The organism is Stenotrophomonas sp. YJH_SMC_123, from assembly GCF_059368215.1.
In genome coordinates this window covers 341,304-398,635 of record NZ_JCAFRM010000004.1, presented here as the reverse complement: position 1 = coordinate 398,635, position 57,332 = coordinate 341,304, and the positions used below count along the sequence as shown (strand labels likewise).

The 57,332-nt window shown below is 67.9% G+C and carries 47 protein-coding genes, 1 pseudogene and 1 riboswitch (2 of these 49 cut by a window edge); of the genes and pseudogenes, 16 read left to right on the top strand and 32 right to left on the bottom strand.

Annotated features, from left to right (window positions below):
• Window positions 1-2,082: the 3' portion of an ABC transporter permease gene (locus tag AC5P5W_RS12300; protein WP_049440166.1), read on the top strand. The gene continues 429 nt to the left of window position 1, outside the view; only the last 2,082 of its 2,511 coding nucleotides appear in the window; its start codon lies beyond the left edge, outside the window; its stop codon occupies window positions 2,080-2,082.
• Between the two features lie 102 nt (window positions 2,083-2,184).
• On the opposite strand, the gene AC5P5W_RS12295 is transcribed toward AC5P5W_RS12300, so the two are convergent.
• The 5 genes from AC5P5W_RS12295 to AC5P5W_RS12275 all read right to left on the bottom strand — a co-directional run bounded on the left by AC5P5W_RS12295 (window position 2,185) and on the right by AC5P5W_RS12275 (window position 7,503).
• On the bottom strand, window positions 2,185-3,120 hold the full coding sequence (locus AC5P5W_RS12295; RefSeq protein ID WP_197574896.1) for a DUF6607 family protein: 936 nt from the start codon (window positions 3,118-3,120) through the stop codon (window positions 2,185-2,187).
• Window positions 3,121-3,193: 73 nt separating this feature from the next.
• Window positions 3,194-3,793: a hemin transporter gene (locus AC5P5W_RS12290; protein ID WP_032956720.1), complete on the bottom strand. Its 600-nt coding sequence runs from the start codon at window positions 3,791-3,793 to the stop codon at window positions 3,194-3,196.
• A 4-nt stretch (window positions 3,794-3,797) separates the two neighbouring features.
• Complete coding sequence (locus tag AC5P5W_RS12285) at window positions 3,798-5,990, bottom strand: TonB-dependent hemoglobin/transferrin/lactoferrin family receptor (protein WP_495221173.1); 2,193 nt, start codon at window positions 5,988-5,990, stop codon at window positions 3,798-3,800.
• Between the two features lie 153 nt (window positions 5,991-6,143).
• A complete protein-coding gene (hemP, locus tag AC5P5W_RS12280; RefSeq protein WP_005412278.1) occupies window positions 6,144-6,338 on the bottom strand; it encodes a hemin uptake protein HemP in 195 nt (64 codons plus the stop codon).
• Between the two features lie 193 nt (window positions 6,339-6,531).
• Complete coding sequence (locus tag AC5P5W_RS12275) at window positions 6,532-7,503, bottom strand: aldo/keto reductase (protein ID WP_014645969.1); 972 nt, start codon at window positions 7,501-7,503, stop codon at window positions 6,532-6,534.
• Window positions 7,504-7,696: 193 nt separating this feature from the next.
• On the opposite strand from AC5P5W_RS12275, the gene AC5P5W_RS12270 reads away from it, so the two are divergent.
• The 5 genes from AC5P5W_RS12270 to AC5P5W_RS12250 all read left to right on the top strand — a co-directional run bounded on the left by AC5P5W_RS12270 (window position 7,697) and on the right by AC5P5W_RS12250 (window position 12,602).
• On the top strand, window positions 7,697-8,995 hold the full coding sequence (locus tag AC5P5W_RS12270) for a NupC/NupG family nucleoside CNT transporter (protein WP_014645968.1): 1,299 nt from the start codon (window positions 7,697-7,699) through the stop codon (window positions 8,993-8,995).
• A gap of 25 nt (window positions 8,996-9,020) precedes the next feature.
• Window positions 9,021-9,986 (top strand): ribokinase, encoded by a 966-nt coding sequence (locus AC5P5W_RS12265; RefSeq protein WP_014645967.1) that lies wholly within the window; start codon window positions 9,021-9,023, stop codon window positions 9,984-9,986.
• A gap of 149 nt (window positions 9,987-10,135) precedes the next feature.
• Window positions 10,136-10,567 (top strand): hypothetical protein, encoded by a 432-nt coding sequence (locus AC5P5W_RS12260; protein WP_014645966.1) that lies wholly within the window; start codon window positions 10,136-10,138, stop codon window positions 10,565-10,567.
• 147 nt (window positions 10,568-10,714) lie between these two features.
• On the top strand, window positions 10,715-11,710 hold the full coding sequence (dusB, locus tag AC5P5W_RS12255; RefSeq protein ID WP_046428891.1) for a tRNA dihydrouridine synthase DusB: 996 nt from the start codon (window positions 10,715-10,717) through the stop codon (window positions 11,708-11,710).
• Window positions 11,711-11,774: 64 nt separating this feature from the next.
• Window positions 11,775-12,602 (top strand): class I SAM-dependent methyltransferase, encoded by an 828-nt coding sequence (locus AC5P5W_RS12250; protein ID WP_005415318.1) that lies wholly within the window; start codon window positions 11,775-11,777, stop codon window positions 12,600-12,602.
• Between the two features lie 57 nt (window positions 12,603-12,659).
• On the opposite strand, the gene AC5P5W_RS12245 is transcribed toward AC5P5W_RS12250, so the two are convergent.
• The 3 genes from AC5P5W_RS12245 to olsF form a co-directional block, all read right to left on the bottom strand.
• Window positions 12,660-13,727, bottom strand: a complete 1,068-nt coding sequence (locus AC5P5W_RS12245; RefSeq protein WP_046428852.1) for a metal-dependent hydrolase — start codon at window positions 13,725-13,727, stop codon at window positions 12,660-12,662.
• Window positions 13,728-13,846: 119 nt separating this feature from the next.
• Window positions 13,847-14,647, bottom strand: coding sequence for a UDP-2,3-diacylglucosamine diphosphatase (locus AC5P5W_RS12240; protein ID WP_005412268.1), 801 nt, complete (start codon window positions 14,645-14,647; stop codon window positions 13,847-13,849).
• On the bottom strand, window positions 14,644-16,359 hold the full coding sequence (olsF, locus tag AC5P5W_RS12235) for a bifunctional ornithine lipid synthase OlsF (RefSeq protein WP_075076543.1): 1,716 nt from the start codon (window positions 16,357-16,359) through the stop codon (window positions 14,644-14,646). Before olsF ends, AC5P5W_RS12240 begins: the two co-directional genes overlap by 4 nt.
• A 335-nt stretch (window positions 16,360-16,694) precedes the next feature.
• Here olsF and metK point away from each other — a divergent pair, with 335 nt between their 5' ends.
• Entirely contained in the window at window positions 16,695-17,906 is a 1,212-nt protein-coding gene (gene metK / locus AC5P5W_RS12230) for a methionine adenosyltransferase (protein WP_010481882.1), read from the top strand.
• A gap of 140 nt (window positions 17,907-18,046) precedes the next feature.
• On the top strand, window positions 18,047-18,553 hold the full coding sequence (locus AC5P5W_RS12225) for an acyl-CoA thioesterase (RefSeq protein WP_010481883.1): 507 nt from the start codon (window positions 18,047-18,049) through the stop codon (window positions 18,551-18,553).
• Between the two features lie 116 nt (window positions 18,554-18,669).
• Here the strand turns inward: AC5P5W_RS12225 and ppc are convergent, their stop codons facing one another.
• Both ppc and AC5P5W_RS12215 read right to left on the bottom strand, forming a co-directional pair.
• A complete protein-coding gene (ppc, locus tag AC5P5W_RS12220) occupies window positions 18,670-21,381 on the bottom strand; it encodes a phosphoenolpyruvate carboxylase (protein WP_197575526.1) in 2,712 nt (903 codons plus the stop codon).
• Between the two features lie 237 nt (window positions 21,382-21,618).
• Window positions 21,619-24,135 carry a prolyl oligopeptidase family serine peptidase gene (locus AC5P5W_RS12215; RefSeq protein WP_197575524.1) on the bottom strand — a complete coding sequence of 839 codons (2,517 nt, stop codon included), beginning with the start codon at window positions 24,133-24,135 and terminating at the stop codon, window positions 21,619-21,621.
• Window positions 24,136-24,255: 120 nt separating this feature from the next.
• A riboswitch (S-adenosyl-L-homocysteine riboswitch) is annotated at window positions 24,256-24,339 on the top strand.
• 36 nt (window positions 24,340-24,375) lie between these two features.
• Between AC5P5W_RS12215 and ahcY the strand changes: the two genes are divergently transcribed.
• From ahcY to AC5P5W_RS12190, 5 genes are all read left to right on the top strand, one after another.
• Complete coding sequence (ahcY, locus tag AC5P5W_RS12210; protein ID WP_014645960.1) at window positions 24,376-25,821, top strand: adenosylhomocysteinase; 1,446 nt, start codon at window positions 24,376-24,378, stop codon at window positions 25,819-25,821.
• Between the two features lie 258 nt (window positions 25,822-26,079).
• The gene (locus AC5P5W_RS12205) at window positions 26,080-26,868 is read left to right on the top strand and encodes a lysozyme inhibitor LprI family protein (protein ID WP_126411738.1); all 789 of its coding nucleotides are present in this window, start codon (window positions 26,080-26,082) and stop codon (window positions 26,866-26,868) included.
• Window positions 26,869-26,918: 50 nt separating this feature from the next.
• A complete protein-coding gene (locus AC5P5W_RS12200; RefSeq protein WP_014645958.1) occupies window positions 26,919-28,262 on the top strand; it encodes a peptidoglycan-binding domain-containing protein in 1,344 nt (447 codons plus the stop codon).
• 110 nt (window positions 28,263-28,372) lie between these two features.
• Window positions 28,373-28,846 (top strand): Cys-tRNA(Pro) deacylase, encoded by a 474-nt coding sequence (gene ybaK / locus AC5P5W_RS12195; protein ID WP_046428838.1) that lies wholly within the window; start codon window positions 28,373-28,375, stop codon window positions 28,844-28,846.
• Complete coding sequence (locus AC5P5W_RS12190; protein WP_197574742.1) at window positions 28,846-29,331, top strand: hypothetical protein; 486 nt, start codon at window positions 28,846-28,848, stop codon at window positions 29,329-29,331. Before ybaK ends, AC5P5W_RS12190 begins: the two co-directional genes overlap by 1 nt.
• A gap of 70 nt (window positions 29,332-29,401) precedes the next feature.
• Here the strand turns inward: AC5P5W_RS12190 and AC5P5W_RS12185 are convergent, their stop codons facing one another.
• The 5 genes from AC5P5W_RS12185 to AC5P5W_RS12165 form a co-directional block, all read right to left on the bottom strand.
• Window positions 29,402-30,037, bottom strand: coding sequence for an energy transducer TonB (locus AC5P5W_RS12185; RefSeq protein ID WP_053494934.1), 636 nt, complete (start codon window positions 30,035-30,037; stop codon window positions 29,402-29,404).
• Window positions 30,038-30,138: 101 nt separating this feature from the next.
• Window positions 30,139-30,723 (bottom strand): DUF3228 family protein, encoded by a 585-nt coding sequence (locus tag AC5P5W_RS12180; protein ID WP_014645954.1) that lies wholly within the window; start codon window positions 30,721-30,723, stop codon window positions 30,139-30,141.
• Window positions 30,724-30,773: 50 nt separating this feature from the next.
• Complete coding sequence (locus AC5P5W_RS12175) at window positions 30,774-31,505, bottom strand: LytR/AlgR family response regulator transcription factor (protein ID WP_014645953.1); 732 nt, start codon at window positions 31,503-31,505, stop codon at window positions 30,774-30,776.
• Window positions 31,502-32,551, bottom strand: coding sequence for a sensor histidine kinase (locus tag AC5P5W_RS12170; protein ID WP_049440189.1), 1,050 nt, complete (start codon window positions 32,549-32,551; stop codon window positions 31,502-31,504). Before AC5P5W_RS12170 ends, AC5P5W_RS12175 begins: the two co-directional genes overlap by 4 nt.
• A 36-nt stretch (window positions 32,552-32,587) precedes the next feature.
• Window positions 32,588-33,514 (bottom strand): alpha/beta fold hydrolase, encoded by a 927-nt coding sequence (locus AC5P5W_RS12165; protein ID WP_111205766.1) that lies wholly within the window; start codon window positions 33,512-33,514, stop codon window positions 32,588-32,590.
• Window positions 33,515-33,717: 203 nt separating this feature from the next.
• Between AC5P5W_RS12165 and metF the strand changes: the two genes are divergently transcribed.
• A complete protein-coding gene (gene metF, locus AC5P5W_RS12160) occupies window positions 33,718-34,545 on the top strand; it encodes a methylenetetrahydrofolate reductase [NAD(P)H] (protein WP_197574741.1) in 828 nt (275 codons plus the stop codon).
• A 40-nt stretch (window positions 34,546-34,585) separates the two neighbouring features.
• Window positions 34,586-35,170 carry a DUF4124 domain-containing protein gene (locus AC5P5W_RS12155; protein ID WP_046428829.1) on the top strand — a complete coding sequence of 195 codons (585 nt, stop codon included), beginning with the start codon at window positions 34,586-34,588 and terminating at the stop codon, window positions 35,168-35,170.
• A 103-nt stretch (window positions 35,171-35,273) separates the two neighbouring features.
• On the opposite strand, the gene AC5P5W_RS12150 is transcribed toward AC5P5W_RS12155, so the two are convergent.
• From AC5P5W_RS12150 to AC5P5W_RS12140, 3 genes are all read right to left on the bottom strand, one after another.
• Complete coding sequence (locus tag AC5P5W_RS12150) at window positions 35,274-36,227, bottom strand: Nudix family hydrolase (protein WP_049406070.1); 954 nt, start codon at window positions 36,225-36,227, stop codon at window positions 35,274-35,276.
• A gap of 102 nt (window positions 36,228-36,329) precedes the next feature.
• On the bottom strand, window positions 36,330-39,062 hold the full coding sequence (gene secA, locus AC5P5W_RS12145; RefSeq protein ID WP_197574740.1) for a preprotein translocase subunit SecA: 2,733 nt from the start codon (window positions 39,060-39,062) through the stop codon (window positions 36,330-36,332).
• A 287-nt stretch (window positions 39,063-39,349) separates the two neighbouring features.
• Window positions 39,350-40,306: a M23 family metallopeptidase gene (locus AC5P5W_RS12140; protein WP_014645946.1), complete on the bottom strand. Its 957-nt coding sequence runs from the start codon at window positions 40,304-40,306 to the stop codon at window positions 39,350-39,352.
• Window positions 40,307-40,318: 12 nt separating this feature from the next.
• Here AC5P5W_RS12140 and AC5P5W_RS12135 point away from each other — a divergent pair, with 12 nt between their 5' ends.
• Window positions 40,319-40,768 (top strand): DciA family protein, encoded by a 450-nt coding sequence (locus tag AC5P5W_RS12135; protein ID WP_032956682.1) that lies wholly within the window; start codon window positions 40,319-40,321, stop codon window positions 40,766-40,768.
• 281 nt (window positions 40,769-41,049) lie between these two features.
• Here the strand turns inward: AC5P5W_RS12135 and lpxC are convergent, their stop codons facing one another.
• From lpxC to rsmH, 14 genes and pseudogenes are all read right to left on the bottom strand, one after another.
• Window positions 41,050-41,961 (bottom strand): UDP-3-O-acyl-N-acetylglucosamine deacetylase, encoded by a 912-nt coding sequence (lpxC, locus tag AC5P5W_RS12130; protein ID WP_032956680.1) that lies wholly within the window; start codon window positions 41,959-41,961, stop codon window positions 41,050-41,052.
• 205 nt (window positions 41,962-42,166) lie between these two features.
• Window positions 42,167-43,402, bottom strand: coding sequence for a cell division protein FtsZ (gene ftsZ / locus AC5P5W_RS12125; protein WP_005415297.1), 1,236 nt, complete (start codon window positions 43,400-43,402; stop codon window positions 42,167-42,169).
• 170 nt (window positions 43,403-43,572) lie between these two features.
• The gene (gene ftsA, locus AC5P5W_RS12120; RefSeq protein ID WP_005408083.1) at window positions 43,573-44,808 is read right to left on the bottom strand and encodes a cell division protein FtsA; all 1,236 of its coding nucleotides are present in this window, start codon (window positions 44,806-44,808) and stop codon (window positions 43,573-43,575) included.
• Window positions 44,809-44,876: 68 nt separating this feature from the next.
• Window positions 44,877-45,554, bottom strand: a pseudogene (locus AC5P5W_RS12115) (cell division protein FtsQ/DivIB); the annotation flags it as partial.
• Entirely contained in the window at window positions 45,551-46,513 is a 963-nt protein-coding gene (locus AC5P5W_RS12110; RefSeq protein ID WP_014645943.1) for a D-alanine--D-alanine ligase, read from the bottom strand. The gene AC5P5W_RS12110 and the pseudogene AC5P5W_RS12115, both read right to left, overlap by 4 nt.
• Entirely contained in the window at window positions 46,510-47,946 is a 1,437-nt protein-coding gene (gene murC, locus AC5P5W_RS12105) for a UDP-N-acetylmuramate--L-alanine ligase (RefSeq protein ID WP_014645942.1), read from the bottom strand. The genes AC5P5W_RS12110 and murC overlap by 4 nt, the downstream gene beginning before the upstream one ends.
• Before the next feature lie 40 nt (window positions 47,947-47,986).
• Window positions 47,987-49,075, bottom strand: coding sequence for an undecaprenyldiphospho-muramoylpentapeptide beta-N-acetylglucosaminyltransferase (gene murG / locus AC5P5W_RS12100; RefSeq protein WP_197574739.1), 1,089 nt, complete (start codon window positions 49,073-49,075; stop codon window positions 47,987-47,989).
• Window positions 49,072-50,397, bottom strand: a complete 1,326-nt coding sequence (gene ftsW, locus AC5P5W_RS12095; protein WP_053495603.1) for a putative lipid II flippase FtsW — start codon at window positions 50,395-50,397, stop codon at window positions 49,072-49,074. Before ftsW ends, murG begins: the two co-directional genes overlap by 4 nt.
• Before the next feature lies 1 nt (window position 50,398).
• Window positions 50,399-51,484 (bottom strand): phospho-N-acetylmuramoyl-pentapeptide-transferase, encoded by a 1,086-nt coding sequence (gene mraY / locus AC5P5W_RS12090; RefSeq protein ID WP_004154219.1) that lies wholly within the window; start codon window positions 51,482-51,484, stop codon window positions 50,399-50,401.
• Window positions 51,474-52,868, bottom strand: a complete 1,395-nt coding sequence (locus AC5P5W_RS12085; protein WP_197574738.1) for a UDP-N-acetylmuramoyl-tripeptide--D-alanyl-D-alanine ligase — start codon at window positions 52,866-52,868, stop codon at window positions 51,474-51,476. Before AC5P5W_RS12085 ends, mraY begins: the two co-directional genes overlap by 11 nt.
• A complete protein-coding gene (locus tag AC5P5W_RS12080; RefSeq protein ID WP_049440200.1) occupies window positions 52,865-54,373 on the bottom strand; it encodes a UDP-N-acetylmuramoyl-L-alanyl-D-glutamate--2,6-diaminopimelate ligase in 1,509 nt (502 codons plus the stop codon). The genes AC5P5W_RS12085 and AC5P5W_RS12080 overlap by 4 nt, the downstream gene beginning before the upstream one ends.
• Window positions 54,370-56,214 carry a peptidoglycan D,D-transpeptidase FtsI family protein gene (locus AC5P5W_RS12075; RefSeq protein ID WP_053462169.1) on the bottom strand — a complete coding sequence of 615 codons (1,845 nt, stop codon included), beginning with the start codon at window positions 56,212-56,214 and terminating at the stop codon, window positions 54,370-54,372. The genes AC5P5W_RS12080 and AC5P5W_RS12075 overlap by 4 nt, the downstream gene beginning before the upstream one ends.
• Entirely contained in the window at window positions 56,211-56,474 is a 264-nt protein-coding gene (gene ftsL / locus AC5P5W_RS12070; protein ID WP_005415286.1) for a cell division protein FtsL, read from the bottom strand. The genes AC5P5W_RS12075 and ftsL overlap by 4 nt, the downstream gene beginning before the upstream one ends.
• Window positions 56,471-57,332 carry the 3' portion of a 16S rRNA (cytosine(1402)-N(4))-methyltransferase RsmH gene (rsmH, locus tag AC5P5W_RS12065; RefSeq protein WP_014645936.1) on the bottom strand. It continues 107 nt past the right edge of the window, so the window shows 862 of its 969 coding nt (coding positions 108-969); its start codon lies beyond the right edge, outside the window; the stop codon is at window positions 56,471-56,473. The genes ftsL and rsmH overlap by 4 nt, the downstream gene beginning before the upstream one ends.

Here is a 57,332-nt window from a genome sequence, read left to right as displayed (position 1 = left end):
CGCCTGCTGCAGGGGTTGGGGCTGAAGGCCGGCGATGACCTCGAGTTCGGCGCCGGCACGCTGCGCATCGCCGGCATCATCGAGGCCGAGCCGGACAGCGGTGGCGACCTGCTGACTCTCTCGCCCACCCTGCTGGTCAACCGCGCTGATGTGGAGGGCACCGGCCTGCTCGGCCCGGGCAGCCGTATCAACTACCGGCTGATGTTCGCCGGCGCAGCGGAGCCGATCGCGGCGCTGCGCCAGTGGCTGCTGCCGCAGGTGAAAGGCCTGCGCCTGCTGAGCGTGGACGACACCCAGCGTGGCGTGCGCCAGGCATTCGATCTGGCCGGGCGCTTCCTCGGCCTGAGCGCGCTGCTGGCGGTACTGCTGGCCGGTGTGGCCACCGCGCTGGCGGCCAACCGCTTCGCCCTGCGTCGCATCGACCAGGTGGCGATCCTGCGCTGCCTGGGCGCACGCCAGCGCGACATCCTGCTGGGCCTGGCGCTGCAGCTGCTGATGCTGGCGGTGCCAGCCTGTGCGCTCGGCATCGGCCTGGGCATGGCCGCGCAGGAAGGCCTGGTGCAGGTGCTGGGCAGCCTGGTGCCGCAGCGCCTGCCGCTGCCGGAAGCGATGCCGGCGCTGACCGGTGCCGGCATCGGCCTGCTGCTGCTGTTCGGCTTCGGCCTGCCACCGCTGCTGCGCCTGCGCGGGGTGCCGCCGATGCGGGTGCTCAACCGTTCCTTCGCCGCCCTGCCGCCGGCGTCGCTGCTGGCCTATGTGGCGGCGCTGGCGGCCAGCCTGCTGCTGGCGGTGCAGGTCACCGGCGATCTGAAACTGGCGCTGTGGGTGCTGGGCGGCCTGGCCGCGCTGGCGCTGGCGGCCGGTGCGGTCGGCTTCGTGCTTCTGCAGCTGCTGCGCGGCCTGCAGCACCGCCTGCATGGCAACTGGCGGTTGGGCCTGGCCGCGCTGACCCGGCGCCGGCTGCTGGCGGTGATGCAGCTGGTGGGGCTGTCGCTGTCGCTGTGCGCGTTGTTGCTGCTGGCGGTGACCGGACCCGGCCTGCTGCAGCAGTGGCGCGAGCGCCTGCCTGCGGATACGCCGAACTACTTCCTGATCAACATCCAGCCCGAACAACGCGACGGTGTGCTGGCCGCATTGCGTGGACTGGGCGCCGGCGACGCCAGTATCGAGCCGATGGCGACCGGCCGCCTGATCGCGATCAACGGCAAGCCGCCGCTGCGCGTGGACCAGGCCGCCGCCGAGGGGAACGGCGCGAACAACGGCCCGCGCGAGGACGACGACGAGAACCGGCCGCTGAACTTCAGCTGGCGCAGCAGCTTCCCACCCGCCAATGCGCTGCTGGAGGGCCGCTTCTGGCAGGCCGGCAGCACCGCGGCGGAAGCCTCGGTGGAAACCGGCTGGGCGCGGCGCTACGGCGCGCACCTGGGTGATCGCATTACGATTTCCGTAGGCGAGCAGCAGCGCGAGTTCACCGTCACCAGCATCCGCAAGGCGGACTGGAACACATTCCGCCCGAATTTCTTCGTGCTGTTGAACCCCAATGCGGTGGGCGATACCCCGCACAACCTGCTGTCGGCCTTCCATCTGCCGTCCGGCAACGCGGCCGGGCTGGGCGAGCTGGTGCGCGCGCAGCCGAACCTGTCGCTGCTGGACGTGGACGCGGTGATCTCGCAGGTGCGCGATGTGATGGAGCGCGTGGCGCAGGCAGTGCAGCTGGTGATGGTGTTCAGCCTGCTGGCCGGCGTGCTGGTGCTGCTGGCGGCGCTGCAGGCCACCGCCGGCGAGCGCCGCTACGACAGCGCGGTGCTGCGCACGCTGGGCGCGACCCGGCGCCAGCTGCGCGGCGCGGTGCTGGTGGAGTTCGGCGCGCTGGGCACGCTGGCGGCGTTGCTGGCGGTGGGCGCGGCCGCAGCGATCGGCGTGGCGGTGTCGCAGAAGGTGTTCGAGCTGCCCTTGCTGCCGCCGTGGCCGGGCCTGCTGATCGGCGGCGTGGTCGGCATCGGCTTGAGCCTGCTGGCGGGCTGGTGGGGTACGCGGGCGATCCTGCATACGCCGCCGGCATTGGCGCTGCGCGAGGCCTGAATCGGTTGCGCCTCCGGATGGCGTGCCGAGCAAGCCCGGCCCCCACCGGCAGCCGGTGAATGCGGTGCCGGGTACCCCCGGCACCTCTCTCCATCGCGGCGATCAGCCTTCCTTCGGCGCCTTTTCCACGTACTTGGCGAACACCTCGTCGATCTGCTTGTCCTTCACCTTTTTGCCGGACTGGATCGCTTCGGCCTGGGTGAACAGCGGAATGATCATCGCCATGCCATCGATCTTGGTCTTCAGGTGCACGCCCGGGGCCTGGCCGAGGAAGCCGTCCCAACGCTGGCGCACCTTGGCCCAGTAGCCGGCAGTGGCCTTCCAGTAGTCACGCGCCGGGGTGAAGTCGACCTCGGTGGTCTTCACGTAGTCGTTGAAGCCGAACTCGCGTGCGATCTCCACCTGGCTGCCGTCGGCGTTGCGCTGCACCTTGGTGTTGAACTGCTCGTGGGTCCAGCCATTGGGCGTGAGCGTGTGGCGGTTGACGACGGCCAGCGCGTTGTAGTCGCTGCGCTTGGTGTACTCACGGCGCGGCAACGGGCGCCAGCTGAGGTCGCTGGTCCAGCTCGGCACGTTGTTGGTGTAGCTCCATTTGCCGGTGCCGCAGTAGCGCGGTGCGTCGCTCACTTCGTACACGCACTGGGTCCAGGCGCCCTGGTTCACCGCCGCGGGAATGCGGCGTACCTGCCAGGTCTGGTCGGCGCTGAACTCGAATCGGTTCGGTGCTTCGTAGACCCAGTCCTGGCGCCAGTGCTTGGTGATGTGGCCGCTCTTCTCGTCCAGCAGCAGGTGCTGCAGCACGATGCGCTTCGGCGTGTCCTCGACCACGATCACCAGTTCGTTGCCGCCGCTGCGCATCGCCGGGGCGCGCTCGTAGCCGGGCTTCAGCCGCACGGTCTCGTCGAATGCGAAATCGACGGTGTACTCGCCCTGCATGGCAAGGATGCTGTCGTGGTCGCGGGCGATGCCGGAGGGCTGCGCGCTGGCCACGCCGCTGGTGGCGAGCAGCAGCAGGACGCTGGCTGTCTGGAGCTTCATCGGGGTCTTCCTTCGGGGTTGCAGATGCAGTGAGAGGCCGTCCGTGGCCGACAGGCGTTCCATCGGGAAAGGGTTACAGCCGGATCAGCGGCAGGTCGCCGGGAACCCGCGGCGCCGAGCGACGTGCAGCATCGGCGCAGCAGCAATCGTCGATCGCCAGCTCGCCTTCGGCACCTTCCAGCCGCGCGATGCGACGCGCGGTGGCTGCGCCCAGCGAGGACAACGTCGACAGGCTTGCAGCCAGGGTGCGGCCGTCGTCGGCGGCATGCAGGCGCAGCGCGCACAGTCGCCAGCGCTGGCCACCGAGATGGCCGGCCAGGCGCCGCCACAGGCGTTCGCCGACACTGCCCTCGCTGTCATGCTCCGGGCCCGGCGGCAGCGCCGCGACCAGCCGGTCCCAGGCCAGGAAATCGCTGTCGGGCAACAGGTACAGCCGCCACACGCAGCGGCCGCGGGCATCGAGGAAGCACAGGCTTTCGCGCACGCCCTCGCTGTCCACGCCCTGGCAGGCATGCACGCGTACTGCCTGGCGCCAGCCACCGAGCTCGTTGCCGTCGGCGCGGTACAGGCACAACACGGTGCCGAGCGTGGCCAGCTGTGCCGGCGTCGGCCAGGCCGCGCTGCCCTGCGCGGCGATGGCGTCGTTCCTGCGTGCGGACAAGGCTCGGCTCATGAGGTCACCAGGAAACGGCAAGGCTGGCGGAGAGGGTGCGGCCCGGGTTGGTATAGCGGTCCAGCACGCGGCTGCCCGGCGACAGCGTCGAACCCACGTTGGACCAGTCGATGTAACGCTTGTCGCCCAGGTTGAACACGCCGACGTTGAAGGTGGCGCCCGGGGCGAAGTTCCAGTGCGCCATCAGGTCGGCCACGCCGTAGCCGGCCGGGCGGTACACCGTGGCGGCGGTGACGCGGTCCTTGCGCTTGACGAAGGTACCGGCCAGTTCGACGCCCCAGGTGTCGGTGTCGTACATCAGGCCGACGGTGCCACGCAGCGGGTCGACCGAATCCAGCGGGGTGTCTTCGGTCCTGTTGTCGCCGCGCGACCAGGCCACCGAGCTGCGCAGCGCCCAGCCCTGCAGCGCCGGGCTGATCTGGCCGAAGTCGACGCCGGCCTTCATTTCGGCACCGTAGATGCGCGCATCCGCGATGTTGCGCGACTGGAACACCATCAGGCCCTGGGCGTTGGTGCCGACCAGCGACTGCGACTCGATGAAGTCCTTGTACTCGTTGTAGTAGCCGCTGAGGCTGACGTAGGCCGCTGGCGACAGGAAGCGCAGTCCCAGCTCCATGCCGTCACTGGTTTCCGGCTTCAGGTCCGGATTGGGAATGGCGGTGTAGCCGAAGGCGAAGTTGGTGAAGCCCAGGTTGACGTCGTTGTACGGCGGCGAGCGGAAGCCATGCGAATAGCCGGCAAACAGCGACCATTCGTCGGTGAAGCGATAGACCATGCCCAGCTTCGGCGAGACGCTGGTCTTGGTCAGCCTGGCCACCGCAACGCCGGGATTGTCGTCGGCGAAGATGCTGTCCACCTCCGGCTTCAGCTCGTAGCGGTCCACGCGCACGCCCGGCACCAGCGACAGCTTGCCGTTGGCCATGCGCATTTCGTCCTGTGCGTACAGGCCCAGCTCGGTGGTCTTGCTGATCGGGAAATCGCGCACCGGGAAGGCGTCGGGCAGGATGGTGGTGCTGGTCTGGCCATTGGCCAACACCTGGTAGCCGTCGCGCTTCTGGCGGATCTCGGTATGCGCGCCCTCGAAACCGTAGGTCAGCGCGTGTTCGACGCTGCCGGTGCTGAACGCCTTGTTGAACTGCGCCTGCAGGCCGTAGACGCGCTGGTCGAAGTTGAACTCGCGGTGGCGGCGGCTGCGGTTGGCGCGGTCCTCGTCGGTGATCTGGGTGGTTTCGCTGTGCTGGGTATACAGCTGCCAATGCAGGCTGTCGGCGAAGCCCTTGTCCAGCGCATCCATTTCATGGGCGAACGACACGCGGGTGCGGTTCTGCATATCGCGCGCCTTCATGCCGGTGGTGGTGGTGCGGTCGATCGAGGACAGCACGTTGGTATCGGTGTTGTCTTCGTTGCCTTCCACGGTCAGCCGGAAGCGCTGGTCCTCGCTGGGTGCATAGACCAGCTTGGCCAGGCCACTGCGACCATCGCGGTCCTGCGGGTTGGGCGCGGTGCGGGTATTGTCGAGGCTGCGTACATCACACTTGTTGCCGGTTTCCTGGCCCTGGCGATGGTTGATGTTGACCATGCCGCTCCAGTGTTCGCCGCCGAACGCGCTGGTCACGCCGCCGAGCAGGCCCTTCCACTCACCGTCGTAGCCGAACTTCAGGCCGACGTAGCTGTCCTTGCCATCCTTGAGGTAGTCGGCAGGATCCTTGGTGACGAAGGCGACCACACCCCCGAGCGCGTCGGACCCATACAGCGAGCTGGCCGGGCCGCGCACGATCTCCACGCGCTTGAGCGTATCCAGATCGGTGAAGTTGCGGTTGGCGTTGGAGAATGAGCCGATGTTGAAGCTGGTGGGCATGGCGATGCCGTCGGTCTGCACGCGCACGCGGTTGCCGTCCAGGCCACGGATGCGGATGCTGCCAAGGCCGAAGCGCGCGGCGCTGCGGCTGACCGACAGGCCCGGCTCGTAGCGCAGCAGATCCTTGATGTCCTGCACCAGGTGCCGGTCCATCTGCTCGCGGTCGATGACGTCCACGGTGGCCGCCACATCGCTCACCGCCCGCTCGGTGCGGGTGGCGGTGACCTGCACACGGTCGAATTCGCGCGCATCGGGCGCGGCGGTGGCCGCGGCAGCAGCATGGGCGGACAGCGGCACGGCCATCCAGACGGCAAGGCAAAGGGCGGTAGGGCGGGTCATCGGGTTCGTTCGGTCAGGCAGGGGAACCCCCGGTTACCGGCACACCCGGAGGGTGCACGCGGTAGACCGAGGGGGAGAGAGCGGGAGCGGACGGGTCGCCCACCTTGCCGGCGCGGCCGGCAGGAGGGAGGGGGGCGGGCGACCAGGCCGCGATTACTTGGTCAGGATCAGCTTGTCGTTGCTGGTGTGCCGCAGGCGATAGAAGCGGTCGCCGTGCTGGATCAGGATTTCACGACGGCCCTTGAGCAGGGCTTCGCTGTCGATGACCTCTTCCGGCGGAACGACACGGACCGGACGATCGCGGAGGGTCAGCGTTTCGGGGCGCAGCAGTACAGGTTGAGCATTCATGAGCATCTGGACTCGTGCGAGGGACGAGTCAAATGATAATGATTCTCAGTTGACAATCAACAACCATTCTCAATTTGATTGATGAGATTAATGATCGAATTCTGAAATTCGATAGATCCCGTCAATCAAATGGCGACCCAGCCGTATAGAGTCGACTCTACCGAGGCCCCCGAGGCCCGGTCGGCCCCCGGGTTCAGGCGAAGGCGGCTTCGACGTCGGCCCAGCCGGCGGCGTCGACCTGCTCCAGCACCTCCAGCGCCTGCAGGTTCTGCAGCAGCTGGCTGACCCGGCTGGCACCGAGGATCACGCTGGAGACGTTCGGGTTGCGCAGGCACCAGGCGATGGCCAGCGTGGCCGGCGCCTGCCCCAGCGCACGCGCCACCTCGCTGAAGCGGCGCACCTGGGCCAGGCGGGCCTCGGCGTCGTCACCCAGCACCAGCGCCTGCAGCCATTCCATGCCCTCGCGGCCCAGCCGCGCATCGGCCGGAATGCCCTGGTCGTACTTGCCACTCAGCAGGCCCGAGGCCAGCGGCGAGAAGATGGTGGTGCCCAGGCCGGCACCGGCATACAGCGGCGCGTACTCGACCTCGACCCGTTCGCGGTGCAGCAGGTTGTACTGCGGCTGCTCCATCGACGGGCCCTGCAGGTTGCGCGCCTCGGCGATGTCCAGCGCCTGCTGGATCTGCACTGCCGACCACTCCGAGGTCCCCCAGTAGAGGATCTTGCCTTGCCGCACCAGGGTATCCATGGCATGCACGGTCTCGGCGACCGGCGCGTCCGGATCCGGGCGATGGCAGTAATAAAGGTCCAGGTAGTCCACCCGCAGGCGCTTGAGCGCCGCATGGCAGGCGTCGGTCACATGCTTGCGCGACAGGCCGCGCTGGGTCGGCCGTGGGTCCTTGGCGCTGCCGAAGAACACCTTGCTGGAGACGCAGATGCCGTCGCGCGGCAGGCGCAGGTCGGCGATCACATCGCCCATCACCTGTTCGGCGCGGCCGTTGGCATAGCCCTCGGCGTTGTCGAAGAAGTTGACGCCGTGGTCCCAGGCGGCGGCCACCAGGTTGCGGGCCTCGTCGCGCGGGATCTGGTCACCGAAGGTCACCCAGGCGCCGAAGGACAGGGCGGAAATCGGCAGGCCGGTGGAGCCCAGGCGACGGTATTGCATGCGAATCTCCTGCTGCGGGCCCGCATCCGGGCCGGGATCGAGCCCCATTCTACCTGCCGCCGCCGGCCGCAAGCCCTTGCCGTTGCTGGCCTGATCGGTACCGATAGATGCGCGCACGCTGCTTTTTCTTGCCCCGGCCCCTGCCCTGCACTAGGCTTCCCGTTTTTCGCGACGCCCCAGGGGAGTCACTCACATGGTCGAAGGTTTGGGCAGGATCGGCTTCGGCCTGTTCGGGTTGGCGGTGCTGATCGGCATCACCTGGTTGTTTTCCAACAACAAGCGTGCGGTTGACTGGAAGCTGGTTGCCACCGGTATCACCCTGCAGATCGCGTTCGCGGCGCTGGTGATCCTGGTGCCGGGCGGCCGCGACGTGTTCGATGCGCTGGGCAAGGGCTTCGTCAAGGTTCTCAGCTTCGTCAACGAAGGCTCGGGCTTCATCTTCGGCTCGTTGATGGACACCAAGAACTACGGCTTCATCTTCGCCTTCCAGGTGCTGCCGACCATCATCTTCTTCTCGGCGCTGATGGGGGTGATGTACCACCTCAACGTCATGCAGGCGATCGTGCGCGTGATGGCGTGGTCGATCACCAAGGTGATGCGCGTGTCCGGCGCGGAAACCACCAGCGTCTGCGCCAGCGTCTTCATCGGCCAGACCGAGGCGCCGCTGACCGTGCGCCCGTACATCGCCAGGATGACCCAGTCCGAGCTGCTGACCATGATGATCGGCGGCATGGCCCACATCGCCGGCGGCGTGCTGGCGGCCTATGTGGGCATGCTCGGCGGTGGCGACCCGGCGCAGCAGGCCTTCTACGCCAAGCACCTGCTGGCAGCGAGCATCATGGCCGCACCGGCCACCCTGGTCGTGGCCAAGCTGCTGATTCCGGAAACCGGCACCCCGCTGACCCGCGGCACGGTGAAGATGGAAGTCGAAAAGACCTCCAGCAACATCATCGACGCGGCCGCTGCCGGTGCCGGTGACGGCCTGAAGCTGGCGCTGAACATCGGCGCGATGCTGCTGGCCTTCATCGCCCTGATCGCGCTGCTGAACGCCCCGTTGACCTGGATCGGCGAGGTGACCGGCCTGGCCGCTGCCATCGGCAAGCCGACCAACCTGTCGACCATCTTCGGTTACGTGCTGGCCCCGATCGCCTGGGTGATCGGTACCCCGTGGGCTGATGCCACCACCGTCGGTTCGCTGATCGGCCAGAAGGTCGTGATCAACGAATTCGTCGCCTACACCGAACTGTCGCAGATCGTGAACGGCCAGGTGGCCGGCGTGAGCCTGTCCGAGGAAGGTCGCCTGATCGCCACCTACGCGCTGTGCGGCTTTGCCAACTTCAGCTCGATCGCGATCCAGATCGGCGGCATCGGCGGCCTGGCCCCGGAACGTCGCCACGACCTGGCCAAGTTCGGCCTGCGCGCGGTGTTGGGCGGTACCATTGCCACCTTCATGACGGCGACCATCGCCGGCGTGCTGACGCACTTCAGTTGAACCCTTGGTTGAGAAAAGATTCCCTATGAGCAGCAGTGTCGTTGTCGTCGGTTCCTTCAATGTCGATCACGTGTGGCGGTGTGAGTCGCTGCCGGCACCGGGTGCGACCATTGCCGGCCGCTACAGCACCGGCCCCGGGGGCAAGGGCTTCAACCAGGCGGTGGCGGCCTGCCGCGCCGGTGCCGACACGCACTTCGTGTGCGCGTTGGGCGATGACGCCGGTGGCGCCACCGCGCGTGAACTGGCTGCGCAGGATGGCTTCGCGCTGATCGCCGAGGCCAGCAGCGAACCGACCGGCACCGCGGGCATCTACGTGGACGCGCGTGGCCGCAACACCATCGTGATCGGCCCGGGTGCCAACGCCGCGCTGGGCACCGATTTCCTGCAACAGCAGCAGGCCCTGCTGACCCGCGCCAAGGTGGTGCTGGTGCAGCTGGAATCGCCGGTGCAGACCATCGAAGCGGCGCTGGCCACGGCCCGCGAGGCCGGTGTCACCACCGTGCTCAATACCGCACCGGCCGATGCGCCCTCGACCATCGGCCTGCTCAAGCTGGCCGATGTGATCACCCCGAACGAAACCGAGTTCGCTGCCCTGCTCGGCCGCCATGTCGGTGAGCGCGTGGATGCCAACGACGTCGCCGCGCTGGATGGCGCCAGCCTGCACGCGCTGTGCCGCAAGCTGGTCGGCAACGGCACCGTGGTGGTGACCCTGGGTTCGGTGGGCGTGTTCGTGTCGCATGCCGACGAGAACCTGCGCGGCGATACCCAGCCGTACTACCGCGTGGGTGCCGAACAGGTGCAGGCGATCGACACCACCGGTGCCGGTGACGCCTTCAACGGTGCGCTGGCCGCGTCGCTGGCGCAGGTGGCCGACGCCCCGTTCGCCCGCCACGTGCGCTTCGCCAACCAGTTCGCCGGCCGTTCGACCGAGAAGGAAGGCGCCGCTGCGGCGATGCCGCGCTTCACCCCGGCCGACGCTGAAGCCAGGTAATTCCACGCCACGCGTGGATGACAAGGCCCGGGTGTGCAGACACCCGGGCCATTCTTTTGCCCATTGCCCAGCCCCTGCGACCGCCTGTCGCATTGCCCACATCCTGCCCCTCGCCCACCATCCGCGCAGCTTCCTCGCACGGGCAGGACATGGACGGATTCCCCTGGCTGCTGGTCGCGGCCGCCGGCAGTGCCGTGGCGGCGCTGCTGCATATCGGCTGCATCGCCTTCGGCGCCGCGTGGTACAGGTACTTCGGTGCCGGCCAGCGCGTGGTCCGGCTGGCGCATGCGGGGCACTGGTGGCCACCGCTGATGACCGCGGTCATCACTGCCGTGCTGGTGGCCTGGACCCTGTACGCACTGGCCGCCGCGGGCTGGCATTCGCCGCTGCCGGCCAGCCGCCTGGTCCTGCCCGGCATCGCCGCGCTGCTGTTGCTGCGTGCCGCGATGGGCTTCGGCCTGGCGCTGTTCCGGCCGGGGTACAACGGCACGCGCTTCTGGGCGGTCAGCTCGCTGGTCTGCCTGGGCCTGGGGCTGGCCTTCGCGCTGGGTACCCGCCAGGCCTGGCAGAGCCTGGGGTAGCCGCCCACCATCGCCCGCCCGTGGGGGCGGCGGAAGCAACCGTCAAGCATCTGCTGATGCCGGTACGGCATGAGGTCGGTGCCGATCGGCCTGAACCGGACCGCGCGCGGCACGGCCGTACCGCCGCCCGCACCCTACAATGGGCGCATGCAGATCGGCCCGTACACCATTGCCCCCAACGTCGTGCTGGCACCCATGGCCGGCGTCACCGACAAGCCCTTCCGCCTGCTGTGCAAACGGCTGGGTGCGGGACTGGCCGCCTCGGAAATGACCATCAGCGACCCGCGCTTCTGGAACACGCGAAAGTCGATCCACCGCATGGACCATGACGGCGAGCCAGCCCCGATCAGCGTGCAGATCGCCGGCACCGAGCCGCAGCAGCTGGCCGAGGCCGCGCGCTACAACGTCGACCACGGCGCGCAGATCATCGACATCAACATGGGCTGCCCGGCCAAGAAGGTGTGCAACGCCTGGGCGGGCTCGGCGCTGATGCGCGACGAGCAGCTGGTGGCGCGCATCCTCGAAGCCGTGGTCAACGCAGTGGACGTGCCGGTCACGCTGAAGATCCGCACCGGTTGGGACTGCGACCATCGCAATGGCCCGGTGATCGCCCGCATCGCCGAGGCCAGCGGCATCGCCGCGCTGGCCGTGCATGGCCGCACCCGCGACCAGCATTACACCGGCCAGGCCGAGTACGCCACCATCGGCGAGATCAAGGCTGCGCTGCGCATCCCGGTGATCGCCAACGGTGACATCGATTCACCGCAGAAGGCCGCCCACGTGCTGCAGCAGACCGGGGTGGATGCAGTGATGATCGGCCGCTCCGCGCAGGGCCGGCCGTGGATCTTCCGCGAAGTGGCGCACTACCTGGCCACCGGCGAGGAACTGCCACCGCCGTCGCTGGCGGAAGTGCGCGACATCCTGCTCGGCCACCTGCATGCGCTGCATGCGTTCTATGGCGAGCCGCAGGGCGTGCGCATCGCGCGCAAGCACCTGGGCTGGTACGCCAAGGATCGTCCGGAGAACGCCGCGTTCCGCGCGGTGGTCAACCGTGCCGAAGACCCACAGGGCCAGATCGCGCTGACCACCGAGTACTTCGACCGCCTGATCGCCGGGGAACCGGCGCTGTCTTCGGCCGCCTGACCGCCCCCGCCGCGTCGCAACGTCGAGCCTGCTCGACCGAATTGAACTCCGAGAGCCCGCCTCCATGACCCCGCCGATCTCCTCTCCGACCTATCTGCACGGATTTTCCGGCACCGAACAGCAGCGCCTGATGACCCAGGCCCGGCTGCTGGAATCGAGCATCTTCGGCCAGATCGACTACAGCGGCGCGCGGCGCCTGCTGGAAGTCGGCAGTGGCGTCGGTGCGCAGACCGAGATCCTGCTGCGCCGCTTCCCCGAGCTGCACGTGACCGGCGTGGACCTGAGCGAAACGCAGCTGGCCACCGCGCGCGAGAACCTGGCGCGCACGCCGTGGTGCAGCGACCGATACACCCTGCAGCAGGCCGACGCCGGCGAGCTGCCGTTCGAGGCACGGAGCTTCGACTCGGCGTTCCTGTGCTGGGTGCTGGAACACGTGCCTTCACCGGCGCGGGTGCTGAGCGAAGTGCGCCGCGTGCTGGCACCGGGTTCGCCGGTCTACATCACCGAAGTGATGAATGCCTCGTTCCTGCTCGACCCGTACTCGCCGCACATCTGGCGCTACTGGATGGCCTTCAACGACTTCCAGTACGACCATGGCGGTGACCCGTTCGTCGGTGCAAAGCTGGGCAACCTGCTGCTGGCCGGCGGCTTCCGCGACGTGCACACCGAGATCAAGACCATCCACCTGGACAACCGCGAACCGGCGCGTCGCAAGACGATGATCGCGTTCTGGGAACAGCTCCTGCTGTCGGCCGCCGACCAGCTGCTGCAGGCCGGCTCGGTGGACGAGGAAACCGTGGAAGGCATGCGCCGCGAGTTCCGCCTGGTGCAGAACGACCCGAACGCGGTGTTCTTCTACTCGTTCGTCCAGGGCCGCGCCACGGTGTATTGATCCGGTGTTCTGCTGCCGATCGGGGCCGTAGAGCCACGCCATGCGTGGATCCAGTGATCAATGCACGGCGGTGTGGTCGGCCGCGCCCGGCGCCGCCGCCGGCTCCTGCCAGATCCGCTGCCACATCGCCGCCAGGCGGCGACCGGCGTCGGCACGCGCGGCGGGACTGCTGTAGTCCACCCGCACCTGCTCGGGAACGATCGCCCGCCACTGCCCGTCGGCCTGCCCGGCCACGACGAAGTTGAAGGTGTAGTCCGGCTCCAGCCCCATGCGCAGGTCACTCAGCACCAACCGGCCGTCAACCACCTGCGCACGCATGAAACCGCGGTTGAACCACGTCAGCTGCTGCACCGCCGGGATGGCCTGCGCTTCGCGCAAGGCCTGTACGTTGGACGCATGGCCTTCGAACCGCATCGGCCGGTGGTCGGCCACCAGCGAGCGGTCACCCACCACGTAGCCATTGGGCGTCATCGCCACCACCCGCCACAGCAGGGTGTTGAACGGCATCGGTACCGAGAAGCGCGGCGCATCGCCCAGGCCCATCGCGGCCAGGCTCTGCTGTGCGGCACGGTCGACCTGTGACTTGGCGATCAGGCCCCAGCCCAGGTAGCCACTGCTGAGCAGCAGGGCCACGCCCAGCACCTTGCCCGCCCAGGGCCGGGCGCGGCCGAACCAGGCCAGCACGCAGCCCAGCAGAAGCCACACCGTATACCCCGGGTCGATGATGAAGACACTGGATCCCATGGTCGGATGCGGGCGCAGCGGCCACCACAACTGGGTGCCATACACGGTGAACGCATCCAGCACCGGATGGGTGACCAGCGCCAGCTGGATCGCCCAGAACCAGCGCAGCGGTGACTGCGCGACGCGGCCATTGCCGAAGCGCTTGAACAGCCACCAGATCAATGCCGCCACCCATGGCAGTACCAGCAGCGAATGACTGAAACTGCGGTGCTCGATCATGTTCGCCACCGGATCGGCTGCGGTGAAACCGAGCCACAGCGCGTCGAGGTCCGGCAGGGTGCCAAGCGCGGCACCAGCGAGCAGGGCCGCGCGGCGATGTCCGGGCGGGGCGATGGCAGCGGCGACGGCGCCACCGAGCACGATCTGGGTCAGGGAGTCCATGGGCCGATGCTAGCGGCTTGCGGGCGGTGCATGTAGAGCCGAGCCCATGCTCGGCTGCGCTTCGTTCTGCGCCACGTCAGCCGAGCATGGGCTCGGCTCTGCAGTAGGACAGACGCGGGTTACGCCGCCTGCGACAACCGCGCGCCTGGCAGTTCCACCAGGGTCTGGCCGTTGTGGTCGAGCAGGCGCAGCGCACCATCATGGTCCTCGGCCAGTGCGGTCAGGCTCTCCACCCAGTCGCCGTCGTTAGCGTAGACCAGGCCATCGCGTTCGACCAGCGCCGCGCGGTGGATGTGGCCGCAGACGATGCCATCCAGGCCGCGCCGGCGCACGTCGTCCAGCCCGGCCTGCACGAAGCGCTCGATGTAGCGTTCGGCGGCCCCGCTGCGCTTCTTCAGGAACTCCGACAGCGACCAGTAGCGCATGCCAAGCCGGCGCCGTACCGCGTTCAGCGCCTGGTTGCCGGTCAGGATGCGGTAGTACAGCCAGTCGCCGAACTTTTCCTGCAGGCCACCGAAATGGGTCACGCCGTCGTAGTCGTCGCCATGCGCGACCAGCAGCCGGCGGCCATCGGCGGTCACGTGGATGGCACGGCGGCGCACCTGCATGGCCGGCAACATCAGCCCGCACACCTGGCGCAGCGAGGCATCGTGGTTGCCGGGAATGTAGATGATCTCGGTCCCTGCACGGCGCAGCGCGTGCAGGGCCTGGATGACTTCGCTGTGCGACTGCCGCCAGTTGGCGCGGCGATGCGCCATCCACCACAGGTCGATGATGTCGCCGACCAGGTACAACCGCTCGCAGCGCAGCTGCGAGAGGAACCGCGCCAGTTCGGTGGCGTGGCAATGACGTGAGCCCAGGTGCACGTCGGAGACGAACACTGCGCGCCGGTGCGGCGACAGGTTCGCCAGCGTGCTCATGCCGGCGCACCCGCGTCGCGCAGATAGCGTTTGCGCTTGTTCGGCCGGATCGCGCACAGGTCCACTTCGATCAGGCCGTCGATCGAATCGCTGAAGTCCGGGTCCACGCCGAAGGCGAGGAAGCGCGCGCCGCCGGGTTCGCACAGATCGGTGTACTGGCGGTACAGCGTCGGCACGCCGGTACCCAGTGCGGCCAGGTTGGCCTTGAGCACATCGAACGCGGCACCCGCATCCAGCTCGCCGAAACTTGGCGGTGCGGCGAAGTACTGGAAGGGGCGGTTCGATTCGGCCAGCCCGGCGGTTCCGCCGTAGTAGCGCTGGTAGTAGGCCACCAGCTGCTCGCGCGCATCGCGCGGCAGCGCTGCGCTGATCGAGACCGCGCCGAACAGGTAGCGGATGCCCGGCCGGCACTGCAGGTAGGCGCCGATGCCCTGCCACAGGTAGTCCAGGCTGCGGCTGCCCCAGTAATCGGGCACCACGAAGCTGCGGCCCAGCTCCAGGCCCTCGGCAATGTGGGTGATGGCATCGTCGGAATAGCGGAACAGCGACGCGCTGTAGAGCCCGGACAGGCCGTGCCGGGCCAGGGCCTGGGCGCCGCGCATGATGCGGTAGGCACCGGCAATGCGCTGCGCCGCCGCGTCCCAGATCACGATGTGCTCGTACTGCGGATCGTAGGCGTCCAGGTCGCGGCTGCGCCCGGTGCCCTCGCCCACCTGGCGGAAGGTCAGCTCGCGCAGGCGGCCCAGTTCCAGCAGCAGCGGTGAATCGGCGGTACAGGTCGCCAACAGGATCTGCTTGCCATCGGCGGTCTGGCCCAGCTGGGTGGCCGCGGCAATGCCGGCGGCGACCTGCGAAGGCGGCACCGGAGACGCCAATGGCTCGGGGCCAGCGCACGCAGCGGCATTGCCGGCCGCGCCGTTGCGGCCCAGCGCGTACAGCGCGCGGCGCACCGCCAGCAGCTGTGCGCCCGGGTCACCGCCCTTGCCCAGCTGCATCGGCTCGCCGATGCTCAGCCGCAGCGGGCGGCCACGGCGGGTGAACATTTCGCGCGCCAGCAGCGCAGTGCCGGCCGGCTTGAACAGGGTCGAGGCGCCGTAGAACAGCGCCGAGTTGCGCGCTTCCACCCGCACCGGCAGCACCGGCGCAGCGGCCGCGCGGGCAAAGCGGACGAATCCCCGCTGCCAACGGCCATCGCGGATGCCGCGCAGCGACAGGCGCGAGACCTCGCCGGCCGGGAACACGATCACGCACTGCTCGGCGGCCAATGCTTCCTCCACCGCATGCAGGCTGCCGCGCCGGGCCTTGCCACCGAGGATGCGCACCGGCAGCAGCAGGTCCTGCAGCGGCGCGATCGCCCCCAGCAGATCGTTGGCCACGATCCGCACGTCGCGGCGGATACGGCCAACCGCGTCCAGCAGTGCGAGCGCATCCAGTGCCCCGGAGGGGTGGTTGGCGACGATCAGCAGGCGGCCGGTGGCCGGGATCCTGGCCAGCGCGGCCGGATCCACCTGGTACTGGCCGCCGATGAATTCCAGGCCGGCGGCGACGAAACCGAAGCCGCGCAGTCCTGAGCTGCGCTGCAGGAAGGCTTCAATCTGGTCCAGGCGCGACCAGCGCCCGACGCTGCGCAGCAGCGGCCGCGCCAGTTGGCCGCGACGGCCATGGAACCAATCGGGGAAACGTTGCTGGAGACGCTGTTCGAGTTCCTGCATGGCGGATCCACTGATGCCCGGCGGCCGGATTGGCCGACAGCCTGCGCCCGGCAGGCGGCAGCCAGATGGCGGTTTCGGGGCAGAACGATGACGGCCGGCCCGCCTTCGCGGCGAGGTCGCCGCCCGCGCGTTCCGGGCCGGTAGCAGCCCGGTGCGTTGTCACGCTGGTGGAACACTGGGCCTCAAGGCTGGGCCCCAATCCCCAAGGGACGGCCCCTCCAGGCCTACGCGGGCTTAACCACCGGCAACCGGCACAGGTTCACAATGCACAGGCGGCGCACCCCGTGTATCATGCGCGCCCATCTTTCCATCCGAATCAAGGGATATTACGCCTGATGTCCAGCTATCTCTTCACCTCCGAGTCGGTCTCCGAAGGCCATCCGGACAAGGTTGCCGACCAGATCTCCGATGCGGTGCTGGACGCGATCCTGACCCAGGACCAGCGCGCCCGCGTGGCCTGCGAGACCATGGTCAAGACCGGCGTTGCCATCGTGGCCGGTGAAATCACCACCAGCGCCTGGATCGACCTGGAAGCGCTGACCCGCAAGGTCATCACGGACATCGGCTACGACAGCTCCGACGTCGGTTTCGACGGCGCCACCTGCGGCGTGCTGAACCTGATCGGCAAGCAGTCGCCGCACATCGCCCAGGGCGTGGATCGCAAGAAGCCGGAAGAAATGGGCGCTGGCGACCAGGGCCTGATGTTCGGCTATGCCACCAACGAGACCGACAGCTACATGCCGGCCGCGATCCACCTGTCGCACCGCCTGGTCGAGCAGCAGGCCAAGATCCGCAAGAAGAAGAACTCGCCGCTGTCGTGGCTGCGTCCGGACGCCAAGAGCCAGGTCACCCTGCGCTATGAAAACGGCGTGGTCTCGGCCATCGACGCCGTGGTCCTGTCGACCCAGCACGCCCCCGGCATCAAGCAGAAGGACCTCATCGAGGCCGTCCGCGAAGAGATCATCAAGCCGGTGCTGCCGGCCAAGTGGCTGCACAAGGGCACCAAGTTCCACATCAACCCGACCGGCAAGTTCGAGATCGGTGGCCCGGTGGGCGACTGCGGCCTGACCGGCCGCAAGATCATCGTCGACACCTACGGCGGCTGGGCCCGTCACGGTGGTGGTGCCTTCTCCGGCAAGGACCCGTCCAAGGTCGACCGTTCGGCAGCCTACGCGGCCCGCTACGTCGCCAAGAACGTGGTGGCCGCCGGCCTGGCCGACCGTTGCGAAGTGCAGGTCTCCTACGCCATCGGCGTGGCTGAGCCGACCTCGATCTCGGTCACCACCTTCGGCACCGGCAAGATCAGCGACGACAAGATCGAGAAGCTGATCCGCAAGCACTTCGACCTGCGCCCGTACGGCATCATCAAGATGCTGGACCTAGTGCACCCGATGTACCAGCAGACCGCGGCCTACGGCCACTTCGGCCGCAAGCCGAAGGAGTTCAGCTACCTCAACGGCGAAGGCGAGACCGTCAACGCCACGGCCTTCTCCTGGGAGAAGACCGACCGCGCCGCCGCCCTGCGCGCCGATGCGAAGCTGAAGTAAGAAACACGAAGGGCCGCTCACGCGGCCCTTCTGCTTTCTGTAGAGCCGAGCCCATGCTCGGCTTTCTTTTTCCTGCGACAAGAGCAGCCGAGCATGGGCTCGGCTCTACAAGAGCTACGCCACGCCGATACAATCGCCGCATGTCGACCGAACTGAAAACCCACCAGCTGTCCATGACCGTGCTGATGTCGCCGGAGATGGCCAATTTCTCCGGCAAGGTCCACGGCGGCGCCATCCTGCGCCTGCTCGACCAGGTTGCCTACGCCTGCGCCAGCCGTTACGCCGGCAGCTACGTGGTCACCCTGTCGGTGGACCAGGTGATGTTCCGCCAGCCGATCGCGGTGGGCGAGCTGGTCACCTTCCTGGCCTCGGTGAACCATACCGGCACCTCGTCGATGGAGATCGGCATCAAGGTGGTGGCCGAGGACATTCTCAAGCGCAGCGTGCGCCACGCCAACAGCTGCTTCTTCACCATGGTGGCCGTGGATGAGGAAGGCCGGCCGACGCCCGTCCCGCCCCTGCAGCCGGCGACGTCCGACGAGAAGCGCCGCCAGGCCGCCGCGCAGATCCGCCGCCAGCTGCGCCAGGAAATGGAACAGCGCCATCTGGAACTGCTGGCATCGAATCCGCCGTCACCGGAGGAATGAGGTAGTGCCGGCCGCTGGCCGGCAACCTCGCGCGTGCTGCCGGACATCATGAGGTTGCCGGCCAGCGGCCGGCACTACCATTGCGAATTCGCCGGGCCATGCCCGGCGGATGCGGATCAACCGGTGTTCTGCACGCCCTGCGCAACACCGTTCACGCAGGCCACCAGCGCGCGCAGCAACCCGTCATCCTCGCGCCCGCTGGCCCGCCAGCGCTGCAACAGGTCCACCTGCAGCACGCTGATCGGATCGACGTAGGGATTGCGCAGGCGGATCGACAGCGCCAGCCGCGCATCGTGGTCGAGCAGCGTCCGCTGGTCCATCAGCGCCAGCAGCCAGTGCCGGGTGAGTTCCAGTTCGCGCTGCACCTGCGGGAAGAAGTGCCCGTGCAGTTCACCCGACAACAGCGAAAACTGCTCGGCGATGGTGATATCGCCCTTGGACAGCACCATCGCGATGTCGTCCAGGAAGGTGCGGAAGAACGGCCAGTCCCGCGCCATCTCGCGCAGGGTCTGTTCGTGGCCGGCAGCAACCGCCGCCTGCAGGCCACTGCCCACGCCGTACCAACCAGGAATCACCGCGCGCGCCTGGCTCCAGGCGAACACCCAGGGAATCGCACGCAGGTTGCCCAGCGCGGCGTCCTGGCCGAGCCGGCGCGATGGCCGCGAGCCCAGCGTCATGCGTTCGATCACGTCGATCGGCGTGGCGGTGCGGAAGTAGTCCATGAAACCGGCCTGGCCAACGAACGCGCGATACACCTCGCTGCTGGCCGATGCCACCGCGTCCATTACCGGTCGCCACTCATCCTCGCGCGGCTCGGCGGCACGCGGGCGCAGGCTGGCACGCAGCACCGCACCGGTGGCCTGCTCCAGCGAGCGCAGGGCCAGCGCACGGATGCCGTACTTGCGATGGATCACCTCGCCCTGCTCGGTCACCCGCAGGCGGCCATCGATGCTGCCGCGCGGCGATGCGTCCACCGCGTGCGTGGTCTTGCCGCCACCGCGGCTGATCGAGCCGCCACGGCCATGGAAGAAGGTCAGGCGGATGCCGGCCTCGGCCGCCACCTCCAGCAGTTCCACCTGTGCACGCTGCAGGCCCCAGCGCGATGCGGCGATGCCACCGTCCTTGCTGCTGTCCGAATAGCCCAGCATCACCATCTGCACGTCATCGCGTGCTTGCAGGTGCGCGCGATAGATCGGGTCGGCCAGCAGATCACGCAGGGTCACGGTGCCGCGCTTGAGGTCCTCCACCGTCTCGAACAGCGGCGCGATATCCAGCGGTACTGATCCGTTCTCTTCCACCAGGCCGCCACGGCGCGCCAGCGCCAGCACCGCCAGCACGTCGCTGCGGTCATGTGCCATCGAGATGATGTAGCTGCCCAGTGCATCGCCACCATGCCGCGCACGGGCATCGGCCAGCGCGGCGAACACGGCGTCCAGTCGCCGGTTGCCTTCGTCGTCGCCCTTCGGCAACGGCGCGTCACCACTGGCATGCGGCGCCAGCAGGCGCGCGCGGCCCACTGCATCCAGGCCGTCCCACGCTGCGTCGCCGCCCAGCACCGTGGCCAGCGCGCGCGCGTGCACGCTCGATTCCTGGCGCACGTCCAACCGCGCCAGGTGGAAGCCGAAGGTCTTCACCCGCCACAGCAGGCGCTGCACGGCGAAGCCACCGGCATGTTCGCCGCGGTTGGCGCGCAGGCTGTCGAGGATCAGCTGCAGGTCGTCGATCAGTTCGTCCGGGCCGGCGTAGGCGCCCTCGCCATCGTCCAGCGTTGCCTGCAGGCGTGCGCGCATGCGGTCGTTGAGCAGGCGGTACGGCATGTCGGCATGGCGCGGGCGCGACTGCACCTGCGGCAGCAGCTGCTGGTAGTGCGCCACGCGCGCCTGCAGCGCCTTGCTCACGCCCACCCGCTCGGTGGACTGGCTGAGCAGGCTGGCCAGCTGCAGCAGTTCCTTCTGGTAGCGACCCAGCACGGCCTGCCGCTGCGCGTCCAGCGTAGTGCGGATGGTGTGGGCATCCACGTTCGGGTTGCCGTCCATGTCGCCGCCCACCCACGTACCGAAGCGCAGCAGGCGCGGCAGCGGCAGTTCTTCGCCGTAGGTATCGCGCAGCGCCTGCTGCAGCGATTCGTACAGCACCGGGATCACCCGGTACAGCACCTGCACCAGATAGAAGCCGACGTGCTCGCGCTCGTCATCGACGGTAGGCCGCACCGGCGAGGAATCGGTGGTCTGCCACGAAGCGGTCAGCGCCATGCGGAAGCGCGCAGCATCGGCGGCCGCTTCCCCCGGCGTGCGTTGGCCGTCGAGGTTGTCGACCAGGCTGGCCACCATCAGCTGCTCTTTCTCCAGCAGCGCGCGGCGCACCGCTTCGGTCGGGTGCGCGGTGAACACCGGTTCGATGTCGATGCGCGGCAGCCACTGCGCCAGCTCATCCAGGCCCACGCCCTGCGCCTTCAGGTGCTGCAGCGCATCCTGCAGGCCGTCGGGCTGCGCCCCGGCGGTACCGGCACGCTGGTAATCACGGCGGCGGCGGATGCGATGCACGCGCTCGGCGATGTTGACCACCTGGAAGTAGGTGCTGAAGGCCCGCACCATGGTCTCGGCCTGCTGCGGCGTGCGCCCGGCCAGCCCTTCGGCCAGCTCCGACAGCGGCGCCTGGTTCTCGCGGCGGGCAATGGCGCGGGTGCGCACGTCCTCGACATCGTCGAGAAAAGCGGCCGAAACCTGTTCGACCAGCAGGTCACCCACCAGTGCGCCGAGCCGGCGCACGTCATCGCGAAGCGGAAGATCGGGGGAAGCAAACTCGATGCTGCTGCGGTACTCGTTCATCGGCGACGCACAGGCCTCGGTCAACGGATCCAGACCCCAAGCCTATCCCAGATCGGGCGTCGTGCTGCGATGCAAGAATGGTTTCATCTGCACGTATCCATGGCGGACGCAGCCGAGCATGGGCTCGGCTCTACAAGCGTGATGGCGCGTGACACCGTGTAGCGCCCAAGCCCATGCTCGGGCGGCGGCGCAGCCGCACAGGCGGCCGCTGTTGCAGCGGCCACCCTCATGCACGTATCAGCGCTTCTTCTTCGCCGTGCCCTGCTCGGCCGGGCCGATGGTCTGCTCCAGCCAGCGCTCGCTCTCGGCCAGCATGGTCATGATCGATTCGCGTGCGCGGTAGGCATGCGATTCGTTGGGCAGCATCACCAGCCGCGCGGTGCCACCCAGGCCCTTCACCGCCGCGAACATGCGCTCGCTCTGGATCGGGAACGTGCCGGAGTTGTTGTCGTCCACGCCGTGGATGAACAGGATCGGATCCTTGATCCTGTCGGCGTAATTGAACGGCGCCATCTTCTGGTAGACGTCCTGCGCCTGCCAGTAGTTGCGCTCCTCGGCCTGGAAGCCGAACGGCGTGAGCGTGCGGTTGTAGGCGCCGCTGCGCGCAATGCCCGCCTTGAACAGGCGGGTGTGTGCCAGCAGGTTGGCCGTCATGAACGCACCGTACGAATGGCCACCAATGGCGATGTGATCGCGGTCGGTCACGCCACGCCGCACCACTTCATCCACGGCCGCCTGCGCATTGGCCACCAGCTGTTCGATGTAGGTGTCGTTCGGCTCCTTGTCGCCCTCGCCGATGATCGGCATCGACGGGCTGGCCAGCACCACGTAACCCTTGGCCAGGAACGCCTGCGGGCCCCAGTAGCTGACCGCATTGAAGCGATACGGCGAATCGGTCACCTGGCTGGCCGCGGCCGCGCTCTTGAACTCGCCCGGGTAGGCCCACATCAGCAGCGGGCGCGGGCCGTCGCGCTTCGGGTCGTATCCCGGCGGCAGCAGCAGGGTCGCGGTCAGGTCGACGCCGTCCTTGCGCTTGTAGCGGATCTGCTCCTTCTGCACACCCTTCAGCTGCGGCAGCGGATGCGCGAAATGGGTCAGCGCGTGCGGTGCGCTCCCAGCATCGGCCAGCGACTGCACGTAGAAGTTGGCCGGCTCGTCCGGGCTCTCGCGGCTCAGCAGCAGCGAACTGCCCTGCTTGTCCAGCAATGCCACCGGCAGCGCATAGCTCGGCGCCTGCGAGTGGAACAGGCGCGTTGCCTTGCCCGTGGCGATGTCGAAGCGGTCCACGAACGGACGGTCGCCTTCCGGCGAAGCACCGGCGCCGGCCAGGTACAGGCTGCCGCCATCGGCGCTGGTCTGCAGCAGCGAACGGCCGCGCTCGTCGCTGGCCCGCAGCGGCCGGCCCGGATCGGCGTAGCGGTCCTGCGCATCGCGATCCCACAGCAGGCGCGGTTCGGCGCTGGCATTGTCCGGGGCGATCAGCCAGGTCTTGGTCCTGCGGGTCTTCCACCACGATTCGGTCAGCAGGGCCAGGTCGCCACGGCCCCAGCTGATACCGGCCAGGCGGCTGCCCAGCTGGGCCAGCGTCACCGGCGGCGTGTCGAACGGCGCGGCCTGCATCAGCACCGCATCGCGCACCTTGGCATCCCTGTTCGGGTCGCCACCATCCTGCGCTTCAGCCCAGACCAGGGTCGCGTCGGCATCACCACGCCAGCCGATGTCACGCACGCCGGTCACTTCGGCGTCGTTGCCGGTCGGCAGGCCTTCCACCAGTGGACGCACGGCCACGGTATGCACCAGCTTGCCGCTGGCACGGTCGATCACTTCAATGCGGCGCGGGAAACTGCTCACCGGCACCACGTAGGAATACGGGCGCTGCACCGGCTGGCGCAGCACGAAGCGGCCATCCGGCGACACGGAGAAGCCCATGAAGATGCCGGCCGCGCCGATCGGGCGGGTGCTGCCATCCAGGCTGACTTCCACCGGCTGTGTGGTGGCGTAGTAGTCGAACTGGCGCGCGTCAGCCTCGTTCTTCAGCAGGTCCTGGTAGGTACGGATCGACACCACGCCATCGCCCCGGCGGGTCTGCTGCACGGCCGGGCCGGTCGGGATGCCGTCGGTGGCCGGGGCCGCACCGAGGTTGGCCGGGCGGGTGAACACCACCAGCCCGCGGCTGTCCGGCAGCCACTGGTAACCGCTGCCGATCACCGTGTTCAAGCCGGCAACCAGGCGGCGGGCGCTGCCGGCGGCCACGTCCACCAGCCACAGTTCGTTGGCGCCGCTGGTGGCGTCGACCTGGTTGAAAGCGAGCCACTTCTGATCCGGAGACCACATCAGGCTGGCGATCGACAGCGTGGCCGGCAGGCCGCTGATCTGCCGTTCCTTGCCATCGGCCACGTTCATCAGCCACAGCTTCTCGCCGAAGCTGAAACGGCTGTCGGAGAACGTGCGCGGGTTGATGCGCAGGCCGGCCAGCTTCAGTTCCGGCTGCGCCACCACCCGGATCGACGGCAGCGACGGCATCTGCATCAACGCGGCCATGTCGCGGCGAGGCGACAGGTGCAGCGACGGCGCGCGCGGTGCGTCGACCACCGCCTGCAGCGCCGCCGAGGGCAGTTCGTAGCCATTGGCACCCTGCGCCTGTGCTGCAGCGGGCTGTGGGGCCAGCGCCCAGGCCAGCGGGGCCACGGCCAGCAGTCCCATCGACAGGACCAGGCCGGTCCAGCGCCGCGTACGGCGCGCGTGCATGCTCATCGTTCTACCTGCGTGATGCGTGAAAGCACCGACCTTAACAGGCCGTGCACGCGCCCCCATCTGCCGATGGTTGGGTCATCCGGATGTCATGCCGGGGCCGCGATATAATGGGGGTTCTCCCCTGCCGAGGGGCGCTGCGACCGGATCCGATGAGGCCCGGCCAGGCTCGGTAAGGTGGCTTTGTAACAACGGCGCCCGGCTAGATGCGAGCACCCGCTCGCCCACAACCGGAGCACACGAATGAACGCTGTTGCCAAGACCTTCTCCACCGAAGGTGATTACAAGATCCGCGACATCACGCTGGCCGACTGGGGCCGCAAGGAACTGGACATCGCCGAGCACGAAATGCCGGGCCTGATGTCGATCCGCCGCAAGTACCAGGCCGAGCTGCCGCTGAAGGGCGTGCGCGTGACCGGCTCGCTGCACATGACCATCCAGACAGCGGTGCTGATCGAGACCCTGAAGGACATCGGCGCCGACGTGCGCTGGGCCTCGTGCAACATCTTCTCGACCCAGGACCACGCGGCTGCCGCCATCGCCGCCACCGGCACCCCGGTGTTCGCCTGGAAGGGCGAGACCCTGGAAGAGTACTGGGACTGCACCCTGGACGCGCTGACCTTCACCCTGGCCGACGGCACCCTGACCGGCCCGGAACTGGTGGTGGACGACGGCGGTGACGTGACCCTGCTGATCCACAAGGGCTACGAACTGGAAAACGGCAGCGACTGGGTCAACACCGCGTCCGCCTCGCACGAAGAACAGGTCATCAAGAACCTGCTCAAGCGCGTTGCCAAGGAGCGCCCGGGTTACTGGGGCCGCGTGGTCAAGGACTGGAAGGGCGTCTCCGAAGAGACCACCACCGGCGTGCACCGCCTGTACCAGCTGGCCCAGGCCGGCACCCTGCTGATCCCGGCGATCAACGTCAACGACTCGGTCACCAAGAGCAAGTTCGACAACCTGTATGGCTGCCGCGAGTCGCTGGCCGACGGCCTGAAGCGCGCGATGGACGTGATGCTGGCCGGCAAGGTAGCCGTGGTCTGCGGCTACGGCGATGTCGGCAAGGGCTGCGCCGCGTCGCTGCGTGCCTACGGCGCGCGCGTGATCGTCACCGAGATCGACCCGATCTGCGCCCTGCAGGCGGCGATGGAAGGCTATGAAGTCAACACCATCGAATCGACCCTGGGCCGTGCCGACCTGTACGTCACCACCACCGGCAACCGCGACATCATCCGCATCGAGCACCTGAGCGCGATGAAGGACCAGGCCATTGTCTGCAACATCGGCCACTTCGACAATGAGATCCAGGTCGACGCACTGGTGTCCTTCGCCGGCATCAAGCACGTCAACATCAAGCCGCAGGTCGACAAGTACATCTTCCCGAACGGCAATGCGATCTTCCTGCTGGCCGAAGGCCGCCTGGTGAACCTGGGCTGCGCCACCGGCCACCCGAGCTTCGTGATGTCCAACAGCTTCGCCAACCAGACCCTGGCACAGATCGACCTGTGGGCGAACAAGGACAGCTACGAGAAGAAGGTGTACCTGCTGCCGAAGAAGCTGGACGAAGAAGTGGCTCGCCTGCACCTGGAAAAGATCGGCGTGAAGCTGACCACCCTGAGCCAGGAACAGGCCGACTACATCGGCGTGCCGGTGGAAGGCCCGTTCAAGCCGGACCACTACCGCTACTGATCGTGCGCGGTGCCGGCCAGCGGCCGGCACTACCGGCGCAGGCGGGGTCGGATCCCTTTCCGCAGGAAAGAGCGCTGACCCCGGCAACAGATGCAGACAGAACGGGCGCCTTCGGGCGCCCGTTCTGCGTTGCGTCGCCCCGCAGCAGATCCGCGCGCCCTGTCACAGTGCCCTAAGAAGCCGCTTGCTAGTCTCTATGCCCCCATGGACTGCCAACTGCAGGCCATGCGCCGGGACGCTGACAGCAAAGGACAGGACATGCCGCGCAACAATGACCGAGTGACCCGGGCGATGAAGCCCCTGATGATCCTGTGCTGGGTGGCCCTGCTGGCCGCCTGCAGCCCGTCTGGCAGCGATGCCGGTGCCAGCGCGCCGGCGGCGAACACCGGCCAGGCAAGCACCGACGGCAAGGCAACCAGCCCCCCGGCAGCGGCCACGGGCAGCAGCGCTGCCTGCGCCGAGGGGGCATCACAGGTACAGACCCTGATCTGCAACGACCCCGCCCTGTTGCAGCAGGAAGCCGAGCTGGCCAAGGCTGAAGCCTCCGCACGCGACACCCTCGATGCCGCCGGCAAGGACAAGCTGCAGGCCGAGCAGCAGCGCTGGATCCAGCATACGCGCGACCTGTGCGGTGACGCGCACTGCCTGCAACAGGTATTTGCCGATCGCCTCAAGGTGCTCTCGGCCACGCGCGAGGGCCTGGTCGACCAGGACGCCTGCGAAGTGCCCGACGGCCAGCAGCAGTGCGTGGACCTGCTGGTGCTGCGCGACCCCAACAGCCAGTTGGCGAACTTCAACACGCTGCTGGGAGAAAACGGCCAGGAAGGCCGCCTGCTGGGCTGTACGGCCGCCACCAACGTGGGCGGTGGCCCCAACGCCGTGCTGGCGGCCAACTGCATCCAGGAAACCACCGCCGGCAAGCGCAACGTGCAGTTGTGCAGCAACCAGATGGTCGGCCAGTTCGCCCTCGTACCGGCATCGGCCGCCTACGGCACCCAGGCCGTCCGCCAGCTGCTCGGCTTTACGCAGCAGCACTGCGCCGGCTGACATCCGCTGGGTGCGCCCGGCGCTTTTTCCCACATTGAAGGACGATGACCATGGCAAAGGATTCCACCCTTACCCGCGAACAGCTGTCCACGCTGTTCCTCAACACGGAGCTGGGCGGCAACACCCGCCACCTGGACCACTTCTCATACGCGCAGAAAGGCGCAAGCACCTACTCGTTCGGACTGGTGCAGTTCGATGTCGGCGGCAATCCACAGGCCAGGCGTTTCCTGCGCGACAACGGCTTCACCGCCGCTGACATCGAACTGCTGTCCCAGCAGGGCGGATTGAGCACCCGGCAGCTGGCGGCGCTTGACGCCAAGTTGCAGGCCATTCCGCAGGCGAAGATGGACCAGCTCACCAACGACAAGCTGGACAGCGCCATCGAGCGCGTCGATGAAGCCATCGCCAAGGTGCGTGCCACCAACCCGGCCGCCGCCGATGCCATCGCGGCCAACCCCGAACTGCAGCTGGCCATGGCCGACTATGACAACCAGTTCGGCGGCATGGGCCCGCAGTTCATCAGCTATCTGGCCGGCAACGCGGAAAAGCTGCAGGGCGGTACGGTCCAGGCCGGCAATCCACCGACCCGCGGCGACGTGCAGAACTTCGTCGATGCCACCAAGTACGGCATCCAGTCGCCGGCCGCGGTGACCAGCCGCGATGAGCGCTTCGACCGGGCCATGACCCAGCTGGGCATCACCCCCACCCATGCCCCCTCGCACGGGTCGCCCGGCGCGCCCGGCGGCAACGGCGTACTGGTCAGCGGCGCCAGGGGCGATGAGGTAAAGGCGATGCAGCAGAAGCTGGCCGACCTGGGCTATCTGGGCAAGGACGGCAAGCCACTGGTAGCCGATGGCGATTTCGGGCCCGGCACCCTGGAAGCGGTCAAGCAGTTCCAGCGTGAGCACCAGCTCACCGTCGATGGCAAGGTCGGTGCCACCACCCTGGGTGCGCTCGACAAGGCCATCGCGCAACAGCAACAGCAGGCCGCCGAACCGACCATGGCCACCCCCGGCCACGCCGACAACCCGCGTTACCAGCAGGTCGTGGAAAAGCTGGAAACGCTGGAAGAACAACGCCGCCAGGGTGGCCTGGCGCCACTGTTCAATGACCGCAGCCAGCTCGAGAACGCCGCAGGCCTGGTGGCTTACGAGTCCAAGCTGGCCGGCATGAGCCAGGTCGATACCGTGCTGGCGCGGCCGGACAACCAGGGCGTGTTCGCCGTGCAGGGCCAGCTTGGCGATCCCGCCATGCACCGCACTTACGTCGACCTGTCGCAGGCGGCGAACCACACGCTGCAGGACAGCACGCGGCATAGCCAGGCGCTGGACAACGAACTGTCGCAGCGACAGACCCAGGAACAGATTCAGACGCAGCAGTCGATGTCGCGCTGACGCGGGATGCCGACGATCACAGCCGGGACGGGCGCCTTCGGGGGCCCGTCCTGCGTTGATGCGCGAGTTTCGGTCAAGGCAATATCCCTACCTCGCGCTAGGATGCGCCCATGACCCCGGCCATCAACCTGCTCAAGCGCGAGAAGATCGCCCACACCGTGCGCAGCTACGTGCACGACGCCCACGCCGAATCGTATGGCGGCGAAGCCGTCGACAAGCTCGGCCTCGACCCGGCCCAGGTGTTCAAGACCCTGCTGGCCAGCACGGAAGCACACGAACTGCTGGTGGCGATCGTGCCGGTCGCCGGTCAGCTTGACCTGAAGGCGCTGGCCGAAGCCGCCGGCTGCAAGAAGTGCGAGATGGCCGCCGCCGATGCCGCACAGCGCGCGAGCGGCTACCTGGTCGGTGGCATCAGCCCGCTGGGGCAGAAGAAGCGCCTGCGCACGTTCCTGGACGCCAGTGCCGAAGCGCTGCCCGCGCTGCATGTCAGCGCCGGGCGCCGCGGCCTCGAGGTAGAACTGGCACCGGCCGACCTTCTGCGCCTCACCGCCGGCCACTACGCTGCCATCGGCAAGTCACGTTGATGCGCTGGCCGTGGTCTGCAGCGCCGGTACCCCGGCTCGAAGATGCACAGGCCGACGTGCTGCTGCAGGACCTGCTGTCGCGCGATGCCACGCGCATCACCGATGCCGCACGCACGGTGGCACGGCTGTTCAGCACCGCGTCGTTGGACGCGTTGGTCGCACATGTGGATACGATCGAACGCAGCTGCGAGGGCATCGCCCTTGGCGGCATGCTGATCAGCAACCAGGCGCACCTGAAGGCGGCCCTGCAACGGCTGCGCTACTGGCGGGCGCGTGAGGGGTGCCTGTGCGCACTCTACCCTTCCTATGTGTTCTTCAACCCTGCACCGCTGCTGGAACAGGGCCACGTGCTGCTGCTCGGACGAGGCGAGGCCCAGGATGGCTGGGGTGAGTGCTACCGGGTGACGTGCACGTCCTGCACGCAGCCGTGGAGCGCCACCGAGCGTGAATACCACTACCCGTGGTGGGAGTGGAAGCGCCTCTGACAGTGATGCAGCCACGCACGGCGTGGCTCCGCTGCGGTACGTCCAGATCCATGCCATGCGTGGATGACGCTCACTCCACGAATTCATACCGCATCGGCATGCGCACGAGGGTCAACGCCGGCACCGTACCCTTCGCATCGGCGCGGCTGAAACGCCAGCCCTGCAGCTCCTCCGCTGCAGCGTCATCCAGCAACGCATGACCGCTGGAGGTCTCCACGATCACGGCCGCAACGCGCCCCCGCGCATCGACCAACGCCTTCAGCATGCTGCGGCCGGACAGCCCCTGCCGCATGGCCTCCACCGGATAGCGCGGCGACACGCCGTGTGGAGGCAGCCAGGGAATACCTTCACCCGCGAACAGATCCCGTTTGCTGCGTGCCGTGCAGGGCGTCGGCAGGCGCAGCTGCAGGGATACCTGCACCTCATTCACGGTCACGTGCGCCGGCGCGGCACAGGCATGCTGCACCAGCGCCTCCAGCATTCGTTGCTGCCGACGCAGCGCGTTGCCATTGGCCGCCGCCACTTCAATCACGCAGCGGCCGTCCTGCGGCTGCATCGACAGCGCGGTCACGCCCGCATCGCGCAGCCCGGGAAGGCGTGCCATGGGTTCGCAGGCCATCCCGGCAGAGGGCTTCGCGGCCAGTACCGGGGTGGCGGGCAGCGTGCCCGCCAGCAACATCAGGATCATCCTTGCCCAGACCGCCATGCCCTGCCCTCCTTGGGTTTGCCTGGCCCGATCATAGCGCGCGCCTGGGGTCGGATCCCCTCCTCAGGGAAAGGCTTCGACCGGGGGCTCGAATGATCGGGTCAGAGCCCTGCGATGCGGGGATCCGACCCCGGCCGCCAGTTGGCGTTGTTCTCCCAGAACTCCACCGAGCGCCGGTAGGCCTCCTTGTCCAATGGCACGCCGGAACCGCCCTCCTCCACGCCCAGCGCATTGCGCATCATGGTGATCGGCGCCATCGGCACTTCTTCCGGTTCGGCGGTATAGATGCAGCCGACGATGCCCCAGTCGGCTTCGATCGGTGAGCCTTCCCTGGCCAGCTGCTCGGCGTTGTACAGGATCACCACCAGGTAGTTCGCGCGCGGCGACTCCACGCCCTCGAACCAGCGCACCAGTACCGGCAGTTCCTCGCGGTTGCGCGCTTCGTAGCCGCTGCGCAGCTGGTGGCGGTTGGCCTCGGTGACCGGCACCGTCAGGCAGCGCGTGCTGGTCCAGTTCTCGTAGACGAACAACTTGCAGAACGGGGCGTAGCCGTCGAGCACCTTCAGCGGCGCGTGCGCATTGAGGTGTGCCTCGAACTGCTCGGCAGTGCAGTCCTGGATGGTATTGCCGCGTGGCACGCGCGGGAACAGGCGGGGACGGGCGAAATCGGTGAGGACGATGGACATGGCGCGGCGTGATCTGGGAATCCGCTGCACAGGGTAACCGCTGGCAGCACCTACAACGCCATCCGCTCGCGCAGCTCGCGTGCCTGCCGCCGCGATACCTCCACCTCGCTGCCATCATCCAGCGTCAGGTCATAGCCGTCGCCGATGCTGGGCGACACCCCACGGATACGGCGCAGGTTGACCAGTGTGTTGCGGTTGGCGCGGAAGAAAAGATCCGGCGGCAGGCGTGCTTCCAGCGCGCTCAGGCTGCGGGTCAGCAGTGCGTTCTGGTCGCGGAACCACAGCCGCGTGTAATTGCCATCCACCACCAGCCGACGGATCTCGGAGACTGCCACGAACCAGCAGCGTTCACCCTCGCGCACGAACACCTGGTCGTGCGCGCCCAGCGTGCCGCGCGATTCCGGCACGTCGGCCGCAACCGCCTCGCACTGCCGCGCCCGCTCGAGCGCTTCCAGCAGCCGCGGCGCCTCCACCGGCTTCACCAGGTAGTCCAGCGCGTTGGCCTGGAACGCACGCACCGCATAGGTGTCGTAGGCGGTGACGAAGACCACGGCCGGCACCGTGTCCAGGCCGTCCAGCACGTCGAAACCACTGCCGGAGGGCATCTGCACATCCAGCAGCACCAGGTCCGGTGCCAGCGTGGTGATCGCCTCGCGTGCGGCGGGCACGTCGTCGGCCTCGCCCACGCACTGCACCCACGGCAGCGCCGACAGCAGCGTGCGCAGCTCCTGCCGGGCCAGCCGTGCGTCATCGACGATCAACACGCGCAGCATGCCAGTCATTGCGGAATCTCCAGCAGGGCCTGCATGCGGTCACCGGCCGGTTGCAGCACGAATCGGCCACGCATGCCCAGCTGCGCACGCAGGTAGGCCAGGCCGACGCCATGGCCATGGGTGGGTTCGCTGCCGGTTGGAAGTGGATTGTCCACCTGCAACCGCAGCACGTCATTGTCCAGCGTGGCGCGGATCTGCACCTCGCCGCCGCCGGGGCGGCTGGCGATACCGTGCTTGATCGCGTTCTCCACCAGCAACTGCAACGCCATCGCCGGCAGCTGCGCCTGCGTGGCATCGGCATCGATCTGCTGCCGCACCTGCAGGCGCTGTTCGAAATGGACCGCCTCGATGGCCAGGTAATCATCGACCACCGCCAGTTCCTCGGCCAGCGTGACCTGCTCGCTGCGGTTGTGGGCGAGCGCCTGGCGCAGCGTGCGCGACAGGCGGGTGACCATGTCACGGGCCCGTTCCGGGTCTTCCAGGATCAGCGCACGCAGGTTGTTCAGCGCATTGAACATGAAGTGCGGATTGAGCCGCGCACGCAGTGCGTCACGTTCCAGCGCACTGCGTTCGGCTTCGGCGCGCAGGCGTGCCAGCTCGCTGTGGCGTGCCCGCCGCAGGCCGTGCAGGCCCGCCCACAAACCGGTCCACACCAGCAGGAACAACGCGGTGTTCATCCAATACAGCAGCACCGAAGACCACTGGTAATCCGCATGGCCGCCAGGCAGCTGCACCCAACCCAGCGCCAGCGCCGGCAGCAGCAGCGCCGCCGTTACCGCCTGTGCGACGCTGGCCCCGAGCACCACGCCGGCAGCCAGTTTCAGCACCAGGCTGCCCAGGCTGCCCTCCCACCAGCGCTGGCGCAGTGCAACCGAACGCAATGCGCCGCTGCACAGCCAGAGTGAGACCGCGACGCTGACGGTGATCAGCACGATGCCACTGAACACGATGCCGCCACCGATCCGCATGCCGACCCACAGCCCGTACAGCGCATAGCCGGCCCATGCCAGTGCATTGAGCGTCCAGAAACGGCGGGAAGGCGTGGTGGCGTCCATGCGGGCTCTCGGCGGTGGCAGGAGGGCGGACAAGGGTCAGGGATGCGCGGCGAGGAAACGCTGCACCTGTTCCTGCAACCAGCGCGGATCATCCCACATCAGGAAGTGGAAACCCTGCGCGCTCATCGCGATCTGCACGCCCTGCAGTTTCGCGTACTGGGCCTGGAACACCGCACGCGTGCCGTCCTCGGTGCCGCCCATCGGCTGGTAGCCGGCCCAGCTGCCGAGCACCAGCGTCGGCGCGGTGATCGAAGCGATGCTGTCGCGCAGGTCGGTGGTCATCACCGCATGCATCGCATCGGCCGTGGTCTGGCGGTCGCTGGCTTCGCCCCAGCGGCCCAGCTCGGCCTGGCGCCGCGGATCGCGGGTCATGCCCGGCAGGCCCGCCTTCAACTGCGCCTGCCATTGCACGGCATCGGCGGCCAGCATGCCCTTGCGCAGCTGGTCGGCCATCGGCCGCACGCTGTCAGCGGTGGCACTCGGGTCGCGCGCCGCCGGCAGGAACGGCAGGGCATCGACCACCACCAGTGCGCTGATCGCCTTCGGCTCGGCCTGCGCCATCTGCAGGCCCAGCACGCCACCGAGGCTGTGGCCGACCACCACCACCGGCCCCAGGTGCTGGTCATGCAGGTAGGCCAGCAGCTGCCCGCGCATCGCCGGCAGGAAGCCGGCCGGGCGCGGGTCGGCCGCTGCCGCGCCAGCAAAGCCCGGCAACTGCACCAGGTGGCACTGCACGTCCTTCAGGGCCAGGCAGGTCTCGCGCCAGGCCTCGGCGCTGCTGTTGAGGCCGGGGATCATCAGCAGCGGTCGCCCCATGCCGACCACCTCGACCTGTACCTTGCCAGCGGTCGAGCCGGTGGCGGCATGCGCGGAACCGGAGCCGAGCACGGCCATCGCCATGCCGATCATCGCCAGCCGGGCCAGGGCCTTCATCGCGTACCAGAGGGCCAGGAAGATCTTCATCGTGTGCTCCTTCATCAGGTGGGGGGTGCCGGGATGGGAGCAGCGTGCGCCCGGCTATGGCAGCCAGGTTGCGATTCCGGAGCAACGGCCGCAGACCCGGGCAAACGGTCGCCGGCGGCGGACGGTGCCAGTCCATGCAGCCAACTAACATCCATCTTGATGAAGCGATATACTGACCCGCACCCGCCGCTGCCGCCCGTGCCATGACCGCCATCAGCTTCGAGTTCTATCCGCCCAAGACCGACGAACAGCGCAGCCAGCTGGACCGCGCCGCGGCCAAGCTGAAGGACTACGACCCCGAGTACGTGTCCTGTACCTTCGGCGCCGGTGGCTCGACCCTGAGCTATACCTCCGAGACCGTGCGCCACCTCAACCAGCACCACGGCTTCGAGGCTGCACCGCACCTGTCCTGTGTCGGCGGCACCCGCCAGGAAATCCGCGAACTGCTCAAGCTGTACCGCGCCATCGGCTGCCATCGCCTGGTCGCGCTGCGTGGCGACCTGCCCTCCGGCATGGGCTTCCCCGGTGACATGCGCTACGCCGCCGAGCTGATCGACTTCATCCGCGCCGAACACGGCACCGCCTTCCGCATCGAAGTCGGTGCCTATCCGGAGACCCATCCACAGGCCTCCGATGCACTGGCCGACCTGAAGCACTTCAAGGCCAAGATCGATGCCGGCGCCGACGCGGCGATCACCCAGTATTTCTACAACCCGGATGCGTACTTCCACTTCGTCGATGCCGTGCGCCGGCTCGGCGTGCAGGTGCCGATCACGCCCGGCATCATGCCGATCGCCAACTTCAGCCAGCTGCGCCGCTTCTCCGAGCAATGCGGTGCGGAGATCCCGCGCTGGATCAGCCGCAAGATGCAGGCCTATGGCGATGACGCCGAATCGGTGCGGGCGTTCGGTACCGAAGTGGTGGCCAAACTGTGCCAGCGCCTGATCGAGGGCGGCGCGCCGGGCCTGCACTTCTACACCTTGAACCTGGCCAAGCCGACCACGTCGGTGTTGAAGCTGCTGCACGGCTGAAAGCACGCCATGCCACCGCGATCGGCGCTACCCTGCGCCGATGAACCGGTTTTCCTTCCTGCTGTTGCTGCTGTCGTTGTGTTCGGTATCGAGCATTGTCCATGCGCAGTCCCCGCGCTTGAACCGCTGCACCGATGCGCAGGGGCAGAGCGTGTATACCGACCGCCCCTGCGACAGCGTTGGCGCCCGGTCGCGATTGCCACCGCCCGCGCCCACCGGCAGCACCCTGCCACGCGACACCCTGGGTGCGCGCTGCCCACGACGCCTGAGCGAGCTGGTGGAGGCACTGCGCACCGGCATCGTCAGCAACGATGTGAACCGGCTGTCCTCGCTGTACCTGTGGGGTGCGGTCTCCGATGCCGGCGCGCAGCGCATCCTCGGCCAGTTGGAATCCTTGGCACGGCGGCCACTGGTGGACGTGGTGCCGGTGTATCCGCCACAGGGGCTGGCGTCCTCGCAGGAAGAGGGTCAGAGCCCTGCGGCGCAGGAATCCGACCCTGAGCCGCCAGCGCCACGGCATCCGGTCGGCCTGCGCCTGGAGCAGACGCTGCCCGGCAGCGCGTCGCGAGCGTCCACGGTGCTGGGATTGCGGCGGCAATACGGATGCTTCTGGATTACGTTGTGATCGGGAGGGGTCGGATCCCTTCCCAGCGGAAAGGGCTCCGACCCCGGATTGCCGCGATGGGGTCAGAGCCCTGCTGCGCAGGGATCTGACCCTGCATGCCGGCTCACGCCGGCCACAGCCCACGAATCGCAGCGATGCCCTGCCCGCCATGCCGACGCGCTTCGGCGATATGGCCGGCGGCCATGCCGCCCAACGCGTAGATCGGCAGCGATACCTGCGCGCGCAGCGCAGCGAAGGCCTCCCAGCCCAGCGGCACCGCCCCGGGATGGCTGGCCGTGGCCTGCACCGGGCCGAGCACCGCGAAGTCGCAGCCCAGCTGCTGCGCCGCCTGCAGCTGCTCCAGGTCGTGGCAGGACGCGGCGACCAGCTGTCCTTCCGGCAAGGGCCGCTCCTGCAGGGCCAGCAACTGCTCGCTGCCCAGGTGCACGCCCACGCCCAGTGTGCGGGCCAACGCGACATCGCGGTTGAGCAGCCACTGCACGCCGCGACGATGCGCGCGCACGGCCTGTTCGATCATCGCCTGCCGTTGCGGATGCTCCGGCGGCAGGCGCAGCTGGATGCGCTGCTGGCCCGCCGCCACTGCCTGCTGCAGCCGTTCATGCCAGTGCTGCACGCCGCCGGCATCTTCGGCCGGCGCCGGCGTGATGAGGTAGCGATCCGGTTGGCGCAGTGCGGCCACCACCGGCAGGTCGGCCGGCGGCATGGAATAGCGGCCCAGCTTGTCCTGCGCCACCCAGGTGATCGCCTGGCCCTCGCGCCCGCGCGGTGTGCCCTTCCAGCTGCGCACGTGGCGCACTTCCAGGGTCAGGTGCTTGTCCGGATAGCGCTGCGGCACATCCATCAGCCAGGGCCCGACATCGGCCTCGATGCCCAGCTCTTCGCGCAGTTCACGCACCAGCGCCTGTTCGGAGGTCTCGCCGGATTCGCGCTTGCCGCCGGGGAACTCCCACAGGCCAGCCATGTCGCGGTTCTCGGTACGGCGGTTGAGCAGCACGCGGCCACGGGCGTCGGTGATGACGGCGGCCACGACATGGATCGATCGGGTGGGAGAAACCATGGGGCCAGCATGCCCAGAACAGGGCGGCCAGCGCAATCACGAATCCGCGCCGGATCGCCCGCGCCAAAGCAGAAGGCCCCGCTTGCGCGGGGCCTTCCGGGGTCAGCTCAGCTGGCCGTGGCAGTGCTTGTACTTCTTGCCACTGCCGCACGGGCACGGATCATTGCGGCCGATCTTCGGCTCGTCGCGCTGCAGCGTGGCCACGCCCTGCTGGGCGGCTTCGACCTGCGCGGCTTCCTCGTCGGCGCTGTAACCGCCGGCATCCTGGTGCTGGAACTGCGACTGGCTCAGGCGCGCCTGCGCCTGCTGGCGCTCGGCCGCTTCCAGCGCCTGCACTTCCTCGTCGCTGCGGATGCGCACGCGGGCCAGCAGGGTCACCACTTCGCGCTTGACGTTCTCCAGCATGTCCGAGAACAGCTCGAAGGCTTCCTTCTTGTATTCCTGCTTCGGCTGCTTCTGCGCGTAACCACGCAGGTAGATGCCCTGGCGCAGGTAATCCATGCGCGCCAGGTGCTCCTTCCAGCTCTGGTCCAGCACGGTCAGCATCACGTGCTTCTCCAGCGCGCGCATGGTTTCTTCGCCCAGGCCGGCTTCCTTCTCGGCGAAGTGCTGGTTGACGCGCTCCTGGACCTTGGTGGCGATGGCCTCAGCGTCCAGCTCTTCGTGTTCCTTGACCAGGTCGGTCAGCGACATCTGCAGGCCGAAGTCCGACTCCAGGGTCGCTTCCAGGCCGCGCAGGTCCCACTGCTCGTCGATCGAGTTCGGCGGCACGAAGCGCGCCACGATGTCGAAGATCACGTCGTCGCGGATGCCATCGACATTCGCCTTCACCGACTCGGCATCCAGCAGCTCGTCGCGCTGGGCGTAGATCACCTTGCGCTGGTCGTTGTTGACGTCGTCGAAGTCCAGCAGGTTCTTGCGGATGTCGAAGTTGTGGGCCTCGACCTTGCGCTGCGCCTTTTCGATCTGCCGGCTGACCAGGCGGTCCTCGATGACGTCGTCTTCCTTCATGCCCATCATGCGCATGGCCTTCTGCACCCAGTCGGAGGCGAAGATGCGCATCAGGTTGTCTTCCAGCGACAGGTAGAAGCGGGACGAACCCGGGTCACCCTGGCGGCCCGAACGGCCGCGCAGCTGGTTGTCGATACGACGCGATTCGTGGCGCTCGGTGCCGACGATGTGCAGGCCGCCCGCCGCCTTCACTGCCTCGTGGCGCTTCTGCCATTCGGCCTTGACCGCTGCCTTCTGCTCGTCGGTCGCGTCCTCGCCCAGGGCGTGCATCTCGGCTTCCAGCGAACCGCCCAGCACGATGTCGGTACCGCGGCCGGCCATGTTGGTGGCGATGGTCACTGCGCCCGGGCGGCCAGCGTTGGCGACGATGGTCGCTTCGCGGTCATGCTGCTTGGCGTTGAGCACTTCGTGCTTCACGCCGGCCTTGCTCAGGTGCTCGGACAGCATTTCCGAGGTTTCGATCGAGGTGGTACCCACCAGCACCGGCTGGCCGCGCTTGGCGCACTCTTCGATGTCGGCCAGCACCGCATTGAACTTGCCCTTGCGGTTGAGGAACACCTGGTCCGGGCTGTCCTTGCGGATGGTCGGGCGGTTGGTCGGGATCACCACCACTTCCAGGCCGTAGATGCTCTGGAATTCGAACGCTTCAGTGTCGGCCGTACCGGTCATGCCGGACAGCTTCTTGTACATGCGGAACAGGTTCTGGAAGGTGATGCTGGCCAGCGTCTGGTTTTCGCGCTGGACCGGCACGCCTTCCTTCGCTTCCACCGCCTGGTGCAGGCCGTCGGACCAGCGGCGGCCGGCCAGGGTACGGCCGGTGAACTCATCGACGATGACCACTTCGCCGTCGCGCACGATGTAGTCCACGTCACGCTGGTAGATCGCGTGCGCGCGCAGGGCGGCGTTGAGGTGGTGGACCACGGTCAGGTTCTGCGCCGCGTACAGGCCTTCGGTCTCGCCGTCGAGGATGCCGGCTTCAACCAGCAGCTGCTCGGCGTGCTCCATGCCCGCTTCGGACAGGTGCACCTGCTTGCCCTTCTCGTCGACCCAGAAATCGCCTTCGCCGTCTTCCGCTTCCTGCTTGACCAGGTGCGGCACGACGCGGTTGACGCGGATGTACAGCTCCGGGGAATCATCGGCCGGACCGGAGATGATCAGCGGGGTACGCGCTTCGTCGATCAGGATGGAGTCGACTTCGTCGACGATGGCGTAGTGCAGGCCGCGCTGGTAACGGTCGGCCTTGGACAGCGCCATGTTGTCGCGCAGGTAGTCGAAGCCGAATTCGTTGTTGGTGCCGTAGGTGATGTCGGCCGCGTAGGCCTCGCGCTTGTCGCTGTGCGGCATGCCCGGGTACACCACGCCCACGCTCAGGCCCAGCCAGTTGTACAGCTTGCCCATCTGCGCGGCGTCGCGGCGGGCCAGGTAGTCGTTCACGGTGACCACGTGCACGCCCTTGCCTTCCAGCGCGTTGAGGTACACCGGCAGGGTCGCCACGAGGGTCTTGCCTTCACCGGTGCGCATTTCTGCGATCTTGCCCAGGTGAAGCACCATGCCGCCGATCAGCTGCACGTCGTAATGGCGCATGCCCAGCACGCGGCGGCCGGCTTCGCGGCAGACCGCGAACGCTTCCGGCAGCACCTTGTCCAGGGCTTCACCGCCGGCGATGCGCTGCTTGAACTCCGGCGTCTTGGCCTGAAGCTGCTCGTCGGAAAGCTTCTCGATCTCCGGCTCCAGCGCATTGATCTTGGCGACGATGCGGTTGAGCTGGCGCAGCTGTCGTTCGTTACGACTGCCAAATACGCGGGTAAGCAGGCTGTTGATCATTGAAGGAACCGGGTTGGATGGACACGACGCCCGGCCTCCCCCTTGGGATCCGTCCGCCGCAAACGAAACAGGGCGCCTGGCGCCCTGTCGATGGCAACACCCATTGTAGCTTGGGACGGGCGGCTGAGGTTTCAAGCGCCAATCCGGTCGCAATCGCCCCGGATTCGGCAAAGAAACACGGATGCGGGGTCGGACCCCTTTCGCCATGGCGAAAGGGCTCTGACCCCAGCCCTCAACCGAATCGGGTCAGAGCCCTTCCGCGGCGCGGAAGGAATCCGACCCGGGCATCAGCCGCGGCTGACGCGGCCGACCGGCGTGTTGCCGCCGTCGCCGAGGAACTTGCGCGGGTTGACCACGTTGCCGTTCTCCCACACCTCGAAGTGCACGTGGGCACCGGTCGAACGGCCGGTGGAACCGGCCTTGGCCACTTCCTGGCCGGCGCGGACCAGGTCACCGGCCTTCACCACCAGGCGCGAATTGTGCGCGTAGCGGGTGACATAGCCGTTACCGTGGTCGACATCGACGACGTTGCCATAGCCGCCCTTCACACCAGCGAAGCTGACCACGCCTTCGGCCACGGCCATCACCGGGTCACCGACCTTGGCGTGGAAGTCCATGCCCTTGTGGGTGGCGGCGCCGCGGCCGAACGGGTCGGCACGGGTGCCGAAGCCGGAGGTCACGTAGCTGTTGCGGATCGGCATGCGCGACGGCACGGCGTTCTGCTGCAGCTGGTGGTCGAACATCAGCGATTCCATCACCGACAACTGGCGGCCTGAAGCAGCGAAGCGCTGCTCCAGCACCTGTAAGTCGGCGTTGACGTCCTTGACCGGGATGTCGCTGGTCGGGCCGCCGGCGTCGCCGTCACCGAGGCCGGGGGTCTCGTTGAAGTCGAACTCGCCATCTTCCAGCTTGCCCATCTGGGTCAGCCGTTCGCCGAGGGCGTTCAGGCGGGTGGCCTGCGCCTGCAGCTCGCCGAGGCGGGCGGCCAGCGCGTTGACCTGGGTCTGCGCATCGCGCTTGACCTTGGCCAGCTCCGCATCCTGGCGCTCGACCTTGGCCTGCAGGCGCGAATCATTCAGCGCACTGGCGCCAATGCCGCCGGCAAGGCCGATAATGCAGCCTACCCCGAGCACGCTGCCCAGCAGGGCGCGGGGGCGGTCCTCGAAATAGAACCGCAAACGCGTGATCGGCGACGCCTTGGCCTGTCCTTCACGCGTTTTGATTACGATCTTTTTGAATGCCATCAGTGAGTTTTCATGTCTGAGCCGAAATCCAGCGTTCGCCCCGCGTCAGTGCCGAAACCGGCGCTGGATGCGGTAATGGCGGACAAAAGCGGGAACCCGCTGCGTCGGGCCTTGTGGCTCGACGCGCTGGACCGGCAGTTGCGCCCCCAGTTGCCGCCACCTCTGCGCAGCCGCTGCCGGCTGGCCAATGTGGACGGGGAACACCTCGTTTTTCTCGTCGAGTCCCCGGTCTGGCATGCCAAGTTGCGGCTTGCCGAAGCCCAGTTGCTCGACGCGGCCCGTTCCATCGGGCTGAAGGCCACCAGGGTGACCATCAAGACTGCGTCCACCACTCCCTCACGCTCCCCAGCGATCGACAACCGGAATGGCCCCCACGCAGTTTCAGCCGCCACGCACAAAGGGCTACGCGACGCCTTGGCTTGCCTGCAGGACGTTCCCTCGAAGCCGAAGAAACGGTCCTGATGGCAACGGAGCATCCGGCTCCGCTCCCCGTCGCGCGTGTCACCACGGCGTGAAACATTTCGGGGGCCGGGTCGCATCCTAGCGGCCATCCGGGGGCCTGTCGTTAGATTGAAGTTAAAACTTCGTTAAATTCAGGCTTCCGATCCAACAGGTTCACAAAACCGTGACCTTGAACCGGCCTTGACGCCTTTCAAGCACGCTGAATGCGTCGCAAGCGCCGGAAACAACGACGCCGCCCTGGAAGGCGGCGTTTTTATCTTGAAATTCAACGATCTATGGAATCAGGCGTAGGCCGGGGTGGCATATTCCACCGGATCCGGGCTGGTCGGCGAGTCGAAGCTGACCCATTCCCAGGCGCTGGCGTCGGCCATCAGGGCCCGCACCAGCTTGTTGTTGAGCGCGTGGCCGGACTTGAAGCCCTCGTAGGCGCCCAGCACCTGGCCACCGGCCAGGTAGAGGTCGCCAATGGCGTCAAGGATCTTGTGGCGCACGAATTCGTCGGCGTAGCGCAGGCCGTCTTCGTTGAGCACGCGGAACTCGTCCAGCACGATGGCGTTGTCCATCGAACCGCCCAGGCCCAGGTTGCGCTCGCGCATGTATTCCAGGTCGCGCATGAAACCGAAGGTGCGCGCGCGGGAGATTTCCTTGGTGTAGGCCAGCGTCGAGAACTCGATTTCCTGCCGCGACTGCTTGGCCGGGATCATCGGGTGGTCGAACTGGATGGTGAAGCCCAGCTTGTAGCCCTCGTACGGGGTGAAACGGGCCACCTTGTCGCCCTCGGTCACCTCCACGGTCTTGAGCACGCGGATGAAGCGCTTGGGCGCATCCTGTTCGACGATGCCCGCCGACTGCAGCAGGAACACGAACGGGCCGGCCGAACCGTCCATGATCGGCAGCTCGGCCGAGGACAGTTCGACGATGATGTTGTCCACACCCAGTCCGGCCAGCGCCGACATCAGGTGTTCGACGGTCTGGATCTTTGCGTCGTTGCAGGTCAGGCCGGTGCACAGGGTCACTTCGGTGACCAGTTCGGCCTTGGCCGGCACCTCCACCACCGGGTCCAGGTCCACGCGGCGGAACACGATGCCATGGTTGACCGGTGCCGGGCGCAGGGTCATGTAGACCTTGTCACCACTGTGCAGGCCAACGCCGGTGGCGCGGATCGTGTTCTTGAGGGTGCGTTGCTGGATCATGGGGGATGGACCGGAAGTGACACATTAGATTAACACGCGCACTCCCCTACCCCGGCTGAAACGCCAGTTGCAGCCACCGGCAGGATCCACCGGCACGCCGCTGGAAAGCGCGTGAAGCAGGGCGGCCGGGCCCATCCTGGCCCGGCGCCCGCGTTTTCAGGACATGGTGGCGCAACCCGGGGAGGACAACCCCGGGCCGCCCCGCTTAGTCCGCCTGGCGGCGCAGGAACGCCGGGATGTCCAGGTAATCGTTCGGCAGTTCCGCCGCCGCCGGGGCCGAAGCGGCCGGGGCCGAAGGGGCGGAGGCCGCTGCGGTATCGCTGCTGGCGCGACGCAGGCCCAGGCCCATGCCACCCACCGCCTTGGAGACGGCATCGCCGCCGTTGTCGAACTCGCCGAACTCCGGCTGGCCGGTGGTGGCGTTGCGGACCAGCTTGATCGGCGCACGCTCGCCCGGACGCTGGGTCTTGCTGGCCGAGACGCGGTTCAGGCCGGTGGCCACCACGGTCACGCGCACTTCGTCCTGCATGTCCGGATCGAGCACGGTGCCGACCACCACGGTGGCATCTTCGGAAGCGAAGCCATCGATGGTGCGGCCGATCTCGTCGAACTCGGCCATGGTGAAATCGGCGCCGGCGGTGATGTTGACCAAGATGCCGTTGGCACCAGCCAGGTTCACATCGTCCAGCAGCGGGTTCTGGATCGCCGATTCGGCAGCGGCCTGGGCGCGGTCATCGCCACGGGCGGTGCCGGTACCCATCATCGCCAGGCCCATTTCGGACATGACGGTGCGCACGTCGGCGAAGTCGACGTTGATCAGGCCCGGACGCACGATCAGGTCGGCGATGCCCTGCACGGCGCCCTGCAGCACGTCGTTGGCAGCGCGGAAGGCCTGGATCATGGTCGCGTTGCGACCCAGCACGGTGATCAGCTTCTCGTTCGGGATGGTGATCAGCGAGTCGCAGTGCTGGCTCAGTTCCTCGATGCCCTTCAACGCCACCTGCATGCGGCGACGGCCTTCGAACGGGAACGGCTTGGTGACCACGGCCACGGTCAGGATGCCCATTTCCTTGGCCAGCTGTGCCACCACCGGCGCAGCGCCGGTACCGGTGCCGCCGCCCATGCCGGCGGTGATGAACACCATGTCGGCGCCCTGCAGCGCGTCCATGATGCGCTCACGGTCTTCCAGCGCGGCCTGGCGGCCGACTTCCGGGTTCGCGCCTGCGCCCAGGCCCTTGGTCACGTTGGTACCCAGCTGCAGCTGCAGCTTGGCACCACAATTCTTGATGGCCTGCGAGTCGGTGTTGGCAGTGATGAATTCCACGCCATCCACCGCCGAGTTGACCATGTGCGCCACGGCATTGCCGCCGCCGCCGCCCACGCCAACCACCTTGATCACCGCATTGGGTGCCATCTTTTCGATCAGTTCAAAATGCGCCATGTCCGTGTCCTCGTTGTATCCGCTTTGGCTGGCATGGGCATTCGGGCGTCCTGCCGTCCTGCTGCATGCCGACGTTGCGGCTGTGTGGGTTGTGTGTAGCCGGTATTGCGTTGTGATGCGGGTACTGCGGGTGTTGCGCCCGGGCGAGGCCCGGGTTTTCGGGTTCCGCGTCAGAACTCGCCGCGGAACCAGGTCTTGAGTTTCTTGAACATGCTTCCGGCGCGCCCGGTGGGCAGCGACGGCCGCCGCGGGTGCTCGATCTGGCTGCCCATCAGCAGCAGGCCCACGCCGGTGGCGTGCACCGGGTTGCCGACCACTTCGCCCAGGCCGGTGACGTGCTGCGGGATGCCCACGCGCACCGGCATCTGCAGCATTTCCTCGGCCAGTTCGACCACGCCTTCCATCTTCGACGCGCCACCGGTCAGCACCATGCCGGCGCGCACCAGCTCCTCGAAGCCGGAGCGGCGCAGTTCGGCCTGCACCATCTCGAAGATTTCCTCGTAGCGGCCCTGCACGGCCTGCGCCAGCGAATGGCGCGGCATGCGGCGCGGCGGGCGGTCGCCCACCGACGGCACCTGGATGCTCTCCTCGGCCGTGGCCAGCTGGGCCAGGGCGCAGGCATAGCGCACCTTGATCTGCTCGGCTTCCGGGGTCGGCGTGCGCAGCATGTGCGCGATGTCGTTGGTCACGTGGTCGCCGGCGATCGGCAGCGAGGCGGTGTGGCAGATCGCGCCCTGCACGAACACCGCGATGTCGGTGGTGCCGGCGCCCATGTCGACCAGCACCACGCCCAGCTCGCGCTCGTCGGCGGTCAGCACTGCCACGCTGGAGGCCAGCGAGGACAGCACCAGGTCGTCCACCTGCAGGCCGCAGCGCTGCACGCACTTGCTGATGTTGGCCGCCGCCGACTGCGCGCACACCACCAGGTGCGCATGCACTTCCAGGCGCACGCCGGTCATGCCGACCGGGTTGCGGATGCCTTCCTGCGAATCGTCCAGCACGTACTCGCGCGGGATCGCGTGGAGGATCTTCTGGTCGGCCGGGATCGCCACCGCCTTGGCCGCGTCGAGCACGCGATCCAGGTCGCCCCAGGTCACTTCACCGTCGCGGATCGGCACGATGCCCGGCGAGTTCTTGCACTGCACGTGGTTGCCGGAGATCGAGGCGTACACCGAACGGATCTCGCAGCCGGCCATCAGCTCGGCTTCTTCCACCGCGCGCTGGATCGACTGCACGGTCGATTCGATGTCCACCACCACGCCGCGCTTCAGCCCGCGCGATTCGTGCGAGCCGATGCCGATCACTTCGATCGGGTTGCCCGGCGAATACTCGCCCACCAGCGCCACCACCTTGGAGGTGCCGATGTCCAGGCCAACGATCAGCGATTTGTCACCCTTGCGATTCATGTCCTTTCCTGCGTGCTTCTGGCCGGGGTCGCCGGCGTTTTCGCCGGCGTGGCCGGGGTACCCCAGCTCAGCGTGAAACCATTGGTGTAACGGAGGTCGGCGCGCTCGATCGGCGCGTCCTGACGGTTGAGCTGCGGCAGTACCTTGACGAAGCGCTGCATGCGCGAGCGCGCGTCGTCGCGGCCGACCACCACTTCGGTGCCGTTGCTCAGCACCAGCGACCAGCTGCCGCGTGCGTCCATCGTCACCCGGCGCACATCGACGCCGGCCGGTGCGAACAATGCACGCGAGTCGCTGTACAGCTTCATCACTTCCGCGGTCTGGCTGTCCGGGCCATCCAGCTCCGGCAGCGCCAGGTCGGACAGCTTCTTCGGCGTGGGGAACAGCTTGCCCTGCTCGGACACCAGGCGGTCGGTACCCCAGCGGGCGAACGGCTTGTGCTCGACCAGGGTCACTTCCAGCACGTCCGGCCACTGCTTGCGGACCTGCGCGCTTTCCACCCACGGCAGCTTCTCCAGGGCGTCCTGCGCGTCCTGCAGCTTGACCGCGAAGAAACCGGCGCGCGCATACGGCAGCAGCACCTGCTGCAGCTGTTCGGCCGGCACCCGCTTGAACTCACCATGCACGCGCAGCTTCGCCAGTGGCCAGCGCTCGGCGCCGACCCAGCCATTGACCACGGCCACCACCGGCAGTGCAACCACCGACAGCGCCAACAGCCAGACGAAGATGCGCAGCACCGCGTTCATGCGTGCGAGGCCTCCAGGGTCTGTTCCAGCACGCGCCACACCAGTTCCTCGAAACCGATGCCGGCCTGGCGGGCCGCCTTGGGCACCAGCGAATGGCTGGTCATGCCCGGCGCGGTGTTCACTTCCAGCAGGAAGAAACGGCCGCTGTCGCGATCGCGCATCACGTCCACGCGGCCCCAGCCACGGCACCCGGCGGCACGGAACGCGGCCAGCGCGATGCGCCGGATGTCCTCTTCGTCGCCACCGTCCAGGCCCGGGCACAGGTACTGGGTGTCCTCGGCGATGTACTTGGCGTTGTAGTCGTACCACTGGCCCTTGGGCACGATGCGGATCGACGGCAGTGCGACGTCGCCAAGGATGGCCACGGTCAATTCGTCGCCGACCACCATCTGCTCCATCAGCAGCTGGCCGTCGTAGCGCGCGGCCAGGGCCACCGCTTCATCCAGCCCGGCGTCATCGGTGACCCGGCTGATGCCCACGCTGGAGCCTTCGTTGGCCGGCTTCACCACCACCGGCAGGCCGAGTTCGGCGGCATTGGCGTGCACGTCCTCGGCAGTGACCTTGCGGTACTGCGGGGTCGGCAGGCCCAGCGACAGCCACACCTGCTTGGTGCGGATCTTGTCCATGCTCAGCGCCGAACCCAGCACGTTCGAGCCGGTGTACGGCACGCCGAAGGCGTCCATCAGGCCCTGCACGATGCCGTCCTCACCGCCACCGTTGTGGCCGTGCAGGATGTTGAAGACGCGATCGATGCCACCGGCGGCGAGCGCGCTGGCGAGCGCCGGAATGCCGTCCACCGCGAACGCATCGACGCCACGCGACTGCAGGGCTTCGAGCACGTTGCGGCCCGAATCCAGCGACACCTCGCGTTCGCTGGAACTGCCGCCCAGCAGCACGGCGACGCGGCCGAACTCGGCCGGGTCGGTCACGCGCAGCGGCGGGAAGGTCAGCGTGCTCACGCCTGGCCCTCCCCCTTGAAACCTTCCACCGCGATATGGGTGGCCACGGCACCGATGTCGCCGGCGCCCATCATCAGCAACAGGTCACCGTCCTGCAGCACGTCCGGCAGCACGCTGGCCAGCTCGGCGGCCTTGCCCACCACCACCGGCTCACTGCGGCCACGCGCGCGGATGGCACGGGCCAGCGCGTGCGAGTCGGCGCCGGCAATCGGTTCTTCACCGGCCGGGTAGACCTCGCTCAGCACCAGCGCATCAACGCTCGACAGCACGGCGGCGAACTTGTCGAACTGGTCGCGGGTACGGCTGTAGCGGTGCGGCTGGAAGGCCACCACCAGGCGCTTGTCGGCCCAGCCACCACGAGCGGCGGCGAACACTGCCTCCAGCTCGCTCGGGTGATGGCCATAGTCGTCGATGATGCGGACCTTGGCGCCACTGGCGGTGGTCACCTCGCCCAGATCGTTGAAGCGACGGCCGACACCGGCGAAGCCCTCCAGCGCGCGTGCGATCGCGTCCGGGGCCACGCCCAGCTGCCAGCCCACCGCAGCGGCGGCCAGCGCGTTGAGCACGTTGTGCCTGCCCGGCAGCGCCAGCACCACTTCCTGGCTGGTGCCCTGCGGCAGGCGCAGGGTGAAGCGCATGCGCGACCCTTCCTGCACCACGTTCTCGGCGCGCACGTCGGCCTGCGGGCTCATGCCGTAGCTCATCACGTGGCGCGGGGTCCTGGCAGCCAATGCCGCCACTTCCGGATCATCGATGCACAGCACCGCCAGGCCGTAGAACGGCAGGCGCTGCAGGAACTCGGCAAACGCCGCCTGCACGCGGGCGAAGTCGTTGCCGTAGTTCTCCAGATGATCCGCATCAATGTTCGTGATGATCGACATCAGCGGGTTCAGGCGCAGGAAGCTGCCATCGCTTTCATCAGCCTCGGCCACCAGCCACTGCCCGCCACCCAGCTTGGCGTTGGCACCGGCGGCCAGCAGCTGGCCACCGATCACGAACGTCGGGTCCAGGCCACCTTCGCTCAGCACCGCAGCGGTCAGGCTGGTGGTGGTGGTCTTGCCATGGGTACCGGCCACGGCGATGCCGCGGCGGAAGCGCATCAGCTCGGCCAGCATCGCCGCACGCGGCATGATCGGAATGCGCTGGCTGCGTGCTTCCATCAGTTCCGGGTTGTCTTCGCGGATGGCACTGGAGACCACCACGCAGTCGGTGCCCAGCACGTTGGCCGCGGAGTGGCCGCGCATGATGCGCGCACCCAGGCTGGCCAGGCGGCGGGTCGCCACGTTGTCGGCGTTGTCCGAGCCGGACACTTCATAGCCCAGCGTCAGCATCACTTCGGCGATACCGCTCATGCCGGTGCCGCCGATGCCGACGAAATGCACGCGCGGGAACGCGCGCACCAGGTCGTTGGTGTCGTGCAGGCGACGGATCATGCGCGGCCTCGCGCAGGGCAGGCGCGGTGGCATGCCTTCTTCATACAGCTTCCTCGAGAATGATATCGGCGATGCGCTCGGCGGCATCGACCTTGGCCAGGGCACGCGCGGCTTGCGCCATCTGCATGCGGCGGGCGGGATTTTCGGACAGATCGCGCAGCGTTGCGGCAATGCCGTCGGCCAGCGTTCCGTCCTGCTTCAGCAATACCGCCGCGCCGCGCTCGACCAGGTACTCCGCGTTGCGGGTCTGGTGATCGTCGACGGCAGCGGGAAATGGCACCAGCACGCTGCCGACACCGACCGCGCACAGCTCGGCCAGCGTGGACGCGCCGGCGCGGCAGACAACCAGGTCAGCCCAGGCGAAGGCTTCGGCCATGTTGGCGATGAACGGCGTGATTTCCGCCTGCACACCGGCCTTGGCGTAAGCCTCCACCGCTTCGGCATGCATCTTCTCGCCGCTCTGGTGGCGCACCTGCACCGGCAGGGCGGCGCCCAGCGCGGCAATCGCCTGCGGCACGCCGGTATTGAGGGCACGCGCGCCCTGGCTGCCGCCCACCACCAGCACGCGCAGCGGGCCTTGCCGGTCGGCGAAGCGCTGTTCCGGCGGCGCGATGGCAGCGATTTCCGCGCGCACCGGGTTACCGACGAACTCCTCGCCCTTGGCGAAGGTGCCCGGGAAACCGGTCAGCAGGCGACGCGCATAACGTGACAGGATGCGGTTGGTCAGGCCCGGCGCACGGTTCTGCTCATGCACGATCAGCGGCAGGCCATGCAGGCGCGTGGCCATGCCACCGGGGCCGGAGGCAAAGCCACCGAAGGCGACCACCGCGCGCGGCTGGCGCTGGCGGATGATGAGCCCGGCCGCGCGCAGCGCGCGCATCAGCCGCCACGGCGCCGCCAGCAGGGCCAGCTTGCCCTTGCCGCGCAGGCCAGTGATGGCCAGCGTATCGATGGCGATGTCGTGCTGCGGCACCAGGCGGGTTTCCATCGCACCGTCGGCGCCCATCCAGGTCACCGGCACGCCGCGCTGGCGCAGCACGCGGGCCACGGCCAGGCCGGGGAAGATGTGACCGCCGGTGCCTCCGGCCAGGATCATCACCGGGCGCCCACTCTCGGTGGCTGCACTCATGACAGCCTCCCGAAGGTCGGTTCGATGCGCGACTGCAGGCGGCTGGTGCCACGTGCGGCGCTCGCTGCAGCGGACGCGGGTGCGACCGGCTCGGCACGCGTCGGCACGCTGGCGTCCACCGCTGCGGCGGGCTTGTCCATCGGTTCGGCCGCGGCGTCTTCGGCGCCACCGATGCGCACGGCCTGGCGGCGCTCGGCGCGCTTGAGTTCATACGACACGCGCAGCAGCAGGCCCATCGCCACGCAGGTCATCAGCACCGACGAACCGCCGGAGGAGATCAGCGGCAGGGTCAGGCCCTTGGTCGGCAGGATGCCCAGGTTCACGCCGATCGAGACGAAGGTCTGCATGCTGATCCACAGGCCGATGCCGAAGGCGATGTAGCCGGAGAAGTGGCGCTTCATTTCCACGCAGCGCATGCCCAGCCAGAAGGTGCGGCCGACCAGCAGCGCATACAGCGCCACGATCACGCAGGTACCCAGGAAACCGAATTCCTCGGCGGTGACCGAGAAGATGAAGTCGGTGTGCGCTTCGGGCAGGTAGTACAGCTTCTGCACGGAGTTGCCCAGGCCGACGCCGGTCCATTCACCACGGCCCACCGCCATCAGCGCGTTGGACAGCTGGTAGCCGTCGCCCTGCTGGTCGGCCCACGGGTCCAGGAAGGAGGTGATGCGGCGCATGCGGTACGGCTCGATGATCGCCAGCGCGCTCATGCCGACCAGGCCGATGATCACCGGCATCGACATGCGCGGCATGTTCACCCCGCCCAGCACCAGCATGCCGGCGGTGATCGCCAGCAGCAGGGTCGAGGAACCGAAGTCCGGCTGCAGCAGCAGCAGCACCACCAGCGCACCGGCCACGCCCAGCGGCTTGAGCATTGCCGGCCAGGTCGCATTGACCTCGTCGCGGAAACGCACCAGGTAGCTCGACAGCCAGACGATGTAGAGCACTTTCACCGCTTCGACCGTCTGGAACTTGGAAATGCCCAGGTTGATCCAGCGGCGCGCACCGTTGACCGTGCTGCCCAGTCCCGGTGCGAACACCGCCAGCAGCAGTACGAAGCAGCCCAGCAGCAGCATCTGGTTGTACTGCTCGATCGACTTCAGCTCGGTGCGGGCGGCAATGACCGCCAGCACGATACCCACCGCCAGGAAGATCAGGTGGCGGTTGAGGTAATAGAACGGGCTGCTCATCAGCGCGATCGAGCTGGAGGCCACCATCACCACGCCGACACCGGTGAGCGCGATGATCGCGCCCAGCAGCCACTTGTCGTAGCTGCCTTCGATGGCTTCAAGGCGTGTTGCCTGGCGGGACAGGTCGTTCATCTCAGCGCACCTTCAACGTGGCCAGGCCGATCAGCACGAGCACGACGGAGATGATCCAGAAACGCACGATCACGCGCGGCTCCGGCCAGCCCTTCAGTTCGAAATGGTGGTGGATCGGCGCCATGCGGAACACGCGCTTGCCGGTCAGCTTGAACGAGGCGACCTGGATCATCACCGACAGCGTTTCGATGACGAACACGCCGCCCATGATCACCAGCACCAGCTCCTGGCGGGTGATCACCGCGATCGTGCCCAGCACCGCACCCAGTGCCAGTGCGCCGATGTCGCCCATGAAGACCATGGCCGGGTAGGTGTTGAACCAGAGGAAGCCCAGGCCCGCGCCGGCGATGGCCGCACAGATGATGACCAGCTCGCCGGCGCCCGGGATCTGCGGGATCTGCAGGTAGTTGGCGAACACCACGTTGCCCGAGGCATAGGCGAACACGCCCAGCGCGCAGGCCACCAGCACGGTCGGCATGATCGCCAGGCCGTCCAGGCCGTCGGTCAGGTTCACCGCGTTGGAGAAACCGACGATCCAGAAGTAGGCGATGGCGACGAAGCCGATGCCGGCCAGCGGCAGCGCGACCGACTTGAACATCGGGATGTAGAAGGTCAGCGCCGCCGGCACGTCGGCCGTGTAGAACAGGAACAGGCCCGCAGCCAGGCCGAAGATCGACTGCAGCAGGTACTTCCAGCGCGACTTCAGGCCGTTCGGGTCACGGCGGACGATCTTGATCCAGTCGTCATACCAGCCGATGGCGCCGAAGCACAGCATCACCGCCAGCACCAGCCACACGTAGCGGTTGCGCAGGTCGGCCCACATCAGCACCGACAGGGTGATGGTGAGCAGGATCAGCGAACCGCCCATGGTCGGCGTGCCGGCCTTGGAGAAATGGGTCTGCGGACCGTCCTTGCGGATCGGCTGGCCGCCCTTGAACTGGGCAAGCTTGCGGATCATCGCCGGGCCCAGCCACAGCGACAGGAACAGGGCCGTCAGCGCGGCAAGGATGGCGCGGAACGTCTGGTAGTTGAACAGCCCGAACAGGCTCTCCAACTGCTGCAACCATCGAGCCAGTTCATACAACATGCGGGGATTCCTCTCCTTGCGCCAGCAGCGCTTTGACAATCGTGTCCATGGCGCTGCCACGGGAACCCTTGACCAGGCAGCGCACGCCGGCGTGCAGCTCGTCCTTCAGCGCCTGCGACAGCGCGTCGTGGGTGGCGAAATGGCGGCCGCCTTCGCCGAAGGCGGAGGCGGCAGCGGCGCTGAGCGGGCCCAGTGCATACAGGCGCTTCAGGCCGGCAGCACGTGCGCGGAGGCCGGCCTGCGCATGCAGCGCTTCCGCGTCCGGGCCCAGCTCGCGCATGTCGCCCAGCACCAGCCAGCCCTCTCCCGGCGCCGCGGCCAGGGCATCGATGGCCGCGGCCAGCGACCCGGGGTTGGCGTTGTAGCTGTCATCCACCAGCACCGCGCCATTGCGCAGCTGATGGGCGATCTGGCGACCCGGCACCGGCTGCGCTTCGGCCAGGCCGGCGGCAATCAGCGCCAGATCGACACCGGCGGCCAGCGCCAGGCTGGCGGCGGCCAGCGCATTGCTGACGTTGTGGCGACCCGGCAGGCCCAGCACCACGCGGGCTTCGCCGGCCGGTGCGACCAGAGTGAACTGGCTGCCCTGCGCACCGGCGCGGATATCGCGCGCGGTCACGTCCGCCGAGTGTTCCAGGCCATAGCGCAGCACGCGGCAACGCGCCGGGGTGCTGATGAAATGCTGTTCGAACCAGCGGCCATAGGCATCGTCGGCGTTGATCACCGCCACGCCATCGGCCGGCAGCGCGGCGTAGATCGCGCCCTTGGTCACCGCCACGCCGAGCAGGCTGCCCATACGTTCCAGGTGCGCCGGGGCGATGTTGTTGACCAGCGCATAACGCGGGCGGGCGATGTCGGTCAGGTAGGCGATGTCGCCCGGCTTGCCGGCGCCCATCTCGTAGACGGCGTAGTCGGCATCTTCCGGCGCATCGATCACCGCCAGCGGCAGGCCGATCTCGTTGTTGCGGTTGCCCGGGTTGGCGTAGACCACCTTGTGCGCGTGCTGGGCCACCTGCTGCAGGATCGACAGCAGCAGGCTCTTCACGCTGGTCTTGCCATTGCTGCCGGTGATCGCGAACACCTCGGTGCCACGGTCACGCTGCATGCCTGTGGCGATCTTCGCCAGCGCCAGTTCGCTGTCGGCCACCAGCACCTGCGGCAGTTCGACCGGCAGCAGGCGCTCGACCAGCAGCGCACTGGCACCGCGCGCCTGCGCGTCGGCCGCGAAGTCATGGCCGTCGAACCGCTCGCCGCGCAGCGCCACATACAGACTGCCCGGACCGAGATTGCGGGTGTCATTGCTGACCGCATCGATGGCCACGTCGTCGCCGTGGATCTCGCCGCCGGCCCAGTGTGCGATCAGCGAAAGCAGGGTGCGCTTCATGCGGCGCCCTCCCCGGCCTGCGCGCTGAGCACACCGGCCTTGGCCGCCAGTGCAGCGGCGGCCACTTCGGTGTCGTCGAAGTCATGGCGCACGCCATTCACTTCCTGGTACGGCTCGTGGCCCTTGCCTGCGATCAGGATGATGTCGCCGGCACCGGCACGCTTCACCGCCAGGCCGATCGCACGCGCGCGGCTGCGCTGCACGGTCACGGCATCGGCGTTCTGGAAGCCGGCCAGGATGTCGGCCACGATCACGTCGCCATCCTCGCCACGCGGGTTGTCGTCGGTGACGATGACCTGGTTGGCCAGGCGCTCGGCGATCGCCGCCATCTGCGGGCGCTTGCCGGTGTCGCGCTCGCCGCCGCAGCCGAACACGCAGAACAGCGTGCCCTGCAGGTGCCCGTGGAGGCTGTCCAGCGCCTGTTCCAGCGCATCCGGGGTGTGCGCGTAGTCGACCACCACCGTCGGCAGGCCGTCTTCACCGCCCAGGCGGTTCATGCGGCCGCGGATCGGCTGCAGCGCCGACAGCACTTCGGCGATACGCGGCAGCGGCTGGCCCTGCGCGTGCAGGGTACCGGCCACGGCCAGCAGGTTGTCCACGTTGAAGCGGCCCAGCAGCGGCGACTGCACCGCCGCGCGCTGGCCGTCGATGACCAGCTCGAAGGCGATGCCACGACCGTCCAGCTGCAGCGCCTCGGCGCACACGCTGGCGTCGGTGGCACCACGCGAGCTCAGCCCGATCGCCTGCACGCCGGCCGGCAGGCCCGCGAACAGCTGCCGGCCGAAGGCATCGTCCAGATTGATCACCGCGGCCTTCAGGCCCGGGCGATGGAACAGCCGCGCCTTGGCCGCGCCGTAGCTGGCCATGTCACCGTGGTAGTCCAGATGGTCGCGGGTGAGGTTGGTGAACACCGCCACGTCGTAGTGCACGGCGTCCACGCGGCCCTGGTCCAGCGCATGCGAGCTGACTTCCATCGCCACCGCGCGCGCACCGGCGTCGCGCAGCTGGGCCAGCAACGCATGCATCTGCAGCACCAGCGGCGTGGTGAAGCCGGTCGGCTCGACCGCACCATAAAGTCCGGCACCCAGCGTGCCGATACTGCCACTGGGCGTTCCGAGCAGATGCCAGGCCTGGGCCAGCAGCTGCACGGTGGAGGTCTTGCCGTTGGTGCCGGTCACGCCGACCATCGCCATCGCCCGCGATGGCGCGCCATGGAACTGGTCGGCCATCGCGCCCATGCGCGCGCGCAGGCCCGGCACGGCGATCGCATCAGCCGGGGCCGGCAGATCGGCCGGTGCCGGCGGTTCGAACAGGATGGCACTGGCACCGGCAGCGCGCGCCTGCTCGACAAAGCCCAGGCCATGCGCGCCGAAACCGGCGATGGCGACGAAGGCGTTACCGGGGCGCACGGCACGGCTGTCCAGCACCAGGCCGGTCAGAACGGGATCATGACCCGCCAGGGCCACGTCCGGAAGCAACTGCGAAAGCAACATCGAAGGACTCATTGCGTGCCTCCCGTAGCGGGCGGCGTCTGGGCTTGCGCGCTTGGCAGCGCAGCGTCGAATTCAGCGGCGGCATCGACCGGCAGCGCGGTCTCGGCCGGCGGCGCAGGCAGGATCGAAGCCGAATGGCCGACCTTGCCGGACTGCTGTGCGGCCAGCCACGACTGCAGGTCGTCCAGCGGCACGTCCATCAGGCGCAGGGTGCCTTCCATCACGTTGTGGTAGACCGGCGCCGACACCAGGCCGCCGTAGAACTTGCCGGCCTGCGGGTCGTTGATGACGATGACAGTGGCAAAGCGCGGGTTGGTGGCCGGCACCACGCCGGCGAACAGCGCGTTGTAATGGCCGCGCTCATAACCGCCGGGGCCGGTCTTGCGCGCGGTACCGGTCTTGCCGGCCACGCGGTAGCCCAGCACGGCCGCCTGCTTGGCACCGCCCTGAGTGACCACCGTTTCCATCATCGCCACCACCTGCCGGGCGACGCTCTCATCGATGATCTGATGCGCTTCGTTGCGGTGGCCTTTCACGAAGGTCGGCGCGATGAGCTTGCCGCCGTTGGCCAACGCCGAATAGGCGGTGGCGATCTGCAGCGGCGTCACGTTCAGGCCGTAGCCGTAGGACATGGTGGTCTTGGTGGCCCCGTCCCAGTTGGCCGGGCGGCGCACCACGCCACCGGATTCACCCGGGAAGCCGCTGTGCGGCACCGAGCCATAGCCGAAGCGGCGCACGCCGTCATAGAACACCTGGTCCGGCATCTTCGCCGCAACCTTGGCCGCACCAATATTGGAACTTCGGGTGATCACACCGGTCACGTTCAACACGCCGTTGTTGCGCGGCACGTCACGGATGGTGAAGCGGGCGACCTGCATGTAGCCCGGGTTGGTGTCGATGATGGTGTCCTTGGTCACCGCACCGGCCTGCAGCGCGGTGGCGATGGTCAGCGGCTTCATCGTCGAACCCGGCTCGACCAGGTCGGTCACCGCGCGGTTGCGGCGCGTATCGGGGATCGCGCCGGTCAGCGAGTTCGGGTTGTAGGTCGGCAGGTTGACCATGGCCAGGATCTCGCCGGTGGTCACGTCCATGATCACCATCGAACCACCGGCCGCCTTGTTGGCCACCAGCGCGTTGCGCAGTTCCTTGAAGGCCAGGTACTGGATGCGGCGGTCGATGCTGAGGGTCAGGTCCTTGCCCGGCTCGGCGGCGCGCAGCAGATCGCTTTCGACGGTCTCGCCCTTGCGGTTGCGGATCACCCGCTTCGCACCGGGCTTGCCGCGCAGCCATTCGTCGAACGCCAGTTCCAGACCCTCCTGGCCACGGTCGTCGATATTGGTGAAGCCCAGCACGTGCGCCATCGCCTCACCCTGCGGGTAGAAGCGGCGGAACTCGCGCTGCGCGGCCACGCCCGGGATCTTCAGCGCGACCACCTTCTCTGCCTCGTCCGGATTGATCCGGCGGCGCAGGTACATGAATTCCTTGTCCGACTTCTGCGACAGGCGGCTGCTCAGCTCATCCACCGACATGCCGACCGCCTGGGCCAGCTCCGGGATGCGCTCGGGCGAACGCAGCAGGTCCTGCGGGTTGACCCAGATCGAGGCGACCGGGGTGGACACCGCCAGCGGCTCGCCGTTGCGGTCGGTGATCATGCCGCGCGAGGTCTTGATCGGCAGCTCGCGCAGGTAGCGGGCCTCGCCCTGGCGCTGGTAGAAATCGCTGTTGATGATCTGCACGTAGGCCGCGCGACCCACCAGCGACACCGAGCACAGGCCAAGCGCCAGCGCGACCCAGCGCAGGCGCTGGCGCAGGTTGAAGGCATTGCGCGGGCGGTTGCGGCCGGTCTTGCTCATGGGCGCACCACCACGATGTCAGCGGCCTCGGGGAACTTCATGCCCAGCTTCTCGCGGGCAATGCGGTCCACGCGGTTGGCTTCGGCCAGGGTGGCCTGTTCCAGCTGCAGGCGGCCGAACTCAAGGTTGATGTCATCGCGCTTGCGCTCGGCACGCGACAGCTCGATGAAGGTCTGCCGGTGACGGTGGCGCACGAACACCACGCCGATCGCCGAGGCGACGGTGCAGGCCAGCAGGATGATCAGCAGCAGCCGGCTCATGCATCGCCCCCCCGCTTCTGTGCCACGCGCAGCACGGCGCTGCGGGCACGCGGGTTGGCGGCCAGCTCTTCGTCGGTGGCCTTGATGGCGCCGCCGATCAGGTCCAGCGTCGGCACGAACGCAACGGCCTCGGGCAGCCGGCGGTTGGCCGGCGGCGCCTTGGCCAGGCGGTTCATGTACTGCTTGACGATGCGGTCTTCCAGCGAGTGGAAGCTGATCACCGCCAGGCGGCCACCGGGCTTGAGCCGTTCCACCGCCGCATCGAGCCCGGCTTCCAGATCGGCCAGCTCGCGGTTGATGTGGATGCGGATGGCCTGGAAGCTGCGCGTGGCCGGGTGGATCTTGTCCTTCCCACGCGGCATCACCGAGGCGATCAGCTCGGCCAGTTCGGCGGTGCGGGAGAACGGCTGCTTCTCGCGGCGGGCCACGATGGCGCGGGCGATGCGCCGGCTCTGGCGCTCTTCGCCGTAGGTCCACAGCACATCAGCGATCTCGCGCTCTTCGACGCGGTTGATCCACTGCGCGGCGCTTTCACCGCTGTCCGGATCCATGCGCATGTCCAGCGGGCCGTCCTTGCCGAAGCTGAAGCCACGTTCGGCCACGTCCAGCTGCGGCGACGACACGCCGAGGTCGAACAGCACGCCGTCCAGGCCTTCGGCCGTCGCATCCCACTGCAGCAGCTGGGCGAAGCTGCCCCGGAAGATGGACACGCGCGGGTCCGGCGCGAAATCGCGCTCGGCAACGGCGATGGCTTCCGGATCCTTGTCCATGACCAGCAGGCGCCCCTCGGGACCGAGCTGGGTGAGCACGCCACGTGCATGACCGCCACGACCGAACGTGCCATCCAGATAACGTCCG

Coding starts and splice junctions, on each gene's coding strand:
- murC (WP_014645942.1), bottom strand. CDS start 47,946: ATGATCCGTCGCCTGCACGACACCAACGACCTGGTGCGCGCGTTCCCG.
- ahcY (WP_014645960.1), top strand. CDS start 24,376: ATGAACGCTGTTGCCAAGACCTTCTCCACCGAAGGTGATTACAAGATC.
- AC5P5W_RS12080 (WP_049440200.1), bottom strand. CDS start 54,373: ATGAGTCCTTCGATGTTGCTTTCGCAGTTGCTTCCGGACGTGGCCCTG.
- lpxC (WP_032956680.1), bottom strand. CDS start 41,961: ATGATCCAGCAACGCACCCTCAAGAACACGATCCGCGCCACCGGCGTT.
- AC5P5W_RS12205 (WP_126411738.1), top strand. CDS start 26,080: ATGCCGCGCAACAATGACCGAGTGACCCGGGCGATGAAGCCCCTGATG.
- AC5P5W_RS12285 (WP_495221173.1), bottom strand. CDS start 5,990: ATGACCCGCCCTACCGCCCTTTGCCTTGCCGTCTGGATGGCCGTGCCG.
- AC5P5W_RS12240 (WP_005412268.1), bottom strand. CDS start 14,647: ATGAGCACGCTGGCGAACCTGTCGCCGCACCGGCGCGCAGTGTTCGTC.
- AC5P5W_RS12075 (WP_053462169.1), bottom strand. CDS start 56,214: ATGAGCAAGACCGGCCGCAACCGCCCGCGCAATGCCTTCAACCTGCGC.
- AC5P5W_RS12085 (WP_197574738.1), bottom strand. CDS start 52,868: ATGAAGCGCACCCTGCTTTCGCTGATCGCACACTGGGCCGGCGGCGAG.
- AC5P5W_RS12180 (WP_014645954.1), bottom strand. CDS start 30,723: ATGTCCATCGTCCTCACCGATTTCGCCCGTCCCCGCCTGTTCCCGCGC.
- AC5P5W_RS12245 (WP_046428852.1), bottom strand. CDS start 13,727: ATGGACTCCCTGACCCAGATCGTGCTCGGTGGCGCCGTCGCCGCTGCC.
- olsF (WP_075076543.1), bottom strand. CDS start 16,359: ATGCAGGAACTCGAACAGCGTCTCCAGCAACGTTTCCCCGATTGGTTC.
- dusB (WP_046428891.1), top strand. CDS start 10,715: ATGCAGATCGGCCCGTACACCATTGCCCCCAACGTCGTGCTGGCACCC.
- AC5P5W_RS12260 (WP_014645966.1), top strand. CDS start 10,136: ATGGACGGATTCCCCTGGCTGCTGGTCGCGGCCGCCGGCAGTGCCGTG.
- AC5P5W_RS12200 (WP_014645958.1), top strand. CDS start 26,919: ATGGCAAAGGATTCCACCCTTACCCGCGAACAGCTGTCCACGCTGTTC.
- AC5P5W_RS12165 (WP_111205766.1), bottom strand. CDS start 33,514: ATGAAGATCTTCCTGGCCCTCTGGTACGCGATGAAGGCCCTGGCCCGG.
- AC5P5W_RS12270 (WP_014645968.1), top strand. CDS start 7,697: ATGGTCGAAGGTTTGGGCAGGATCGGCTTCGGCCTGTTCGGGTTGGCG.
- ftsL (WP_005415286.1), bottom strand. CDS start 56,474: ATGAGCCGGCTGCTGCTGATCATCCTGCTGGCCTGCACCGTCGCCTCG.
- ftsA (WP_005408083.1), bottom strand. CDS start 44,808: ATGAATCGCAAGGGTGACAAATCGCTGATCGTTGGCCTGGACATCGGC.
- AC5P5W_RS12190 (WP_197574742.1), top strand. CDS start 28,846: ATGCGCTGGCCGTGGTCTGCAGCGCCGGTACCCCGGCTCGAAGATGCA.
- AC5P5W_RS12175 (WP_014645953.1), bottom strand. CDS start 31,505: ATGACTGGCATGCTGCGCGTGTTGATCGTCGATGACGCACGGCTGGCC.
- AC5P5W_RS12290 (WP_032956720.1), bottom strand. CDS start 3,793: ATGAGCCGAGCCTTGTCCGCACGCAGGAACGACGCCATCGCCGCGCAG.
- AC5P5W_RS12215 (WP_197575524.1), bottom strand. CDS start 24,135: ATGAGCATGCACGCGCGCCGTACGCGGCGCTGGACCGGCCTGGTCCTG.
- AC5P5W_RS12135 (WP_032956682.1), top strand. CDS start 40,319: ATGTCTGAGCCGAAATCCAGCGTTCGCCCCGCGTCAGTGCCGAAACCG.
- AC5P5W_RS12155 (WP_046428829.1), top strand. CDS start 34,586: ATGAACCGGTTTTCCTTCCTGCTGTTGCTGCTGTCGTTGTGTTCGGTA.
- AC5P5W_RS12170 (WP_049440189.1), bottom strand. CDS start 32,551: ATGGACGCCACCACGCCTTCCCGCCGTTTCTGGACGCTCAATGCACTG.
- ftsW (WP_053495603.1), bottom strand. CDS start 50,397: ATGAACGACCTGTCCCGCCAGGCAACACGCCTTGAAGCCATCGAAGGC.
- metF (WP_197574741.1), top strand. CDS start 33,718: ATGACCGCCATCAGCTTCGAGTTCTATCCGCCCAAGACCGACGAACAG.
- hemP (WP_005412278.1), bottom strand. CDS start 6,338: ATGAATGCTCAACCTGTACTGCTGCGCCCCGAAACGCTGACCCTCCGC.
- secA (WP_197574740.1), bottom strand. CDS start 39,062: ATGATCAACAGCCTGCTTACCCGCGTATTTGGCAGTCGTAACGAACGA.
- metK (WP_010481882.1), top strand. CDS start 16,695: ATGTCCAGCTATCTCTTCACCTCCGAGTCGGTCTCCGAAGGCCATCCG.
- ftsZ (WP_005415297.1), bottom strand. CDS start 43,402: ATGGCGCATTTTGAACTGATCGAAAAGATGGCACCCAATGCGGTGATC.
- mraY (WP_004154219.1), bottom strand. CDS start 51,484: ATGTTGTATGAACTGGCTCGATGGTTGCAGCAGTTGGAGAGCCTGTTC.
- AC5P5W_RS12150 (WP_049406070.1), bottom strand. CDS start 36,227: ATGGTTTCTCCCACCCGATCGATCCATGTCGTGGCCGCCGTCATCACC.
- AC5P5W_RS12250 (WP_005415318.1), top strand. CDS start 11,775: ATGACCCCGCCGATCTCCTCTCCGACCTATCTGCACGGATTTTCCGGC.
- AC5P5W_RS12185 (WP_053494934.1), bottom strand. CDS start 30,037: ATGGCGGTCTGGGCAAGGATGATCCTGATGTTGCTGGCGGGCACGCTG.
- AC5P5W_RS12140 (WP_014645946.1), bottom strand. CDS start 40,306: ATGGCATTCAAAAAGATCGTAATCAAAACGCGTGAAGGACAGGCCAAG.
- AC5P5W_RS12265 (WP_014645967.1), top strand. CDS start 9,021: ATGAGCAGCAGTGTCGTTGTCGTCGGTTCCTTCAATGTCGATCACGTG.
- ppc (WP_197575526.1), bottom strand. CDS start 21,381: ATGAACGAGTACCGCAGCAGCATCGAGTTTGCTTCCCCCGATCTTCCG.
- AC5P5W_RS12225 (WP_010481883.1), top strand. CDS start 18,047: ATGTCGACCGAACTGAAAACCCACCAGCTGTCCATGACCGTGCTGATG.
- AC5P5W_RS12275 (WP_014645969.1), bottom strand. CDS start 7,503: ATGCAATACCGTCGCCTGGGCTCCACCGGCCTGCCGATTTCCGCCCTG.
- ybaK (WP_046428838.1), top strand. CDS start 28,373: ATGACCCCGGCCATCAACCTGCTCAAGCGCGAGAAGATCGCCCACACC.
- AC5P5W_RS12295 (WP_197574896.1), bottom strand. CDS start 3,120: ATGAAGCTCCAGACAGCCAGCGTCCTGCTGCTGCTCGCCACCAGCGGC.
- murG (WP_197574739.1), bottom strand. CDS start 49,075: ATGAGTGCAGCCACCGAGAGTGGGCGCCCGGTGATGATCCTGGCCGGA.